The organism is Desulfosporosinus nitroreducens (assembly GCF_023897015.1).
Taxonomy (GTDB): Bacteria; Bacillota; Desulfitobacteriia; order Desulfitobacteriales; family Desulfitobacteriaceae; genus Desulfosporosinus; species Desulfosporosinus nitroreducens.
The window spans coordinates 173,014-230,684 of sequence record NZ_JAMHFY010000005.1; the positions used below are offsets into that span (position 1 = coordinate 173,014).

The window sequence follows — 57,671 nt, forward strand, 5'->3', positions numbered from 1 at the left end:
TACATTGGCGCTGCTAAGCGCTTAAATTCCGGTATCATAGGATCAAAGAAAATCAGACCCCATTTATGGACCAGCCACTGTAAGGTCAGGGCAAACCAGTGTGTTAAATTCTCTGCTTGTTCAGTTAACTGACGACATTCCTTCAAGACGGAGGATCGAAATTCACTATCTGGCATCTCTACAAGTTGGGCTTCGATTGTTTCCCAGTCAGGAACCTTTTGATGCCCTACAGATTCCCCACCCCCATCGCCCGGCAGCAAGCAAGGAATCGGTTTTCCCTCAGAATTTAAGATATAGGTCTCGCGAATTTCTTGCCAGTCATGATCTTCACCCGCAATCCAAAAAACTGGGACAACCGGACGACCCAGTTTTTCACGTTGCTCTTTAGCTAATTGGATAGTGGTCATGGCTTTATACAAAGTATACAATGGCCCGGTCAGGATTCCCGCTTGCTGTCCGGTGATCACTGTAAGAGTCTCTTTCTGTCTCAGTTCTTCAATCATCTGCAGGGTTTCGGAATTCGCCCCTAAATTCCTATGATACTCCTTCAGAGTATCTGCTAAAATCTCTCTGGAATAATCTCTCGAGTCTAAATATACTGCCCTTTGTTCAAAACTCTTCTGAATTTTAGGATCACCGCTCGGAAAAAATAAAGCTACTTGTTCAAAACAAGTAGCTATGGTTTGCATTAGATCTCTCATCTTTATCCCCCCGCTACCTTACCAGTACACGGTATTTTATCATGCACGACTTGAAACCGCAATTCTTCCCGGCTCGCCTTTATTAACTCGGCCGATAACAGCTGCAGCAAGGGTCTTATGTTCCTTTAATTGTTGAAGCAATGAATTAACACGTTCTTCAGGAACAGATATTAGCAACCCTCCCGACGTAATTGCATCAAAGAGGACAATTCGCAACTCATCCGTAACTTCCGATTCGAAATCCACTTTATTCTCCAGATGACGGCGGTTGGCCTGAGTTCCTCCCGGAATCGCTTTTTGGGCGATACACTGCCAGACACTGTCCAAGACTGGTACAGCACCAGCATAGACCTCTGCACTGCAACCGCTGGCCTCAAGCATTTCATGCAAATGACCTAACAGCCCAAAGCCTGTCACATCTGTAACGGCATGAACTCCAACAGATATTGCTGCTTCAGCAGCCCCCTTATTCAACGCAGCCATAACTCTAATGACTTCCGCTTCGGCCTCCGGTGAAACAATTCCGCGTTTGATCCCAGTTGTGATAATTCCAACTCCCAGCGGTTTTGTAAAAACTAGGATATCCCCTGGCTCAGCCATGGCGTTAGAAAGGACATGGTCTGGGTGCACAATTCCAGTGACCGATAATCCGTATTTTGGCTCAGGATCATCAATAGAGTGCCCGCCTACAAGAACCGCACCCGCCTCTCGAATCTTATCGCTTCCACCTTGCAAAATCTTAGCCAAAACTTCCATGCTCAATTTTTTAACAGGGAAAGAAACTAAGTTCATCGCAGTCAACGGTTTAGCTCCCATTGCGTAAATATCACTTAAAGCATTCGCAGCAGCAATCTGCCCGAAAGCATAGGGATCATCTACCACCGGAGTAAAAAAATCAACGCTTTGAACAATAGCCTGTTCATCATTTAAACGGTAAACCCCGGCATCGTCTGAAGTCTCCATGCCTACTATAAGGTTAGCATCCTCTAGATTCGGCGGTAAGTAGCGCAAAACTTGCGCCAGGTCCGAAGGACCTATCTTGCATCCTCAGCCAGCCTTCGTAGACAACTGAGTCAGCCTGACCTTCTCCGTCACCTTATCTTGCGTCATATTAAGATCCATCTTTGCACCACCTATCGCTTCATTAACTAAATCATCTTTAGATATATCACTCTTTAATTATAACCATATATAACACCACGTCAACTATCGACTCCACCTTGACCCAACTTAAAAGACACTTTTTACAATCGTAACTCAGCCAATAAGTGTAATGATATTGCAAAGTGAACCATCCAGCCAACCATAAAGTAAGACTCCCTGAAGCTGTGGTGATCGTGCAATCCGTTTCACTTATCCCATTGCCCTAACCGCAGAACAATCTCCTCACTGTCACCACTCAACAATGTTCGTACATCAATCAGTACCCGATCCTTGTGAATCCTAGACAGTATTGCTACCGGACCCAGTCTCAAAAACTCCTCTAATTCAATAACGTTCCCTTCTACCGGCCGAATGGCACACACCCAAGTCGGAAGCCCTACCGTAGGCCAAGCTCCGCCACCCACCTGAGAAACATCCTCTTTTAACTCGACAGCGATCTTCTGATTCGGCTGAAGTGCCATAACCAGCTCAGACGCTGCTTTATGTAGTGTATCCAAAGGGGCAGAGAGCATTCTCCAGACAGGAATATCCTCTATTTCCCCATTCTCATATATGCGAAGAGTCCCTTCGAGCGCTGCCAAAGTTAATTTATCAACTCTCAAAGCTCGAGTTAATTGATTTGCTCTTAATCGTTCAACAAAAAATCTCTTTCCCACTATGATTCCAGCCTGCGGTCCGCCAAGCAATTTGTCTCCACTGAAAGTTACGAGTGACAGACCTGATTTAACGGCTTGTTTAATAGTTGGCTCCGTCGGAAAGCCCAGACTTGCCCCGTCAAAGAAACTGCCGCTTCCTAAATCCTCCATTACGGGCAAACCCCGCTCTTCACCAAGTTCCACTAACTCTGCTCCTGTAACAGCATGAGTAAACCCTTCGACCCGATAATTACTCGTATGTACTTTCAAGAGCAGAGCAGTATCCGGCCCGATGGCTGCTTCATAGTCCTTTCGCCAAGTCTTATTGGTAGCTCCCACTTCCACCAACCTTGCTCCCCCTGCTTTTAGCACCTCAGGTATGCGAAAGGATCCGCCAACCTCCACCAATTCCCCTCGTGATACAATAACTTCTTTCCCCTGGGCAAAAGTATTCATCATCAATAAAACTGCGGCCGCATTATTATTAACAACCATGGCTGCTTCTGCACCCGTGAGACGGCAAAGAAGCTCTTCAACATGGACATAGCGTGAGCCCCGCTCACCAGTCCGAATATTCAGCTCAAGGTTGCTGTACCTTTCTGCTTGTTCCGAAACAAAACGTGCGACTTCTGGTGCAAGCAGTGCTCTTCCGCAATTGGTATGCAAAACAACCCCAGTCGCATTGATAACCCGCTGTAAATTATATTCAATACTTGTCAGTTTCTTCAGAAGCTTGTCTCTCAAAGATGTCCAAAGGGAAGCTTCAAACTCCTCATACGAATCTGCTAAACTTCGGTTAATATTTTCCCGTGCGCTTTGTAAAACCTGTCGAACGCACTGAGTCATACGAGGCAACCACCTCTCATTCGTCATAAACGGACTGAATTCTATGTCGTCTTCAAGCCGAGAAAGCACTTCATGAACAGCCGGTAGGGCCCTTAATCGCCTATGTATCTCTTGTCGCACTAATTGCCAACTCCTTATGGACCTCCATTATTATCGACCAATTTCCCGTAATCTGGCCCGCACACTTTTTAGGATTTCGACAGTAGGATTAGCATATGATAAAGGAAACCTAAGCACTGAGTTTTACCTAACCATCAGAAACAATCTTACTTATTTGCTGAAGTCCTCGTCTGCTGGCCTCCGGCCTCTGACCTCAGACTTCTTATTTCAAGGAGGTATTCCATGTCTAATATCAACTCAGCTCGAACACTCATGCAGCCAGCGCGTCAAGCCATTATTCTTCCCTTTAAGACGCGCTCCCAAACAAACGAGCAATTCTCTCCCTGTATCTTTTGCGGTAAAACTATGAGAGTACATAAATTTAAAGGCAAAACAGTTTGCATAAACTGTCTGCGCCTAATACCTGCTATCTTCTCCTATGGATAAACATTATTCTTGATTGCCACTTATCCGACAGTGGTTATGACCTGATCGATCACAGCCAAGGCTCGAAGCGGCAACCAGCTATCCATAAAATAAACAATATTGTAAAAGGGAAGCAACTTGCTTCCCTTTAGAGTGTCTAGCTTTGTGTCGACTTATTGAAAGCAGCGTTAAGCGTTTGAACGGCCTTTTCAAGGATTATCCCTTTACCGTGTTCAGACAGGAAAACTCCGGTTGTGCCGACGATTTCACCGTATTCATCAAGGATTGCTTCTGCCAAAAACCTTTTCTTACCCGTTCCCATTCGGTTGAGTACAAGATAGTATTCTTTTTCGAACTCATAAAGTCCCGAACGAAGTTGGGCAAATTCCGGTAAACGTGCAACAGCCGAAATCACATCTTCTAAATCTGCAAATACATAGACCAATTCTGTAACCCGACCTTTAGGGGTTTTTCGACCCGCCTTCTCTTTAACAGAACCCTCAACCTGATCTTCTTGCTTCATGATCGTAATTACAAACTCATCATTCGTTGCCACAGTTGCTTGAATCCAAAAAGGTTGATCTAAATTAAATTCAACTTCTTCTCTGGCTTGCGCGATGAGTTCCCAAAACAATTGCTCCGTCTTAGCTGACCGTTGAAAAAGATCAGTCATCGTGATATCCCTGTCACTTAATTCTGTCAAAGAGATAAAGATGCGGATGGTATGCTCATTAACTTTTTGGACACGCACATCCCCCACTCTCCTTTCCGCATCGTTTCTTACTTTAGATTATACATACTCTATCTTATTCTCATTATAACATATTACGCCAATACTTTTCCTGTGAAATCTATGAGAATGAAGATTATCTCTTCCCCAATAGTTTAGTACCCCTTGCACTCACAATCACAATAAGCAGTTCCCGACTTATACCTCTATCTTATTAGCAAATTCATTCTATAGCAAGCTGCCTAAAAGCTCACAACGAATGACTTCTCGACGCGTCGGTAAATACATAAGCTCAACTTGATCGTCTACTTTCACTTTCTCATAGACAAAAAAATCAACATAGAATTGCATTTGTTGCGCTCCGCTGCGGATATCTACACTGTAGGAGCTTGAACCAGAGTCAAAAGCCTTTCCCTGAACCGACCCTTGGATAATACCAGGTTTATCAAACCAATCTGGTTGAGAAAACAGAAATAGTTCTGTATATACACCTAACACTCCAATCCAGATTGAGACTTTCATCGTCAAGAGCAAGAATCCCCAGACATCACGGGCATTTCGCCACGTATTAACTAACTTCCAAACCAATCTGGAGAGTACCATTGCAAATATCAAAAAGAGTACGATCAAACTAGGCCAAGTCGTACTCCATAGATAACTATAATAGTCTGCCATTTCTTACCCCTTTACAAACCCAGTTATTTACCCTAACTTATGCTTTCTGCTTTCAACTAGACAACAGTTCCCTCCATTTGCTTTAACAGTATAGAGCAAATGATCTACTCTATCAAAAAATTCTTCGATTGGTTCATCTCGATAAATGGCCATTCCCATACTTAATGTTACCCTTCCACGATTTGGAAGCGTTTCGAAGGAATGTCGAACTCTTTGTGCTATTTGACGTGCCTCTTCATAATTTGTTTCGGGCAATACGAAAGCGAATTCATCCCCTCCGAAACGATATACCCCATCCATAGTGCGAACAGCGTCCCTAAAGATCTGCCCCGTTGAATGCAATAATTCGTTCCCTGCACGATGCCCGAAAGTGTCATTATAGTTTTTGAACCTGTCCAAATCAATCAGAATCAGCGTCAGTGGCTTTTGTTTTCTAAGAGCACGTTGCGATTCACATCGTATCCGTTCCTTGTACGCCTTAAAGTTACCGAGGCCCGTAAGCTCATCTAGTGTTGCCAATTCTAAAAGCCTGCGACGGTCATAGGCAAGTCTATAGATTACCAACATCGTACCAGCAGCAATAAAGATAACTCCCGCTGTTCTGAGCCAGTAATTCGTTATCCCCTGCAGAAGAATTAAGCTTATAAAATAACCTATTGCAAAAAGAAATGAACGAAGCTTATACCTCGTATGTGTCAGCGTAGATCTAGATCTTTTGACCATTATTCTATCGCCTCCAAACGCTTTAAGACAGATGTGTCTATCCATTTAATTAAAAGTTAATTTTATTCTTTGGTTTTAACTATATTGTTCGCTAAAGAGCCCTTATCTCCTTCTCTTTTAGTAATAATTTCTTTTTATGGATCTAGAAACCAAAAAGGAGCAGTGTCATTTCACGCTCCCTAAATAACCGATTTAACCATAAGTGCTATTTATCTTTAACTTTTAAATGAAATTCTATATAATTTTAAAGAGATTGTCAACTAGGAGCCTATTTTCTACGCTCTCCAATCGTTTTGATTTAATCCTGCCATTATCTTTTGCACATAGGCCTGTGTCTCCTTATAGGGAGGCACTCCATTATATTTATCCACTGCACCTGGCCCGGCATTATAAGCAGCTAAGCTCAGAGGAATATTCCCCTCAAAGCGATTCAGTAAATCCTTTAAGAAATGCGTTCCACCATCTAAATTCTGAGTCGGATCATAGGGATTTTTAACTCCATAAGATGCAGCAGTTCCCGGCATCAGTTGCATTAAGCCCATCGCTCCGGCAGGAGAGGTTGCCTTCGAATTAAACCCTGATTCTGCTTTGACTACCTGCTGAATAAGATTTGGATCGACTCCATATTTTTGAGCCATAGAATAAATAAGATGCTCTAGAGAACCAGCATTTTCAGCTTTCCCCTCAGGAGCCCGGAGTGCTTTATAACTATTGACTGACGACATCCCGGACATCCCCTGCATTAGACCGGTAAGTCCTTGGGAAGCATCTCCCCCTCCCCCAAGAGCGGCTTTAAGCAAGGTGGCAAACAGCAGTGAATTTGAACTGCCACTTTCTCCGGCTCCAGACAAATCGTTCTTATCAGTTTGTGTGGTTTGCCAAGATCCATTCATCTGTTGAAGTTGAAATAGGAGAATTATTTGAGCCATGTTCACTTAAATCAACCTCCTATCTTCAAAAAATTTAAAACAAAAACACTGGTTAATGAGAAATTAATTGACCTAATTCCTTGACCTCATCGCTCTCGAGAATTTGTTCCGGAATGAGTTTAATAATTATTCTATCGGAAAGATTAACTACTCCACCTATAAAGGGATCAGTAACCAGCGACGGGGGGGGAACAATATTCTCTAAAATTCGAACCTCGCGCAGTTTATCCACAGCAAAACCCACATGATTTCCATGAACCTCTGTGATTAGGGCAAAAGTATTCTGATCTTCTTGCGAGTCCGAACCTTCTGTCGTCATTTTTATTGGATCAATTCCGAACCGCACATGCAAATCGATCAAAGGGATAGCCACACCTCGAATAGTAATCAGACCACACACATACGAAGGGGCATTTGGAATTGTACTTACCTCTCCAAGACGGGTAATTTCCCGAACCACATCGATGGGCATCGCATACTCTTCTTGACCTAATGAGAAAACGACAACTTGAACCGCCATCCTAACCATCCTCCATCGCTAAATCTTCCCGACCTCATTAACTGCCTTACCCAACATCTCGTCTTGGGTCTGGATTATCTTTTGATTGGCTTCATAAGCTTTCATGACCGTCATCATTTGAATCATTTGTCCAGAGAGGTCGACATTAGATGCTTCCACCGCTCCCTGTCGAACTGCACCAACGGCGGCTTGAACCGGTTGATTGGCAATATATAAAGATTGACCTTCACGTTGTAAAGCATCTGCCGGAATCTCGACGACACGTATTTGATCGACTCTTTGTCCTTGATCCATAATTGTGCCATCAGCGCTCACCCTAAATTCAGAACTCAAAGGACCGATGGGGCCTGCTTCACCCTGAAGGGAATAACCATCCGCGGTTCGAAGCATCCCGTCACCATCTAACTGAAAGTGTCCATTGCGAGTATACCGTTCTCCACCCGGCGTCTGGACGACAAAATATCCTGGTGAAGTTAAGGCCAAATCTGTATTAATCTCCGTCGCCTCTAAAGATCCTTGAACATTAGACATGGCAAGGCGGTCAACGCCTACCCCTCTGCCCATCTCACCAACCTCAACAACTTCAGAAGCTTCGTTTCCTCCCATTCGTTGAATCAGCATTGAAGGAAAAGAAATATTACTAGCTGTCTGTTCCTTATAGCCTGAAGTCTTTAGATTGACAACGTTATCTCCAATAACCTCACTTTGAGTTTGCGCGGCTAACAAACCTGTGGCCGAAGTATATAATCCTCTTATCATTTTAACCCGCCTTTGTTTCTTACTTAGCGTTTAAATCCGGAATTACTTAACAACCATTCGAAGCAAACCTAGCTGCGAAGAGATGGTACGGGTAAGGGAATTGTAGTATAAGCCATTTTCAGCTACATAAGTCATCTCTCGGTCAACGTCCACGTTATTTCCATCATTGCGAAAGGATGTTGTATTATCTGTCACAACCCCTGAACCGTCCCCTTCTTGGATACCCGGAATGTGCTTCGGAGTCGTCAACTTCATAGGCAGGTTTCCACTCTTTTCACCTAAGGCAGTCCCCAAGACCGTCTGGAAATCAACATCCGAACGTTTGAAGTTTGGAGTGTCAATATTCGCAACGTTATTAGACAAGACCTGATGCCTCCTGCTCGACGCATCAAGGCCTTTCTGCAATACACTTAGAACTGGCCCCTCCAACCAACCACCAGCCATACACCTTACCTCCTTAGGGAATTAGCAAGTCCCCACATCTTATCCCCGTCCTGAACCAGCCTGGCACTCATTTGATAAGCTCTTTGGACCTGTATGAGATCAGTCATTGAAGTGGCCAAGTCAACATTTGATTGCTCTAAAGACTTACTGCGAATCGTTCCAAGTACCAGATTGCCGGCAGTGATATTACCTGGTTCTCCAACCTGCGGTTCACCAGAATTAACAGTAGGTACAAAGAGGTTGTTCTCATTTCTAAAGAGTCCCTGAGGATTCTGAAATCCTGCCAAAACAAGCTGTCCAAATACCATACTTTCTCCATTGCTAACCCCGGTTATATCTCCATTTGCAGCAACTGCTATTTCTGTGGCACCGAAGGGAATCAACCCATTGGTTTGGACAATGTTTCCCTGCATATCCGAAAGTTGCCCTGACTCATCTATTTGAAAGGCCCCTGCCCGAGTATAGCCCATCTCTCCATTTGGAGTCTGCACTTGAAAAAAACCTGCGCCATCAATCCCTAAATCCAAAGAGCGCTCAGTTTGCCCTAGAACCCCTTGCTGAAAATTGGTCCCAATACCGCTAGTCAGCACTCCGGCCCCAACGTCCAGAGTCTCCACAGTATTTTCATCTTCAGCATTTATTCTTCCGGAACGCACTTCTGTCGCCAAAGCCTCAGCGAAAACCATCTGATTCGCCTTAAATCCGGGCGTATTGGCATTAGCCAGGTTGTTCCCAATGGTGTCTATCGCTATCTGCTGCGCACGGACCCCCGACGCAGCAGTTCCTACTAGGCGCATTTAGCAACCCTCCGTCTTCTCAAATTGCATTTAAAGCTTATATTAGCGTTTGAGATTAATGAGTTCTTCTAAGAGAGTATCAGAAACCGTGATCACCCTCGAATTGGCTTGGAAGCCACGCTGAGTCACGATCATATCCGTAAACTCCGTTGAAAGATCGACATTGGACATCTCTATAGAGTTTGAAACGATACTTGCTCGGCCATCCTCTCCGGCAGCCCCAATAGTAGCCATCCCAGAGTTATTCGTTGTGGTAAAGAAATTACCACCCACATTTTGAAGACCTGCATCATTGGCAAAGGAAGCTACAGCGATTTGGGCTATTTTATGAGTTACTGAATCTACCCCATTGCTGTACACCCCGGTAATCACTCCACTTTGATCGATGCTAAAGTCTGATAAAGTATGGGGTGCATTCGTGAAATCATAACTGATTGCTGCCGTTACTGCAGTTGCTGCTGGAGTAGCAGCCCCATCGGTCCCGAAAGTAATTACATATTCCCCATTCGTTTCTTTCACAGTATATTCCAAATCTCCTGGGGTATCAGAAGTTGACAATTTATATGCGACAGGTGTCGTACCTGTAGGATCGTTATATACAATTGCTCCCGGTTTGGGAGGATAATCTACGACAGCAGTAGTACCACCTGTAGCATTCTTAATTGTAGTAGGGTCCACATAGTGGATGGTTAATTCGGGACTTGGAGTTGCACTCATGTCCGAAGCAAAAGTTACTATCCCAGTCTTTTGGTTAAATGAGTATTGACCAGACGCTGGAGTAGTACCATCCGCTACTCTCGTCATGCCCTCAATCGTCAGATTTTCCGCTCCAGGCACAGAAGTATCAAACGTCCGTAGAGTTGATGGAGCAGTCGGAGCATCGGTAGCCGCTACCGAAATAGTCAGTACATCTATTGGCATAGCACTATCCGATGCCAATACGTCCCCTTTGTTAAACCTTATATTCGACGCTTCTCCCCACGCAACAGGGGTTGTATCATCCGCACCCCAGCTGTAGCCTTGAACCTTAGCTCCTGTTGCCGGATCAATCAGAGTACCATCGCTATCCCGGTCAAACCCACCCGCTCGAGTGTATACTTCCTGCCCGTTATTATTTAACACAAAAAATCCCGATCCTTGCAGCATCATGTCTGTTGCTTTTCCTGTGGACTGTGAACTTCCCTGGGTCATAATCTGATCGATCGAGCCTATTCTCATACCCAGACCGACTTGCATCGCATTGGTTCCCCCTTGAGCCGGGGAAGGGGCCGAGGCTCCTTTCAAGGTTTGGCTAAGCTCGGTGGCAAACGACACCCTGCTCCTCTTAAAACCTGCAGTGTTAACATTTGCAATATTGTTACCAATAACATCCATTTTGACTTGGTGATTTTTCAATCCCGAAATGGCGGAATATAACGAACGCATCATAAGACGTATTTCCTCCCTATTGCTTAATACTCTGCTAAACCAGCAGGATAGTTCTTATCTGTATATCTTGATTGCCAGTTAAACTGTTTCCAGTTCTGGTTCAGTTACGCTTTCATCTTCTGGTGTAGTCGTGTCTTCCTCAGTATCCGTGGGCTCATCAGTAACTGGCGGCGTTATTTCAGGCGTTTTCTCTTTAACCAGCGTAATCAGCCCCATCTCCAAATCTACGACTGTTCCGTCTTCCTTGCGAATTTGAAGTTTCGGGTCACCATCAAGCCACTTCACCGCTTCAACGGTTCCTTCAATGATGGTTTTACCATCAATATCCACTCCGCTTGCCCATTTGCCAATCATGGCTGACCCTTGAGTAAGGGCTGATTGTTGGGAGAAGAAGGTCATACTTTTGTTTAAAGCATCCATAGATGTTGCAATATTGTTCATCTGCTCCAAAGAGCTGAACTGAGCTAATTGGGCGATGGAATCTTTGTTATCCGTTGGATTTAAGGGATCTTGATTTTGCATCTGGGCAATAAGCAGTTTAAGAAAATCGTCTTTCCCCAGCGAATCATTAGTTACGATTGTTTGGCTATCACTTAAAGTATTAGCTGAATTTTTATTAGAAGTTGCATCAATTGTTGTACCCATAGCTACCTCCTATGCCGTAACATTAATCCTATTGACTCCATCTTGTCCAAGGGAGTTGGGATTGGTAATTATAATTTGATCCTCATCTTCGTTAGTAAGCAGATTACTTTGCTGGAGCGTTCTTTGGGCCTCATCCCCTTGAGGCTGTTGTTGCCCTTCTCCACCTTGTCCCATTTGCAACGAGCCACAGTTCACACCTTGATTCATTAAGTTTTGGCGTAAATCCGAGAGCTGATTCTGGAGGAGTTGTCCAGTCGCCGCTTCAGAAGCTTGCACCTGTAAATGGACCTGTCCACTCTCCCAACGCAAGAAAATCCTTATACTTCCCAATTCAGCTGGATGAAGCTGAATATCTAATTCCTTCAAAGCCTGTTGCTTATTCATGACTTGCTCACGCACTACGGTTGAGATCTGTTCCCAGAGCGGAATTGCACTCATTTTGCCATCTGCACCAGCAAGGGATACGACGTTAGCAACTGCCCCAATACCCATGCCTGAAGGTTGAATTTGACCATCTTTTGTTCCTGATAGATCGTAGGATTTTATAGAATTATTAGGCTTGTTAAGTTCTTCTCTAATAGCATCTTGGAAATTCCCAAATAGCTTATTCTCCTGTGGACTTGTGCCCTCGAATCTCTGCTGAGCTTTAACCTGAGAAGCAGCCTCTTTCTGAGCGTTCGCGATAGATTCCACATCGACCCCTATGATCTTCAGCTGATTAAGAAGTGTTTCATTAGCTCCTCGGAGTCCTTTCGCACCTCCAGCCCCTTCACTTAATATAGGGTAGAGGGCTGCCAATAGATTAGCTGCTTTCGCGTTCAGCCCAGGGTCACCACCATCAGCCTTACTGCTCCCAGCAAGAAAACCTTCAATCAAGTTTATAAGTCTATTCTGCCCACCGGTCTTAAGGTCACTTTCAATACCGTCATCTGCGGTACTCCACCCCTTGATAATTTGGGCCATTTCCTGACGATAAGCGTTTGCTCCTTTGCTATCAGCCCCTAAAAGGCTTCCTGCTGGAGTGGAATCAGTAATCTCTCCTGAAAGCGCCACCAAAAGGTTAGCTATTACCTGTCTATATTTATCCAATTCCGTGATTCCCAGGTTATTACCCTGAAAGCTTAGTGCCGTCATCCCTGTCGACTCTAAACTTTCATCTGAGGCCAAAGAAACCAGGTTCAACATAGCTGCCTTAAGATTCTTACTGGCTTCACCTGACACATTGCTTAATCCTAAGTTGGCTAATAATGAATTCTCAATTCCCTGACTCATAATCTCTCCGGAATTGGCCTCCTTGCCTGCCGGAAAATCACTCTGAAGCATCTCAGTAAGAAACGGAAGCACGTAATTACCATACCCAAGAATGCTTTCTAATCCATTCGAGTTCTGATCACCTTGCGCTGGATTAACATTACTCTGCTTTTTCTCCGAATCTTGGTCTGCTAAAGAGCCTTGCCCCTTCGAATTTGAGTCTAAATTCATTCTGCCATTAAGCATAGCAGCAAAAACTGTTGCCGCATTTTTACAGCCCTCTGACGTCTCTTTTCCCTTCGAGGGTACAATGTTTTCTAATTTATTGCCACCCTTTAAGGTATCCGAAAGGACATTAATACCTGTCATTTGCCGTCACCTCCTAAATAAGACTCTATGAGTTATATCGACAAACTTCCCCTAAAACATTAGGATGATTATTTTTCTTAGAATAAGTTCCTCTTTTGTCGACTAAGCCTTCCCCTCAACCGCAAGATCGCTTGGGAATGCAGTTGGGAAATTCTAGATTCCGAGAGTTTCATGACGGCAGCAATCTCTTTCAAAGTGAGTTCTTCTTGATAATAAAGCGCTACTACTAATTTCTCTTTGTCAGGTAACTTGTCCACTGCTATTGCCAGAATTTGTTTTTGCTCATCTTTCTCTACGTCTTGATATGCGTCCAAAGCGCTAGGGTCTACGAGCAAATTAAGAGGCGTTCCACTATTGTCTCCATCAATATCAACCGTGGTTTCATCGAACGAGGTCAGAGTCAGAATTTGAGCTTGTGCCATTACCCCTTCTATCTCCCGCACTTCCACTTTCAGCAGCTCTGCGACTTCTTCGGCGGTAACTGCCCGCCCAAGCTGATATTCTAACTCAGCAAACCCCTCTTGAACCCGCTTCACTTTCTGCCTAGCTGAATGTGGCACCCAATCCATAGTTCGAAGTCCGTCGATCATGGCGCCGCGAATGCGTATCGAGGCATAGGTTTCAAATTTCCACCCTCGAGCGGCTTCAAATCGTTCTAAGGCATCGAGTAACCCAAAGACACCATAACCGATGATATCATCCTCGTCGACATGGGAAGGCAGAGAAATTGCTAAACGACCAGCAATACGCTTAACCAATGGCAAGTATTTTTCTACATATTCTTGTTTCCAAGGTCCGCGCGGGGCGGCTTCATAGGCGTTCGGCATCAAGTTTACTCACCCCCATTTTCGTAGTTCGTAGTTAGTAAGTTCGACCTCGGGTAACTAGTATAAGGTTGGTAGTTCGTCCTTCGAACCACGATATCGAACTACGATTATTCCCAACCCATACGGCGAACAATTTCTGCTTGTCGCTCACTGCCCGGCAGCTCTTTGCTTAAATCACAATCAATCTGTCCAGCCGTTCTTAAATCTGGTCCAGGTGCATTAATCGGCTCATCGTCTCCAACAGAGAAATCAATATTTCCACCACAGTTGGGAGTTGAGTCAGCCTGGCTGTCCTCTTCAGGTTTTGGAATCGCTGTCCTTTCAAAGAGACTTAAGGTTCCTGCCATTAAAAGGTACATACCTCCAAAAGAAATTAATGCTCGAAGGATTAAATCAAAAATCTTAACTCCATTCAGCACGCTAAGCAATACAACCATAATTGAGGTAGCTATCGAAAGGCGCAAGGCCCAAACTTTTAATAGTTCCCGATTTTGGATGCCCATTAAACCACCTTTTCTCCATGATTAATTGTTCGTATGCGTAACTCGCCTGTCCCAACATCAAAATGGATTGTGCGCCCAAAATTCCCTCCAACATCCGCTACCAAAAGAGGAATCCCGTGCCTCTTGAGTTCCTGTTCGACCGCCTCGGCATTTCGATCCCCAATTTTTAAAACTGGGGGTTTTCCCGGAAAGGAGAACATCTGTGCACCACCGGCCATCTTAGCCTTTAAGCGGGATTTAAGGGCACCCATACCTGAAATTTCTTTTAGCAATAACACCAGCGCAGTATCCGCGTATTTCGCAGGATTTCCTCCCAGACTTCCATTAGCTGTCGGAAGCATAATATGGGCCATCCCGCCAACTTTAAGAAAGGGGTCATGAATGCAAATTCCAATGCAAGATCCTAGTCCGGCCGTTAACAAAAGGTCTGGCGCCGTAGCGGTTTTGAAATCAGCCATGCCAACAGTAATAACTCCATTCATACTCCCATGGCCCCTAACAATTTTTTCAATGAACCATCATCTGGCAAGAAGATAAACTGTCCTTCAATTTTAGGAATTCCAGTGAGTTGTGTGTCAATGAACAACACCGTATCTTCTAGTACTCCTTCTTCGAGGAAAATCGCATCTAAAGTGGCACCGATCATATCAACCGCTAAAGCAGGTACAGAAGGTTGAAGGGGAATTCCTGAAAATTGAGTCAGAGCCATAATAAAGGAGCTGACCAAAATATTCCCCACTTCTTTTAAAGCTGATTGTGCCATCTCATTATAAAGATCCATCGTCTCATTCGTCCCAAATAGAGCTTTCACCACAATTTCTGCGCTTTCAACCGGAAAGAAAAAAACAGCTTTGCCCGAAGCCTCCCCTTCAACTTTTACATAGATGACAGCTTGAGGCGTGTCGAGCTGTCCGACGATGGATGTAACCTGTTCAAAAGGAACTGCCCAGACTTCTGGAACCGACATATCAATTCGTCGTTGTAAGAGAGTAGATAAAGCTGTCGCGGCATGCCCAGATCCAACATTCCCTATTTCACGCAGGGCATCCAATTGTAATTGCGTAATCTCCATTTATACCAACCCTTTCTTACGCATTGCCCTTTGTTTTTCAAAGACACAGCGAATAATTTTATCTCTCTCCCGTTCTGAGATTTCGTAGAATTCAGTTGAAACACTATACAAATTATTTTCTTCATTTTTTTCCACTCGGATGACTCGAACAGGGGTCTGTATTTCTCCGGTCGGTAAGGATATTTGAACATAGAGTAATGATTTATCCTCTACTCGCACCTTAGTAGTGAATCGCATTCCTCCACCGCTTATGTCAATCATCGTTGCTTTAAGTAGATCACTAAGTCCTTCTCGAGTCACCATTCGAAACGTGATCGGAAATAAGGCCGGAACACGAACAAAATTACGACGTTGAACCTTATCAACAGTATCTGGCAATTCAAGCACGAACATAGGGACAGGGACAGCGATCCTTTGCATAATCTTCCCTTCAAATGAATACACCGCTGATTCATCCCAGAATATCAATTTAACCTTTGTCCCCTCGCGCAAAGGGACCAATTCGCCTTGTTCAAAGGGCGCACCAACTAAGAGGAGCCTCTCCCCCACTTCTTCAACTCGAGTTCGGTAGTGTCCTTCATACTTCCCTTCCAGCGCGATTAGTTCCACAGCCAGCCCAGAAGAAAGCTTCTTTTTATACGACAAATCATCACCCCTTTTACGAAAAGAATTACTGATCACTAATCCTTTTGGAAAATTTGTTATTTAAAAGAACGAAGCAACTTACCTAAAAACCCTCCCACGCCTCCTGCTTGGCGTGGCGGATGAAGACTTATTCCGGCAACTTTACCAGCAATCCACTGAATGCAGCGATACGCTGAACTTTCAGGAAACTTAATCCCCAAAGGTTCCTGCTGCATAACAGAGCGTCCAACGAGTGGGTCATCGTAAACCCAGCCCAATAAGTTAAGTGATCCGTCTAAGAACTTGCGCACAACAGTTTCCAACCGTTTAAACGTCGCCAAAGCATCTTTTTCAGTCTGTACTCGGTTAATCACCACATGAATTGATGCTTCGCTTGCTTCTTGCCTCAAAGACTTAAGTAAACCATAGGCATCCGTCAATGAAGTCGGTTCTGGTGTGATCACCATAATAATATCATCTGCAGCCTGCAAAAAATTCATCACGCTATGCCCCAGACCTGCTCCTGTATCGATAATCAGCAGATCAGCAATCTTTTCTAATCGTCCGAGATTAACTAGGACATTGGATAGCTTGTCTCTTTCTAAATTAGCAAGTTTCTGAACCCCAGAACCTCCTGGGATAATTCCAATTCCTCGAGGGGCAGATAGAAGGATTTGCTCAATGGTCTTTTCGCCCGATAACAAATGCTCAATTGTATATCTCGCCGAAAGCCCAAAGGCAATATCTACGTTAGCAAGGCCTAAATCTCCATCAAGAATAACAATACGCTGTCCAAATTCGGCCAAAGCAAGTGCTAAGTTGACTGTGAAGCTGGTTTTACCCACACCTCCCTTGCCACTGCTTACTGCAATTACTCTCATTTTACTTTGTCTATGTTTATTACGAGAGACCAAATCACGTAATGCGCTCACTTGGTCATTCATTGGGCATCTCATCCCCCATCACATAGTGTGCCAAACGATTTGGAGTCGCTGCCTCTATGTCATCAGGAACATTCTGTCCGTTTGAAAGATAGGCAATGGGGAGTGTTGTCTGACCCAGGAGGTTTAATATAGAGCCTGCACTCCCTGTCTCATCCAATTTTGTGAAGATAAGATGAGTTGTCAAGTCTACAAAGCGTTTATAGATCTGAAGTTGATCTGCTGATTGCGTCGTGGCACTCATGACAAGCATTGTGAAATCTGGTTGAGCCTCATCTAAAAACTCACGCAGCTCATGCATATGTTCCTCATGGTGAGGACTTCTTCCAGCAGTATCAATAAAAATCAGTTCTTTATCTGCATGAAGAAACAAAGCCTCATTTAGCCCCGACGGTGTCATAGCAACTTCAACGGGTACCCCAATAATTTCCCCAAACGCTTTAAGCTGCTCTACAGCGGCAACTCTATAAGTATCAGCTGTAATCAATGCAACCCTGCGTTTATCCACAATACTAAATCCCGCCGCAAGCTTTCCAATCGTCGTTGTTTTCCCTACCCCTGTAGGTCCAATTAAGGCAATAATCCTCGGCTTGTCAATCCCAGGTTGAATAAGCCCAATCTGTCCACACATTTGACGGATATTAGCTTCAATCCGAGTGAATACCTGTGAATCGTCAAGCCATTTTTCTGGCGACAAGGTTTGTTGTACATGACTTATTAAACGCTTAACCAAGTTCTCACATATTCCTCTGCTCTGTAGATGGACAGCCCATTTTTCGAGGGCAGGTGGCCAAACACTTGTTTCTTCTCCCACCCCTGCCATCTGCTTGTTCATTTGCTCAAGCAACAAACGCATGGACTTAATTTCCGTTTGCAGCCCTTCTGACTGATCTTTAAGACCGGAGACATGACTAGCTATCGGTAGTTTTACTCTTTCCACGTTATTCTCATAATTAGGTCTTGAAGTTTCCTGTGGGATCACAGGTTTTTCTTCAATAGCTGCCGTAATCTCAACTTTCTTGTTACCAAATAAACCGAAGAAACCTCCATCGCGAAATTCGCGTGTTTGAAGGATGATTGCTTCGGATCCCAGTTCCCTTTTCACTTTGCCCATCGTTTCTGAGACATTTTCTCCTACAAATCGCCTAACTCGCAAGATCCATCCCCACCATTCCTACAGCTTGAACTTGTACTCCTTGGACTAATTCATTATACGAAAGCACCATGAGTTGAGGCAATTGACGCTCGGTAACCCGCTTCAAATTAATTCTCACCAGCGGAGCACAAACTATTACGGGAGTTAACCCTTTAAGCACAACCTTTTCAACCTCACGTGTAAGATTTTGCATAAGAACATGCAACACCTTCGGATCTAACGCTAAATAAGTTCCATATTCGGACGGTTGAATGCTGTCAAGAATTTGCTGTTCAATCTGTGGATCTAAGGTTATAACAGGTAAATTCTTATCTTTTCCAAGCAACGGTTGCAAAATTTGCCGGGCTAAAGACTGCCGCACATGTTCTGTCAACCGGTCCAGATCTTTGGTGACACTTGCATAGTCTGCCAGATTTTCTAGAATCGACACCATATCTTTAATGGATACCCTCTCACGGAGCAGGTTTGCAAGAACTTTCTGAACTTGACCAAGACTCAGCATGTCTGGAATCAACTCATCCACCACAGCGGGGGCAAGTTCCTTGGCATGATCAATAAGAGCTTTCACATCTTGACGGTTTAGTATCTCCCAAGCCTGAGTCTTAATTACTTCCGTAATATGAGTTGCAAGCACTGTGGGGGCATCAACCACCATCCACCCACTAAGCTCTGCTTGTTCCCGATACATTGCATTAATCCATTTGGCATCGAGTCCGAACGAAGGCTCTTTAGTCGGGGTACCTGGAATCTCACTGTCATCCGCACCGCCACTCATTGCCATGTAGTGATCCGCTAAAATTTCGCTAGAGGCAATTTCTGATCCCCGAATTTTTATAACATATTGATTAGGCTGTAAGTTCATATTGTCACGGACTCTAATAACCGGAACAATAAATCCTAACTCACTGGCAATTTGGCGGCGAATCAGCACGATCCGATCGAGCAAATCCCCTCCTTGCTGAACATCGACTAAGGCGATAAGGGCGTACCCCAGTTCAAGTTCCATATGGTCAACATGTAAGAGATTTAGGACATTTTCCGGCTTCTTACTCTCTTCAATTTCTGTCTCTCGAGCTACAGCCGATTCCTTAACCACAGAAACTTTAGAGCTTCTTTGCAACAATACTCCCATGCCAATTAAGGCAGCGGAAACTAAAAACAGCGGGAATTTAGGCAAACCCAGGAAAGCTAACATGCTCAATACCCCGGCAGTAATGAATAAAGCCTTAGGTTTTTTAAACAACTGTTTGACTAGATCTTCCCCTAAGTTGCTTTCCGAAGCTGCCCTGGTGACGACTAGACCTGTCGCCGTAGAAATAAGGAGGGCCGGAATCTGAGAAACGAGTCCGTCACCAATCGTCAATAAAGTATACTTGTGAAGGGCTTCCAACAGAGGCATATCCTGCATCACAACCCCAGTGACAAACCCTCCGATAATATTAATAAATAGAATAATAATAGCGGCAATGGCATCCCCTTTAACAAACTTGGTTGACCCATCCATTGCACCATAAAAATCAGCTTCCTGTTGGATCGCCTTACGCCGATCCCGCGCCTGTTGCTCGTTAATCATTCCAGCATTAAGGTCTGCATCAATAGACATTTGTTTTCCTGGCATAGCGTCTAAGGTAAAGCGAGCAGCGACTTCCGAGACACGCTCAGCACCTTTCGTAATTACGATAAATTGGACGAGTACCAAAATGATAAAAATGATAAAACCTACAACAGCATCTCCTCGAATAACAAATTCCCCGAACTGTTGAATAATCTCCCCTGCATGCCCGTCAAGGAGAATTAGACGAGTTGCAGAAATGTTCAAAGACAATCGAAATAAAGTCAACGTTAACAAGAGCGAAGGCAATGCTGAAAATTCCAAAGGGTCCTGAGCAAAAACAGCGAGCATCAGGGTAAGAACCGAAGCCGTAATATTCAAAGTGATGAGAATATCCAGCAATCCCGCAGGCAAAGGAACAACCATCATGACCACGATGCTGACTAGCCCCAGTGCCGCTATTATATCTGTATTATTTAAGATCCGACTTTTAACCGTCGTAGACATGAGGGTTCCTCCTTTCTTTAGTCTGTTTCTTAGCCTCCTACGGCACTAACGAAATCACCGCGGTTAAGCACTTTCGGGGATAGTAATCCTACGGCGCTAACGCATTCGTCACTGGATCAGCGCCTTCGGCGATAGTGTCCAGTGGACACTATCGTACCGGGCCTATCGTGTCCTAAGCCCCCGTGCATGAATGAAATGAGATTGCTAAGCGAACCATTCAAGCCAACCCCTAAGAATCACTTCTCGAAGCTTTGGTGAGCGTGCAATTCATTTCATTCATGCCCCCAAACGCATTCTATAAACTCAGGATACATGCACCCATCATCCAATCGACCGTTTCTTTTTCTTTAATCGATAAACAAACGCCAACACCTCGGCAACAGCTTTATAAAGATCCGCCGGAATACCTTGCCCAATTTCCACCTGAGCATAGAGAGCACGGGCCAGCGGCTTGTTTTCCATAATCACAAGGTCATATTCTTTGGCTAACTCTCGTATGCGCAAAGCAACTTGATCTTGTCCTTTAGCGACAACAAAAGGTGCTTTCTGTACCTTTAAATCATAGCGAAGAGCAACAGCGAAGTGGGTTGGATTAGTGACAACGACATCTGCAGTTTTTAAATCTTGCATCATTCGACTCATAGCTAAAGCTCGTTGTCGTTTTTTAAGTTCACCTTTAAGTTCAGGGTTTCCTTCAGTTTGTTTGTATTCCTGTTTTAAGTCCTCGTGAGACATACGTAAGTTCTTTTCATATTCCCACCGCTGATACATGTAATCAAAAGCGGCTATCCCTAAGAAAGAGAGTGAAATGTTCCAAGCAAGTTCCATCAAAGCCTGGCCTAAAAAAACGGCCCCTTGCTCCACACTCAGTTGCTGTAAAGCCGGATAGATATGCAACCGATCGCGAACACTTGCATATAAAAAATATCCAATTAATAACACTTTTAGCAAGGATTTTGTCAGTTCAACATATGCCTTAACGCCAAACATCCGCTTCGCACCACTGATCGGACTTAAGCGAGAAATTTGAGGTTTCATAGACTCCCCAGTGAAAAGGACTCCTACCTGGATGTAATTAGAGAATAGGGCAATCACAAACCCGGTAAGCAAAATCGGCGCTAAGATTTGAACCCCTTGCCAAATAACATTAAGCATTAGACTTGCCACAGAACCTTCAGTCCATTCTGAAGGAAGCCCTAGGACATAGGGGAAAAGGGACTCCATTCGGATAATCATAGCTGGAATCCAAAACTTGAGAAGAGCTACGAGACCCAAGAGCATCAAGGCAGAAATCACCTCTTGGCTCTTAAAAACCTGACCCTTTTTTCGCGCATCTTGTTTGCGCTTAGGCGTCGCGGGATGTTTTTTTTCACTCACTGCTTCCACCCCTGGTAAAGTTCTAAGACCCAAGACATATTGGTGTCAAATAATTTGGCTACAGACTCCCCGAAAAAGGGTAGCGAGAGAAACAAAATAACGAATCCGAAAACAATCTTAACTGGGAAAATAACTGAAAAGATATTCAGTTGAGGTACTGTCCTCGTTAAGAGCCCTACCCCTACATCTGATACTAGAAGCGCTCCAAAGATTGGCATTGCCAATTGCACCGCTAAAGCAAATACATGGCCGATAAGTTCGGCGTAAAAGAGATAATTAGCGGGCAGATTCGATGGGTTAATAGGAATATAAGCATAGCTCTTAACCATAGCAGCAATAAGATAATGATGAGAATTAGTTGCGAGCATAAGCATCGTAGCTAATATAATCTGAAAATTACCCATCATAGGACTTTGAACTCCATAGACAGGATCAATCGCAGCCCCCATGGTAAAACCCATTTGGAAATCAATCAGTTGTCCTGCCCCTTGTAAAATAGCCGTCAGTGAGTAGATTAAAAAACCAATGACCAGCCCCACCATTATTTCCTTGACCACCACCGCAACATAAGGTAACAGCTCAAGTGGTATTGGGGGATTAGTTGCCTGTATCAAGGGATAGAGAATGACTGTAATACTTGCAGCTAATCCCAGTCTTACCATACTTGGAACTCCTCTGGCAGCGAAGACTGGAGCTAACATGATCATACCGGCCCAACGGCATAAAATCAGTATGAATAAAGAGAGATTCCATTGGAGCAGCTGAGCTAGACTCAATTTTCTCCCTCCCTAACTCGATGTTCGATGTTTGATGTTCGTGGTTCGAATTCTGCAGTTTCATATTTGGGTGTCCGAGGTTTAGGATTCATAGTTCATCGTCAGAAGTCCCAAGTAAAGTAATTCAATGCTCGAATTTTTAAACTCAAATATCGAGTTTACATCCCTCCGAAGGTTGCCAACTGAGTTAACAAATTCGAAGTATATACGGTTAGAACTGAGAGCATCCACGGGCCTAACAAGAGCATAACAACAACCACTGCAAGTACTTTAGGAATAAAAGTAAGCGTCTGCTCCTGGATTTGGGTCATAGACTGAAAGATACTCACCAGAAGACCAACTAACAAAGCGACGCCAAGAATGGGTCCTCCCACGAGAAGCACGGCGCCCACGGCTTCCCTGGCCATATATAGCACCTGATTTTCGGTCATCGTCCTGTCTCCCCCATTTCTATTGGAAACTCGTCACCAATGATTCAACCACCAAATGCCACCCATCGACTAACACAAACAACAGCAATTTAAACGGCAGAGAAATCATCATCGGGGGAAGCATCATCATCCCGATTGACATAAGAGTACTCGAAACAATCATATCGATAACAATAAAAGGAATAAATATTGCGAATCCCATTTGAAAAGCCGTTTTTAATTCACTAATCACAAAGGCTGGAATTAGTACATAGGTGGGTACGTCTCTATAGGTTTTAGGTTGCTCCATCTTAGACAACCCTACAAAAAGTTCTAGATCTTTTTCCCGAGTCTGACGAAACATAAAGATTCGGAGAGGTTCTTCCGCTCTATCAATGGCCTCTGTCTGAGTAATCTGATTCTGCATATAGGGCTGTATAGCATTGGTATTAATCTCGTTCCAGGTTGGGGCCATAATAAAGAACGTAAGAAAAAGGGATATACCTACGAGCACTTGATTCGGGGGCAGTTGCTGAGTCCCCAGTGCATTTCTCACAAAGGACAGCACGATAATGATCCGAGTAAAGGAGGTCATCATCATCAGAATGGCCGGTGCTAATGACAGCACCGTTAAAAGCATTAAAATTTGCAATGAAGTACCGGTTTGTTCCGTGGCTGAGGCTCCCAGATCTAAGGTGATTCCCGCTGCCCAAGCAATTTTAGGGCTTGACAACATTCCTGCCCCCAGAGCCAAGCCAAAAGACAATCCTGATGTGAAGAGTTTAATTAAACGCCCTGAAGAAGACATTATTTTTCAACCTCCTCAAGCAAACGTTGCAATTCATCAGAAAAGGGCTCTTTCTGCCTTAACGGCCTCCGCCATAGCTTTTGGACACTTTGCATCCATCCTTCTACTCGTTCCGTTGGACGCGTAGCGATCTCTTCCAGTATTTCTGAGGCAACCTGCGGATCATTAATTTCACTGATTTTCACCAAGTGGTGATCAGATCCGCCGAGGACCTGCAATTGACCAGCTATTTCTACAAGATAAAGGCTTTGCTGTCCACCTAAAATTTGTCGATCGATAACTCTTGCCCAGGGCGCATTCATACTCCTCATATTTACCTTATTAAGGCGTCGAAGTGTCCAAAGGGACACAAGCAAAATAATGAGGAAAACCAATAACGTTCCCAGAAGCCCCCACCATGAGAATACAGACTGTGAAACCTCTGGAGCAGTTACACTTGAAGTATACGGCTGGCCTTGGTCAAATGACGACATTTTATTTCAACGCCTTCATGACAGCCTCAACCACGCGTTCCGCTTGGAAGGGCTTGACAACGAAGTCTTTGGCACCGGACTGAATCGCTTCAATAACCATGGATTGTTGGCCCATGGCACTGCACATGATAATCCGAGCCTTTGCATCTATTTTGCGTATTTCTTTAACCGCCTGAAGCCCGTCCATTTCTGGCATAGTAATATCCATAATTGTCAGGTTTGGTTGCAAATCCTTATATTTCTCCACGGCCATGGCCCCATTTTCTGCTTCACCAACCACGTCAAACCCATTTTTAATCAATATGTCCTTTAACATCATGCGCATAAAGGCTGCATCATCAACAATCATTATTGTATCACTCACTACATTTCCTCCTTTATCTCAATGAATTCATTCGGTCCATTGGATGTATTATATCAGTAATTCGAATTCCAAACGTCTCATTAACGACAACAACTTCGCATTTTGCAATTAATTTTCCATTGACTATCATATCTACTGATTCTCCAGCCAAACGATCCAGTTCAACGACCGAGCCAGGTCCCATATCCAGGATTTCCTTAATTGTCTTTTTGGCACGACCAAGTTCCACGCTTATCTGTAAGGGAACATCGAGAATTAAGCTGAGGTTATCCGGAGGTATCATCTGCGGACCAGGTTGCAACGGTGCAAATTGTGCTGGTTGAACAGGTGTCTGCATTCTTCCTTGTGAACCGGACTGTGCCGTCCCATATTGAGTGTAGTCGGCGGGAGCCGAATAAGTCGACGCTTCATATGCCGGCGGCGGGGATGACTGTGGAGCCTGATAAGTTGGGGGGGCAGGCGGCGCTGGTTGAGCAGGGGCAGCCGGCTGTGAAGTCGGCTTTGCAGAAGCACCATTCATAGCGATCAATAATTTATCGACCATCCCTTTGGCTACACTTAGTGGGAGTATTTGAACAAGAGTACTATCGATAACATCTTCCACAACCATTCGAAAAGAGATCCTTACAAGGGGATCATCCTGAGGCAAGAAGTCATGAATAACATCTTTACCGTCTGCCATATCATTGAGAACTAAATTTGGAGGGGTTATATCAACCATTGCATTAAACATGGTCGACATTGAAGTGGCCGCTGACCCCATCATTTGGTTCATCGCCTCAGAAATCCCACTAATTTGAAGCTCTGAGAGCCCTGGTGCCGGGTTTTTTCCATCCCCCCCCATCATCAGATCTACAATCACTGAACCATCCCTTTGGGAAAGAATCAAGAGGTTAGAGCCTTCAATTCCGACCTTATACTTAACATCACAAATCACGGAAGGGATAGGATAATCCTCGCGAATCTGTTCCGAAGTCGTTAAGTCGACTTTCGGTGTGGTGATATCCACTTTTTTGCCTAAGAGCTGAGATAATGTCGTAGCTGCGGTACCCATCGAAATATTGGCAATTTCTCCAAGCGTATCTCGTTCCATCTCATTAAGAAGATCATTTGATGACGGCAACTCGGAACTGGATTCAGCCGGAGTCTCTAAGTCTGAGTCCGATGTTCCCCGGAGCAAAGCGTCAATCTCTTCTTGAGAAAGCATCCCACTACTCATTTTGTTCCCCTCCTTCCTTTACTATTTCCGTAATCTGGACAGCCAGATGTTCTCCATTCAGACCAGGAACGGATTTAAATTTCATAAACTCTCCAACATAAATTGGGAGTGATTCCTGGACAGATTGATTCAATGGGATTACATCCCCTTTGGTAAGGTCTAGAAGCTCTCTGACGAGAATTTCTGAAGTCCCTAAAAATACGACCATTTCTACCTTCGCCCACTCAATTTTTTTACGAATCGCTTGCACCTGTTCTGGAGAACTGACTTTTGCCTGTGAAGAAAAAAGGAAAAACGTGCTTAACTTATCTAAGATGGGTTCGAGTACGAGATAGGGGATACATATATTAATCATCCCCACCGCTTCACCAATCCTGACTTCCAGAGTTATGAGTACAATCATTTCGTTTGGAGCTACAATTTGCGTAAACTGAGGATTTGATTCCATTGACAAAAACTGAGGTTTAAGCTCGTATACCTCCGCCCAAGCCTCTTCCGAGATTAAAATCATTTGACGCAGACGATTTTCAATAATTGTCTTTTCAATTTCAGTCAAATCTCGGTTCTTTTCGGCTCCTTCACCTTGCCCTCCTAAAAGTCGATCCACTACAGCAAACGTGAGCGCAGGACTGACTTCCATTAAAACGGTCCCCTCTAAAGGACTCAACGAGTAAAGAGCTAAAACAGTAGGGTTTGGTAAAGAACGGATAAATTCGTCATAGGTTATTTGCTCAATTGAAAGGACAGCGCTTTCAACGACAGAATGCAAATTTCCAGAAAAGAAAGTAGTTAGCCCTCTGCAATAATTCTCATGAATGTTATGGAGGGAGTGAATCTGATCCTTGGAAAACTTATTCGGACGTTTAAAATCGTACACTCGAATCCGTTTTTGAGTCTTGGTTGTCTTCATTTCCTCTACATCGACTTGTCCATCGGACAGCGCGTTGAGTAAAGCATCAATTTCACTTTGGGACAAAACGTCTCCCATCAAATCCCCCCTCTCTATATTCGATGTGCGAGGCACGAAGCACGATTTCAGCTTCGCTGTCGGTAATCACTTACTTAGAACACCAACCTATATTCGAACTTCGAGCCTCGCGCCTCGAACCTCGCATTATTGGTAAACCATAGAAATAAACAGTACGTCCGTGATATTATTATCCGCAACCTCGTTGAGTTGGTTCACTAACTCTTCTCTTAATCTTTCACGAGCTGCTGAGGTTTGCACATCGTTAAGGGATTTATTGGATAAGACTGTATTAACTCTGTCCTTTAAGAACGCATCCTCTTCCTTTAAACTGACTTCAGCTTTTTCATCAATTACTTGAACTGTTATATTCGTCTTTAGAAAAGATCCCCCTTGCAAGTTAACAGTGAATTCGCCGATCGGCAGTAATGGTCCTGATTTTTTTGAAGATCTTGCATGAGATCTTTCACTGTCATCGGAAGTTTTGAAAATATACTTTTGTGCTCCAAGTGTTCCACCAACACCTAGTCCCAAGCTCAAAAGCACGGCAACAATCATAACTAAAGATTTTCGATTCATAAAATTGATCAATCCTCCACTTTGAAAATCTGGCAACGCCTGCGAAATTCGGCAATCCGTTCGATAAGGACCTCGATCGGTTCTGACACCACATATTTATTTCCACCCGTTAAAGTAATTACCGTATCCGGGGTTTTTTCCATCGTTTCAATCAGGTCAGAATTTAAAGTGAATGCTTTTCCATTTAATCGTGTCACATTAATCATAAATTCGCCCTTCCGTTAGTTACACATTTATCAACTGTCGAAATTCTGCCAAGCCAATGAAGGACTTGTCCAGTTTCATCCAATATCTTTTGTTCCTTTTGTAACTCCAGTACTCGAAAGGCTGTAGCCTGTTTTTCTTTCAGCCGTTCATATTTCTCAACTTCACGGTGAGCTTCCAATAAGCACCGACGTGCGTTATCCATGACAAGTTCCTGCTCCTTCCGAATCGCTTCACATTGATCTAGTCGTCGTCTCTGTTCTAAAGCAAACACTTGGCAAATCCTAAGTTCTTCTGGCCGATGACGTCCCGCGTCTCTTTGATTTTCTTGGGCTTCATAATAACGCCCTTTTTGAGCCTCGAAGGCCAGAAGACAGGCTTGCCACCGCTTCATTTCCAGAGCGTACTTGCGTTGAGCTGACTCTAAAAATTGTTGAGCTAATTGAAGACTTGCGTCCAAGCGGAAGCGAAATCTAGCCATCAGTTTCCACTCCTTTATTCAGAACCCCACTTTATCCACTATCCTCAAGTGAAGTAAATTAGTATGGGTCAGTGAACAACCTCACGTAAAAATCCCCTGTAATTGTTGAAGCATATCCTTGTATCTAATGTGTTCGTCTACGCTTTGTCGAGTAAAAGCCTGAATGCGGTCCATGTGGGCAATGGAAGCATCAATTTTAGGATTACTTCCAGGAGTATACGCCCCAATGTCAATCAAATCCTTTGCGTCACGATAGACTGCGATATGCTCACGGACCTTACCGGCTAATTCCCGATGTTCCGTACTAATAACATCATTCATAACCCTGCTGACAGATTGTAAAATATCAATTGCTGGGAACTGATTCTGCATGGCTAACTCCCTAGTCAAAACAATGTGTCCGTCGAGAATTCCGCGGACTGAATCCGCAATCGGCTCATTATGGTCGTCCCCGTCAACCAGTACGGTATAAATTCCCGTAATACTGCCGACTTCCGCCATACCTGAACGTTCCAGCAGTTTCGGCAAAAGAGCAAAAACAGAGGGAGGATATCCGCGGGTCGCTGGAGGTTCACCAACAGTAAGGCCTACCTCCCGTTGTGCCATAGCAAAACGGGTTACGGAATCCATCATAAGGAGCACATTTTCCCCTTTATCCCTGAAATACTCAGCGATGGCTGTAGCCGTAAAGGCCGCTTTTAAACGCACTAAAGCAGGTTGATCCGACGTTGCCACGATAATGACGGATCGAGCTAAGCCCTCAGGACCCAAATCCTTCTCAATAAAATCACGCAGTTCTCTACCTCGTTCTCCAATCAAAGCAATAACGTTGATATCAGCCACAGTATTCCTTGCCATCATCCCTAGCAACGTACTCTTCCCCACCCCGGACCCGGCGAAAATCCCCATTCGTTGTCCACGGCCAATGGTTAAGATCCCATCGATTGTTCGGACACCGACACTCAGCGTGTCCATGATTCGAGGACGCAATAAAGCACTGGGTGGTTTGTTTTGCAGCGGATAGGCCGTTTCGGTCTTTAGTGGGCGCCCATCCAGTGGATTTCCTAATCCGTCGAGAATTCGGCCGAGAAGTCCCAGTCCAACAGGTACGGTTAACTTTTGTCGCTGAGAAAGCACACAGTCTCCTGGTGCAATTCCTTCGAGCTCTCCAAGAGGCATAAGCAAAGTGGTTGAATCCCGAAAACCAACGACTTCAGCCGGAAGTTCTCGCCCATCACGTGTGATAATATGGCAATACTCACCCACACTGGCGCGAGGACCAGCTGCCTCCACCATCAGTCCGACAATCTTTGAGACCCTTCCTTGGGCCGAAATCGGTTCTATCTGTTTCACCGTCTGGGTTAAGAGATTCCACGCCCCCATGTTCGAGCTCCTCTCGCAAGGTATGTTCCAATTTATCTAATTGAGCTTCAAGCCGACCATCAAAAACACCTTCCTGGCACTCCAGGAAACAGTCTCCGGCAATCAATGATTCATTCGTCACCCAAGGACAAGGCAACTGATTTTCTTCGAGCCACTGGACGTCGTCAGGAGCCACATGGAGCCGCCACCCTTGGCGTTCAATCGGTAACAGGGTTAGAGCTTGGATGATGCCCACCACCAGTTGGGGTTCGACGGCTATTGTAGAACGGACAATGCGTTCGGCAATTTTAATAGCCAGATGAAGTAATTCCTTATCAACTTTTGAGTATTCCTCTTGAACAGCCCTTTGTGCTAACTGAAAGAGTCGATTGGCATTTTCTGCTAATCGCATTCCTTCAGCTTCTCCAGCTTGCTTTCCTTCAAGATAACCCTCTGCCTTGGCTGCCGGATAAATCTCAGATTGTGCATTATCCATAACTTCTTGGCGCAAACGATCGATTTCAGATTGAGCATGCGCCAGAATTTCCTGCGAACCAACTTCAGCCTTCCTCAAAATCTCTTGAGCACTTAACTCAGCCTGAGCAAGGATTTTCTGTGCATCCGCTTCAGCTTCAGCAATAATCCTGGCTGCCTGTCCGCTAACCTCTTCAAAAAACTCTTCTGTCTGCTCTTCAGGGTTCTCCTTCTCAGCAGCTTCCCTCTCATCCATGAGTTCAGAATTTTCGTAGTTCCGACGGTCTTCTTCAACTTTCAGAACTGCTAAACAAGCGCTCAACTGCTGAAACCCTACGAGGGACTCCACCATTCGCGGTGTCGACACCTCAACATTGTGACTTTTGACAATACGTGCGTTAATAGATGATTTCATCGCTACCTCCTCTGGAGATGACAATCGCACCACTTTCCTCAATCTTACGAATTACCTTAACAATGCGTTGCTGCGCCTCTTCTACATCACGCAACCGCACTGGGCCCATAAATTCCATGTCGTCTTTGAGCATCTGTCCTGCCCGTGAGGACATATTCGCCAGAATTTTCTGTGCCACTTCGGGATTCGATCCTTTCAAGGCCAGTCCTAAATCCTTAGTTTCCACTTCACGTAAGACCAACTGAATTCCGCGGTCGTCCAGCATAACAATATCTTCGAAGACAAACATCTGCCGCTTGATTTGTTCTGCCAAATCAGGATCGTCAATCTCCAGAGCATCCATGACGACTTTAACCGTTCCTGGATCCGTCCGGTTAAGGACATCTACGATACTCTGAATTCCACCCGATGCAGTATAATCAGTAGGAGCTAAACTAGAAATCTTTCGTTCTAAGACTTTCTCAATCTCTTTAAGCACTTCCGGACTCGTACGACCCATAGTTGCTATGCGTTTCGCCACATCCGCCTGTCGATCTTGGCTAAGGCTGGCAAGCAAAGTAGCCGATTTATCAACGGGAAGATGTGTCATGATAAGCGCGATGGTCTGGGGATGTTCACCTTGAATAAAGGAGAATAACTGCTTAGGATCTGTTCTGCGCACAAGGTCAAAGGGCCGCATTTTCAATGAAGTCGATAACCGACTGATGATATCGAATGCTCGAGTTTCTCCAAGAGCCCGTTCTAATACCTCACGAGCGTATTCCAATCCCCCCCTGGAAATGTAGTCATTTGCCATGCACATCTGATGAAATTCTTCTACGACACTATCCCTGTCTTCTGGTGACACTTTACCGACATTAGCCATTTCTAGGGTCAACTGCTCAATTTCTGCATCTCCAAGATGTTTTATCACGTTGGCGGAATTTTCCGTTCCCAAGGAAATCATAAGAATCGCCGCTTTTTGAATTCCAGTTAAAGCTTGCACCATCTACTTGTCCTCCGATAGCCATGTTTTCATAAGACGGGCGGCCTCATCCGAGTTATTACGTGTATAGAGTTCAACAGCCTCTTTAAGCTTTTGCTTCTGGATTTCGTCCACCGACTTAGCACTTTTCTGAGCTAATTTCTGCTTCGCCTCTTCCTCTGCCATCTGTTGCGCTAAAAGCATTTCGGCATCAGCCTGAGATACAAGCTCCGAACCCTCTAACTCCAACAATTTGGCCGCCTTTGCTTTGTTTGAACGCCTTCGCAGATACACAAGCAAAAGTATTAAGCCAAGTAACAGGATGGCTCCAATTACTCCAAATATGACAAGTTGTTGCTGTTTCCGAGCGTTTTCCATTGCCAATATGTCATTCTGCAGATCTGTTTTATTAAACGGAATTGCTTCAACTTGAATATCATCCCCCCGCATTGCGTCCACTCCTGCAGCTGAGGCCACGATAGTTTTGATTTGGTTTAGCTGATCCTGAGTAACAGTGTCCGCATCCGCCATAACCGAGACAGAAAGACGTTTAACACTGCCCGGGCTAATCACTTGTTCCTCTTGTGTGGTATCTACCTGATAGTTTGTAGTATTTGTGTTTTTGGTGGAGGTCGAGTTTACATTTGTATTAACTGGATACGTCGGAGCCCCATTGGCAGGCAATCCAGGTGCCCCTCCGGCCGCTCCAGTACCATTCGTAGTAGTTTCATTAGAACTTTGATCACTCACCACTGCACCAGGGCCATTAATCTGCTTAATTATTTTTTTCTGATCAAAGTCCAAGACTGCACTAATTCGAACGACCGCCTTACCCGAGCCAAGCACACGATCCAGCATGCTCTGGACTGATTTTCGAGTATCTTCTTCGACCGTTTGTTTAAGTTGATATTGGGTAACTGTCAATTTTTCGGGATCATCGCTCTTTCTTAACATATCTGATACAACATTTCCACTGGTATCCACAATCGTCACATTCTCCGGTAACAGTCCTTCCACTGAGCCTGACAATAAATTAGCAATGGCGCGAACCTGATCTTCAACAAGGTTCGTGTGGGGAGCAAGTTTCAGTGTTACCGCTGCCGTAGCCGATCTTTGACTTTCAATAAATAATGATTGCTCAGGCATCACGATGTGAACGCGCGCCTCTTCTACACCACTCAGGGTCTTTAAAGTATTTTCTAATTCGTTCTGTAATCCGAGAACATAACGTAATTTACGGTCAGAATCCGTCTCCCCCAGCCTCATTGTATCTAAACTGTCAAAGCTGAATTTGCTTTGCTGAGGAAGTCCTGCACTGGCAAGTTGTAAACGAATATCAGCAGATGTCTGTTGTGGGACCATAATTGTCGACCCATTATCGGCTAGCTTATAATCCGCTTTCATGTCTTGTAGTTTGGTCGTAATTGCCCCAGCATCAGCGTCGCTTAATTTAGTAAAAATCGGTATATACTGTGGACGCCCAGCCCACAAAATCAAGTAAATTAACGTTCCTGCGACCAAAAGGGGAGCCAACACCGTAATTATTTTCTGTGGGCTAGATAGGTTACCCCAAAATGTCTTTACTGCTTCTTTTATTCTGGCCCAAGAAAAATCCACCCTTGGCTCCTCCTTTCATAATTTGATGCGTGAAGCTCAATGCTCCTATACCCCCTAAAAAAGCAAAGCTCAATCGTATTTACTAATAATTGCTAATTGCTTATCTCTTATATTTGCATGCGCATTATCTGGTTGTATGCATCTAAAACTTTATCCCGTGTTGCTACTGTTAGAGACAATGACAGATTTGCTTTTTCTAATGCCACCATCACTTCCGACAAGTCTTGAACTTGACCTGTTGCCAGTTCCAAACTGGCTGAATCTGCCTTAGCTTGCAAGGCATCTACTTGGCTTAGAGCGTCACTGAAAAACTTCGCAAAATCTGCGCTGGCCTTTTGAGCTCCGTCCCCAGAGCTGACAGTTCTCTGAGCAATCTCAGGACCTGACGGAATGATTGGATTAATCACTCCAAGGGGCATAATAGGTGCGATCGGCAGAATACTCATCTAATTTTTACCCCTTTCCAATCTCCAGTGCTCTGGAGGCCATTGACTTACTGACATTGAGAGCTGTTACGTTCGCTTCATAAGCTCGCGATGCAGATATCATATCCACCATCTCTGTGACGATATTTACGTTTGTCTGCCGAATATATCCTACTGGCAATCCCTCCTCAGCAACTCTAGCCGCATCTGGTGAATCCGGATTGTATTCTAACCGAAAGGGTTCTGTAACATCGTTATAAATCCCAGCCACTTGAACCCCATTGCCAATATTTTGACTGCCAAGAGTTTCCCCTAACACTTTAGAAAACTGTGATTCCGAGGGACGAGGAACAAAAACAGCAACTTGTCGACTATAAGGAATCTGATTACCCGCAGGGGTTAGTTCTCCAGTACGAGTTGTATTAATATTGGCAATATTGTTAGCCGTCAAATCCATACGTAAACGCTGGGCAGTTAAGCCTGAGGCACTAATATCCATTGCTCCAAAAAGACCCATTAATCTTATCCCCTCCTCATAACACACTCTACAATCGTTTTTCCAATCTCTCCAAGAGGTACAATTCGGTCAGCAAGACCCGCCTCCACCACTGATCTGGGCATTCCATAGACTACACAGCTTTCCTCAGACTCCGCTATTGCAAATCCTTCTAAGGCTTTGAGTTCCTTCATGCCCTTCGTTCCGTCACTTCCCATTCCTGTCATGACCACTCCCAAGGTCCCTTTGCCAACAGCTTTCGCTAAGGAAAGAAACATGACATCCACGGAAGGACGATAAAGGGTGGGTATAGGAGATTCCTCTCCTATATGAAGAACGAGCTGTCCGGACTTGCTTTGAACCTGAAGCTGTTTACCAGCCTGAGCTACATATACGTTCCCTGCTTTCAGGATTTCGCCGTGTATTCCTTCCTTCACATTTAACGCGCAAAGTCCATTCAACCTCTGGGCAAGCGGCCCTGTAAACCCCGGCGGCATGTGTTGAGCGACTAGCACTGGTACGGGAAAATTCCCAGGAAGGGTCGGCAGAACTGCTTGTAAAGCAGATGGACCCCCAGTTGAAGTGCCGATGGCCACAATTTCAACCGGATGCTTTGGCAATATTCCCTTCCCATTACTAACAGCACGTGTGCCTTGTCCAGTGCTTGACATAGCTGGTGAAACAGGAGCGGCAGCCTTCGAGGTTGCCGTGTTAACTGAACTATTTGTTATTGATGCGGCCATTGTTCCAACGTATGTAGAGCTCTTACCCTTGAGACGTGCAGGATTTACTAAAGCCGCCGCTTTTACCTTCTCGATTAGATCATGGGACAGTGCCTGCAGATTATCTCCCGGTTTTCCTGAGGGTTTAGCTACAACATCAATCGCCCCCAGGTCAAGAGCTTTCAAGGTAGCTTTGGCGCCCTCGGTTGTCACAGAGCTTAAGATGATCACCGGAGTCGGTTGCCAACGCATAATCTCCTCTAAGGCCTGAAGTCCATCCATAATCGGCATCTCGACATCCATCGTCACGACTTGAGGACGAAGAGCTTGAAGCTTCAAAATCCCGTCCCTCCCATCTCGTGCGGTATCGATTACCCTAATACCGGAATCCTGACTAAGGATTTTTTGCAGGGTTAGCCGCATAAAGGGAGAATCATCGACGATAAGAACCCCAATAGGTCTTTTAGGCACAGACATCATGGTTTGTTTCTCCACCCATGATGTGATCAAGATCCAATAGAATGAGCAGGCGCTCCCCTATTTTCCCAACTCCGCGTATGAACTGAGCATCCATTCCTAAGGTAATTGGCGGCGGCGGTTCAATCGCTTCGCTTTCTAAACGTAAAACTTCGGTTACAGCATCGACTCGAATACCGAAAACCTTAGTTTGTACTTGCAAGACAATAATTCGACTGAGATCGGTCTCTTCCACACGAGTCATACCAAAACGAGTCCGCAAACTAATTACTGGAATCACGTTTCCCCGCAGGTTGATAACACCCTCGACATACTCCGAAGCTTTAGGCACTCGAGTAATCGGTGGAATCCGAATAATCTCTTGGACACGCATAATATCGACGCCAAATTCTTCAGACCCTAAGCTAAAAGTTACTAATTGTTCTTCTGCCATTGGCTATACCCTCCTTCAATCGTTGTTCGTGGCTTGAAGTTCGTAGTTCGACTGATAGAATTAAAGGATTATTTGATTTTTAATTTAAAACTTTTTTAATATTTCAGAGTAATTAAATGGGTTCGATTTAACCCTTTCTTGTGACCAAGACGTCTTGGAGCAAAGATCCGATATCAAGGATCAAGGTAACCTTGCCATCACCAAGAATTGTTGCCCCGGCAATTCCCGGGAGATTATTTAGAAAATCCCCAAGGGATTTAATAACAACTTCTTGTTGTCCGCGCAGTTCATCCACGATAAGCCCTAACGCTTTATCTCCAAAGCCTACAACAACAACAAAAACCTCACTGCTTTCAGCCTCGGGAGCAGGTAGATCAAATTTCTCTTGCAGGGAAATTAGCGGCAGGGTGTTGCCACGCAATTGAACCATTGGTAACCCGCCTACGGTTTTAATATCTTCTCGACTGACCAGCAGAGTTTCCAAAACGGAGGAAAGTGGAACCGCATAAATTTCTTGCCCAACTTCTACTAGAAGAGCCTGGATGATCGCTAAAGTCAATGGTAAGCGAATGGTAAACGTGCTTCCCTTCCCTTTACGAGTCGTGATATCCACCATTCCCCCCAGATTGTTCAGAGCCTTCTTCACGACGTCCATTCCAACACCGCGACCGGAAATATCCGTTACCACATCTGCAGTGCTAAAACCCGGCAGGAAGATAAGATTGGCAACATCTCGTTCAGAGAGTTCTTCACGTTCTCCAACCAGACCTTTCGAAACCGCTATTTGACGAATTTTATCGAGATCTAAGCCCGCCCCGTCATCAGAGATGAGAATAGCAATATGGTTTCCTTCATGAAAAGCATTCAGCGTAATCGTACCAAATTCTGGTTTACCTGCCTCCCGACGCTTCTCCGGAGACTCTATCCCATGATCCACCGAGTTTCGAATCAGATGCATTAAGGGATCTCCGATAACTTCTACAACTGTCTTATCTAGTTCTGTGTCCTCACCCTTTAAGACAAGGTCAATTTCTTTTCCGGTCTTCTTCGCTAAATCTCGAATCAACCTTGGAAAACGGTTAAAGACAGTTCCGATCGCCACCATTCTCAAGCGCATGACGCTTTCCTGGAGGTCATTCATTAAACGTCCTAAATAAACATTAGCCTCATTCAAATTGTTGACCATACCATCTGTACTGTACTGCGCTTTCAGATCCAAGCCGATTTGCACCAAGCGAGTTCTGGTGATGACCATTTCTCCAACAAGGTTAATCAGATTATCCATTCGTACCGTATCTACACGGATCGTATGTACTTGCGTATTGCCCTCCCCAGTTGTGGCTTCAGCAGACGGAGAAGCAACAGCTTTCACAGACCCTTTAGGTACTACAGCGGTTTCCTGTTTTAAGATCGGCTTTGTTTTCTCTTCGGCCATAGCCTTATCGATTTCCTTGGGCATTTTATCTAGGCCACCTTGTTCCTCACTGTTCGGATAGGGGCGAACAATAACATCCACTAACTCGGAAATCTCCAACAGATCCCTTTGAATCTCTTCCTTAGATTCATCAGAGAGAATGAGCATAGAAAAGCTCTCTGCTGTCCCCGCTTCCAACTCTTCTACGCTCGGAAGCAGCTTAATTACTGTTCCCATACCCTCAATCACTTGCGTAGCCATAACTGCGCGTACAGCCTTCATCAGCGTGTTAGATTCTAAAGCAACATCCACTTGATAAACAGAGCGCCCTATACTATAAGCATTGTTCAGTTTTTCACGTTCATCCAATGTTAATGAGAAGTCCAGTGGGATAAAACTCAGCGTTTCTACTTCTTCCTCGACAGGGTGAGCAGCTACGGAAACATCAGGACTTTCTCCGTTTAATAGCAATCGCATGGAGGAAACTAAATCTTCAAATCCTACCGTTATGTCCTGACGTTGTTCTACTTGCGCCAACATCGCTTTAACCCGATCTGTCACAGCCAATAATATATCAATCATTTCAAGAGAAACTTCTATTTTACCCTGACGTAACCGATCCAATAAGTCTTCAGCTGCATGTGTCAACGAAACAATCGGTGTGAAACCCATTGTTCCTGAGGCCCCTTTCAAGCTATGTGCAGAGCGAAAAAGATCATTGATCAGTCCAATGTTTTCCCCTTCTTTTTCTAATTGCAAAAGACCTGCTCCGAGCCGTTCAATCTGCTCTTGCGAATCTAATAGGTAAAAATCCAGGAATTCTCCTAACTCGATCCCTTGTTTATTATCCTCATCTCGGCCCATGTTTGCCCACCCCTATCTTTTGGATATTCCTTTAATTGCAACACTTTCGGCTCACTTACAACACTAACATTCTTAATCAGACATATTCAATATTTCATGTGCATTCCGAGGCAAACATTGTTACTCTAGGCCTTTAAATTCGCCATGGTTTTTTTAATTCCTTCAAAAAATTCGGTTTTCGAACTCTCTTCTTTAGATAGTAGCATTAAGTTGCAAAATCGTATATAGTTTCTCGACAAAATCCTAAGGTAAATTTTATATACATACAGAATGCACCAATTTACACATATTTACTTGTTTAACAATAGCATCAATAAATAGTCCTACAAATAGTAATTTAGTCATAACTTAATAGGACCTTCGGGTAATTTATTGCATTTTAAGGGTTTTTAAGGAAATATTTAGTGGAAAATATGTTATATTTCTTTCTTATACCGGGTATAAATTATAGGATTTTATCTTAATGAGATAAAATATTTGACATATAGAGCTAATTATTTATCCTTTAAAAGATACAAGGGATTCTCTCTTTTTTGGGTTTAATTTTTATTCATGAATAGAATTCTTCAACGACAAAAACAAGCAAGCAGGATGCATTATCACCTGCATCCTGCTTGCTTGTTTTAAATTAAGAACTCATGTTTCCATAAAACTTTAGGTCGTTTTTTTACACTAATTCATCGACCAATAATCCTGCTACTTGCGTAAAAGAACCTAAAATACCCAAAACCCGTTCAGGAGAAATTTCATCCAATATATCTCCGCTTGGTTGATCTATTATCCTAACCATAAATTGATCAGATTCATCATGAATACTAAACTCTAAGCGCTTATTAATAATTCCCATTAATCGATTAAGCTTGTCAGTTGCTTTTTCCACTTCTTCACGCGGAATTTCTTCACGGGCTGAGGGAATTTCCCCCTTGCGATCAATGACCTTACGAGAGGTCTCCAGTGAACGGTCCATCTTTTGTCCGGGAAAAGTATCCATGGGAATCATAGTGGACTGAGTATTTGGTTGAATGGGATTGATCATTATAAATCCCTCCTATACTGACCATTATCGTTTTAAATTCATCTGGCTGACAGCTGTCGTACTTGCTGCACCATAGGCCTTCGAAACTTGATGTTGTCGCTTGCTGCTGCCCATTCTAATCTGCATTGCAAGAATGATATCCTGACTGTCTTGCCGTATTTCGCGAAGCAAGTTACGTCCAGCAGGCGAGACTTTGAAGCCATCGTCAGGAGTCCGCTCAATGAGTGTCTGCAACTGCTCCCGCTGATTCATCAGGTGATAAAAGAGTTCCATATCCTGTTTGGTCAAGAATTTCAGCATCTCTTTTGTCAAAAAATGGTACTCCTGCCACAAAGCTTGGGCTGTCTTTTCAACCATCACTTGGCAACCGCTCGAGCCACATGAGTTTGTTTCATGGCCTCTATCCAAGTATCTCTTAGCTCCTGTAGAACTTCTTTAGCTTGTTGTAGCAATGTAATATCTTTCTTTATGTTGCCTTGAATGAGGCAGTGTTCTGTGTATTCATAAAGTTGTGCCCAAGTTATCGATAGTTCATATTTCATATCCAAGGTACGCATAAATTCCCGTACTATGTTCTGCACACGCATATTAGCGTTATGGGATTTTTGTACATCCCCTTGCTCCATAGCTAAAATGCTTTCTGTAAGAAATCTCAATGCTCCATTATAGAGCAATAAGGTTAATTGTTCAGGTGAGGATGTCATAACCTGCTGATTTTTATAGGTATTTGCCATTTGTGGATTCACCATAATAACCCCCCCTATATGATCTTCAGTGTTCTCCACTGCTACGAATTAGTCCCAAACGTTTGTAACCAAGTACTCTGCGAATTTAATTGCTGTAAGGCGACTTCCATGGCATTATATTTTGTATAATAGGCGGCTTCCATGATATCAAACCTATCCTCTGCTCTAAGAAGTTGCTTTTCTGTTTCCGTAATTCTCTTAGCGTAATAGCTTTCGGTATCATATTCAGCGTTAGCCGTTGTTCCTGCGATTTCATCTAATTTATCCTTGGTTTTCTCCAAGGTATCATATAAGCGCCCTACGATCCCCTGGCTACTGGTATCAATAGTTCCGTCTGACTTCGTTGTCCCAACGGCGCCAAACAGCTCATTCAGCACATCCGGATTGTTAGCCAGCGCCGCCTTTAGCTTATCGGTATTCAGGTGCAGCTTGCCACCCTCGGCATAGTCTCCAGTGGTAATTCCAATCGAAGAACCACTATTATAAGTAACATTTTTGCCAGTAACCTTATCATAGCTCGCGGAAATTCCAGAAACCTGGTTAGAGAAGGCACTCCGCATACTTCTGATCAGGCTTGTCAAGCTATCATCATTATGGAGCATCCCACTCTTGGCTTTAACCTCCCAAGCAGTAATATCGGAATCCGTCATCACTTTCTTCTGAGCATCTGTAAGAGGTGTATAATCCTTATAACGGGTTTCATCCACCATCCCATTGAGCTCTTCCAAAATCTTGTTATAGGAATCGACCAAGGATTGAATACTGGCCACCGCTGTGTCGACATCGAACGACACACTTACATTGGTTGTAGTTGCTGATCCCCAAACAGGGTTGCCACCAGCGTCCATACTAGCGCCTGTTGAGACGCCTGTCAGATTATACTTCACACCAGCTATAGTGAACGTATTGCTGGCTTGAGAAAATTGCACCCCGTCCAGTTGAAACACAGCATCTTTACCGGATGCACTAGAAAATGTCGTCGTATTAACGCCATCAACAGTAGTAGTATTAGTAGTACCAAGCTTCAGACCCTCAATAAATTTTTGACCAGAATCAGTAGTGCCGACCGATGAGAGCTGAATATTTGCCGAAGACCCTGTAGTACTTGTCGAAAGGAAAAAGCGATCCAGTGTGCTGTCATAACTGGCCTTAACGTTGAGACCCGACTTATTGATGGTACTGACCACATCGTTAATACTATCAGTTGGGTCAACGGTTATGATCTTATTTGTTTTACCGTCACTAATGTTAAGGTTAAAGGAATCCGTTATGCCCATATGAGTTGCAAGAGTGGTTTTACTAACCGTAGTGTCACTATTAATTCTATCACTACTTGTTAGATTTACGCCGGTTGCTAGCTGCGCAACTACCAAGGAATGATTGACATCCGCAGCATCAGCATTGGCTGTGGCAGTAGCAACCGACGTGTTATTGGAATAGACAGTATGTGGGCTTAAAGTTGATGAGAGCTTATAATTAAAGATTGAATCTCGAAAGCTGTTAATATTATCATAAACCTTATTGTAGGCAGACTTTTGCCAGTCAAGTACCGTTTTCTTCTGCATTAAAGCATCTGTTTTCGCTTGCTGTCCAGCCATTAAATTCTTAACGAGTTCGTCAATGTCCATTCCCGAACCAGACAGGCCATAAGTGCCTCCGACCGAACTAACTGACATATCTAAAACCTCCTATCTAATTTAACTATATTTTTTTATCGAGCAGTATCCCGACATAATCCCGAATCGCTGCAATTGTATCCAGAAATTCACTGGGTGGAAACTCTTTTAGTACTTTATCACTGTCTTGGTCAACCACTTGCACCATCAGTTGGTTAGTTCCCTCATGGAGTTTAAATTGGATATTAGTGTCCATTGCTTTTATGAATTTATTCATTGCTTCCGTCTTTTGGGTTAATTCTTGAAGGTCTGTCGGCTTTTTGCCTTTCTCGTCGGTTGTAGCAGTTACCGACTTATCAGCAACGTCCCCCGACTTATTGATTAGGCCGCTGTCAACAGCCTGCGTAAGGGGAGTTGTCTGAGTTACTTGGGGAGAAATACCAAAGTCTATCGGATTCTTTACTGCAACTATATCCAAATCGAACACCTCTGCTTGATTTATCTAATATAGATATCGGCAGAAGTGCGGATAACCTTTAGGGTAAAACACAAAACTTAGACTATTTTGCCAGTTATTCTCTTCATTTAGCTCTTTTAAGCATCTTTTATTATTAATATTGAAAAACAGCGTGAGCTTAATAGGATCCGAATGTATTGGGGATTTTTTGCAAATTAATTATTGAACATGCCAAAATTCCTTTAAATTAACTCAATCATACTTCTATCGCTATTAGGAAATTAATTGGAGACGCTATGAGGCTGTTGGTTAGCTTGAGCAAGCATCGCTTGAGCGGTTTGAGCAAGGATGTTAGTCTTTTGAAAGTTCATCATTTCCTTAGCCATGTCGAGATCTCGGACGCGGGATTCACTTGACGTAAGGTTCTCCTCAGTATTGGTCAAGTTCGCTTTAGTATGTTCCAACCTATTTTGAATGGCCCCGAAATAACTTCGGGCCCTAGATAGGGCTTGCTAACCAAACCCCTTTTTTTCTTAGGCAACCAGAATCTTACTATTTTTCTGCCTCAATATCCAAATCAGAATTTGGGCCATCCCGACAAGGGTGGGAGCCTTCTCCTCGGCTTGTCTCCAAAATCGTACGCGCGTACGATTTTGGAGACAAGCCCGGCCGGGTCTAACGTTAACTATTTGGTTTACGATACATCGTTTTTAACTCCATGTGCATGGTTTTTGACGCCAAAGGTTGTTTTTTCATGCACATATATTAGGCAAAACTACCCGTAAATCCGTCAAAATCTAGACTTTTCGATAAATTAGCAAACCCTAGATACAAGGTCTATGGCGGCACTAAAAGCACTGATTGCGGTATCCGCACCGCTTTGTGTACCAATATTTGCAGTAGTCAGTCCGAGAGCCGATGTCCTCAGGTCTTGGCTTCGGAAATCATTCTTTGTCGGTATTAGCTCCAACTTGAAAAATGATATCTGAACCTGATGCCCCCGCAGAGTTAGTGAAATTTAGAGTAAAATGAGTATTTACCGTGGCCACACCAGTACCATTTGTGATGGTCTGATCCAAAGTCAAATTACTGCTGCTACCCTTAACTGCGCCCGCAGTAATGACTCCTGATCCAGTAGTAAAGTCAGTGCTAGCTGTTCGATAATTATTTAGTACAGCGCCTGCAGTGTTAAACCAGTTAATAAAATCGGTTGTGTTGGCAAAATTGGAAAATCCGAGCGCTCCAGCCAGTTCAGTCCCCACTATGTCTTGTGTTGTATTTGCAAAAGCCGCATCGAGATCTTCACCCGCTTCAAGACGATTAATGAAGCTATCAATCCCTCCATCTGTTATCTCATGCAACTCCTTGACCGCTTCGAAGGCCGACCGAAAGTCTCCGTCAAAGGGGCTAGTCAAGCTAACATTATGATCTGTAACTCCAAATAAGTTACCCCCTTGTATAGCCATTGTTAAGCCTTCCATAAACCATTGCTCATTAACTGTATCAAGTCCATCTGTACTAAAAGCCATCTCGGTGAATTCAAATGCGTGAACTAGTTCATGCGCCAGCAGAGTATCATGAATACCCTCTGATAGTAGATTGCCCGATCCATCAAAGACCTGTGCTGTATTAACTCTCAGGGTTAGAGTAGCACCACCATCAGCTGTCCCCATGGAAGCTGCAGTTGTAGCAACTCCATCATAGTAATACTCCACATTCATCTGACGGTTTCCGGCAGGATATGCAATCCCCAACTGAGTATTGATGGCCTGCATACCATCATTCAGCCAACCCGGCAACTTAGACGTCAGTTGATCCAGCGCCGCCTGAGAGATGCCAGGGAACTGTGACATTCCGTTGCTACTTTGGTTAAGCAACTTTATGGTATTAAACTCAGTACTATTGGCAGTCGTATCAATATTGGTTAATATTTGCCCCATTTCATCCTGTAATTGCTCTCTGTCCTGATCTGTGAGCGTTCCGTTAGCAGCCTGCACTGCCAGCTCCCGGCCTCTTTGTAGCATCGCATGGATGGAGACAGCACCTCCCTCAGCGGTTTGAATCAGAGATATCGCATCCTGAGCGTTTCGAGCTACTTGTCCTAATCCGCGAATCTGACCTCGCATCTTTTCCGAGATGGCAAGACCAGCGGCATCGTCAGCAGCTTGATTTATGCGAAGGCCAGATGAAAGCCGTCTTAAAGATTTCACCGTCGCTGCTTCATTTATAGCTAGAACATGAAATGTGTTAAGCGCTGATAAATTATTGTTTATTCGCATGCTTGCAGCTCCTTGATTGGAGTTGTGCATATCTGTTACGCCCGAAAATAGAGATCAATTTACATTACATTTAAATAATATCGAATATCCGAATTATTTTTTAATAATTTTATTTTAAATAAGATTTATACTAATAAATAGACTCAATACAACTACTTTAACATAATATTTCTAACATTATCTCTAATATCAGCATATTTTTGGTTATTATCATAAAAGTATTGAGCAATAACCTTCATTAACATAAAGTCTTCTTCGCTATCTATATCTAAAACAGCTGTATCTTTCATAATATGTATTACAGCCTTGCCGTCAAATACTCCCTTGGTACTTTCTGCACTTAAAAATCTGTTACGGTACGCATATATTGATGCATTCATATCATATATTGCTGGCGCTTCTTGCCTTGCATTATAATTGGACTTAATTACACGTTCATAATAACCCCCTTGTTCTTTTACCATATTGAAATATGGATTACGTCGTGAATTGGTAACGGAAAAGGATAAATCTGCCTGCAGATTCTGTTTTAGTGCTATTATTGCTAACTCCACATCTTCAAGAGTTCTAAGTGGGGACGTTATATCAAGGTCTGCTACTATATCAAATGTTTTTCCGCTTTCTTTTTGACATAGTAACAGAGTATCCTTTATGACAGCTACCTTAGAGGCATTATCTATTGCATGCTCTGGCTTTCTGCCTATTGTTTTAAAGATAACTGTTGTCTGCTTAAGTAAATCAATAAGCTCAGCGCTATCGGTATTAACCGCGACGACTATATTATCATATTCGTCACCATGGTTATTAATAAACAAGTCGATTGCTGAAAGAGTATAGTATGGTAAGGGAAAGCCCAAGAACATCTTGATGTTTTTATTTTTAAGACCCTTAGAACCGGCTCTACCACATACAGTAAATAACAAATTCATTTTCAAACCTCTCCTAATGCAATTTTGAGGGTACTAAAAGCGTTATGTGGTGTATTAGTATTTTCGGCCCCACAAAGTACCATATTCAAAAAACCTTTCATTTCATTGATATAAATATCTTCTTTATCAAAGTTAACCATATCACCTGAGGAACAAAAGGTAATTCTGTTGTTTAGTACATCTGCCTTAATAAGCTCATCTGCTGTATATAGATGCATTTCTCTTTGAGATACTCTTCCAAAATAATCTAAGTGAAGCTCAACTAGTTTATCAGTATACTCTGCAATATAAATAGCAAGATCGTCGCTGCTTATTTCAAGGTTTGAATATGTTCCTTTGATAGTTTTAACACAACTAGGATCGCCAAAAAGATAAGTAATATAATCCCATTCGTGAATTAAGTCCAAGGTAACACCGCCACCTAATTCCTTGAGAGCGCTATATATTTTTCTATAGTCAGTATCTTTTCTCCAATCCGGAAGATATGATGAACATATTGCCCTTACTGAGAAAACATGGTGGCCCTTCACATAATCTTTTATATATCTGATGACAGGTGAATACCTCAATGGACAAGCAACATAATATATTCCATTTGGTTTAAATTCTAGGTCGTCGATACATACATCTGTCTTATTAAAGATAGGTTTTTCAATGAACATATGCTTGGTTTTAATTATTAACTTTTGCATTATCTCATAGTGGGAGGCCGTAGGATTTGTGACGAAAACTATATCATAATCACATTCTAAATCCCGCCAGTTGGTATATGTTTGATTGACTATTTCTACTATTTCATCATCAAGTAATACCGATGTTGATCTCAAAGCGTCAATGGTGTATTGAATATTTTTCCCCTTAAGAATTTTTGACAGATTTTTAATATGTCTCGTGCCTATTGAGCCTAAGCCACAAAAACAGATCTTCATTTTTCCACCCGTCAGCCTTCAATAATATCTATTATTCGAAGTATCTCCTTATCCTTTTGGAAAGAATATTTGGGAATACTTTCATCCGCTATGTATAAAAAAAACTCCTTAATTTCCTCAACATATGCGTTTTCAATAATATTACTACAGTAGCGCACATCGTAATCGATTTGTTCATAGGTATTAATAGGTTTTACCTGCTTTAGTGCAATATCATAATCACGCAAAGATTCTGGGGTCCCCTCCCAAAATAGATGTAAATCCTCGCCTATTACCTCTAACTTTCTAACAGCCATTCTGGAAACAACATCAACTATCATAACTCCCCTATGTCCGGTTGCATGAATAAAGGTTACAATATAGCTATCATAATAATCAATATTCAGAGTAGAATTTTTGCTTTTAACAGTACTTACGCTGGTTATATTTCCAAAAGCATTCATTATCCAGCCCAGCTCTATTGCAAAAATTTCTCTGCATCCGTTGGTCCTCTTATCATTAACAAAAAAATCCTCGTAGTTTTCCCACGGATGCCAATCTGGAAGGTATTGTCCTACATGATAAACATAGCTTAGCAACTTTGCTTGCGACTGAATTTTTTCTGTGATGTATCTTATTTCATTTCGGTACATTGGGGTAGATGATAAAAACAACTTACATTTCTTCTTGTCTGCAAGCAGTATTAATTTATCGTAGTTATCATCCGTAAGATTAATCTCAGAAAATACATTTATTTTGTGTTGTAAACAATTTTCGATAATATCCGAATGAGTTAATGGGGCACTGCAAACAAAAACAGCAGTATATTCTGATTTTTGAAGAGCAGATTGTAAACTTTCTATTGCTATTATTTCAAACTGTTCCGTTGCATCTTCTCTTCGAACCTTATCTAAATCGACTCCTGTTATTTTGACATTATTAAATAGCTGTTTGATCAGGCGTATTCTTCTTTTACCCATTGATCCAAGCCCCACCACTAAGATCTCCAAGATTAATACACTCTCCTCACATCATAAAAACTCTTTTTAAGGTTAATCTCATTATTGTATAAAAAATCCTTTATGACAGCAATAATTTTTCCAGAAGTTTTCCCATCACCATAAGGACTTATTTGATTAGCAATATCTTGTTTAAATTTTTGTGTTCTTGCGGTATTTATGCTCTCGATTATTACGTTCTTTTCTGGTTCACAACATATAACCGAATTTGCACAAATTCTACCCTTTTGCCTATCTCCAATATTAATCGTCGGTTTATTAAAGCTTGGGGTTTCCACGATTCCGCTGGACGAATTACCTATGACCATTTCACAATATTTCATCGCAGAAAGGTAACGCAATACACCCATAGAAGTAAAAGCAATGGCATTTTCTTTTTTCTGGCAGTATTCATCTATTTTTTTATTTATTGCCCGACCATTTGCATCAGCATTCGCTTTTGTAAATATGTAATTCAACCCTTCGGTCTCATCAAGTGCTGAAAGTAGCTCTTCAAGGTGCTTTGTTGCAGTATTTTGTTCTAATGTTACGGGATGAAAAGTTACAAGAGCATAAGGGCAATCTAAATCAAAGTCTATGCTTAACGCCAGCTGATCTTTTGCCATAAGAGGCAACCTTAAAATGTTCTCCACACCTATTGCACCAACATTGAAAACCCGGTCCGGTGCTTCCCCCATATTTATTACACGTTGCCTATATTGATCAGTAGCAGTGAAGTGTAAATAACTCATTTTACTTATTGAATGGCGGAAAAATTCATCGACCGCCCCTTCCGTTGTTTCCCCACCATAAAGATGAGCAATCGGTATACATGCAACTGCAGCAGCAGTAGCAGCAGCAAATATTTCAAATCGGTCTCCTAACACTACGACCATATCAGGTCGGTTCTTTTCGAAATACTCTGAAAAACCGATTACACCAATTCCAATAGACTTGGACATAGCTTTATATGAGTCATCATCTTGTAGAACATCAATTTTAGCATCTATTGATATACCATCCGCTTCGATCTCTTTATATGTATAACCAAAATCTTTAGACAGATGCATACCCGTTACCACAATCTTAATCTCAAAACTATTTGTACTTATTACCTGATTTATAACAGGCCTTAAGAGACCATATTCTGCTCTTGTACCAGTCACTATACAGATTGTTTTTTTCATAACTCTATTAACTCATCTTCGCAAAAATTACGTTTTGCGCTCTTTCCCAGTACTTCAAACCATTTCATAGGAGAAATCCCATTACCGGGACGCTTAACCGTTATATTATCTTCCGTTAAAAATTCCCCTTTAACAATATTTCGCTTGGCAACAATGCTTTTCCGAGCTACCTCTTTATTAGGTGTTTCAGATTTTGATGGTCGTTTTATTCCATCCCCTAAAGCAACTTCAATATTCCTGATAGATGTCACCATGACTTTGAGTTCCTGTGGATCAAGGCTTGCCCTATGATCTGGTCCCTCCATACTTTTATCAAGAGTAAAGTGCTTTTCAATTACTGTAGCGCCTAGAGCTACAGCGGCTATAGGCGCTTCAATCCCTAGCGTATGATCCGAATAGCCAACTGCAAGGCCAAAACGTTCCTTTAACGTAAGCATTGCCCTAATGTTAGCATCATCAAAAGGAGTAGGGTATTGTGTATTACAATGTAACAATGTTATTGTCCCAGCTCCATTTTCTCGAAGTACCTCTAATGCCAAACTCACCTCATCCAAATCACTCATCCCCGTTGACATTATTACAGGCTTGCAAGTGCTTGCGATTTTCATCAGGTACGGCAAGTTAGTTATCTCTCCTGACGGCACTTTATATATTGGCATTTCAAGCCTTTCTAACAAATCTATGCTTTCTAAATCAAATGGCGTGGAAAGAAATAATATTTCCTTTTCTTCACAATACTTTTCAAGTTCCTCAAAATTAGAAAAATACAGTTCCAATTTCCTAACCATTTCCAGCTGGCTTTCATCAGCCTCGGTATTCTGCTTTTGATATTCTGCCTTTTGGGCCGCTTTCGACACTAGACTCTCTGCTTTAAAGGTTTGAAATTTGACAGCATCTGCTCCTGCACTTTTTGCGGTGTCTATCAATTTTTTTGCTAGCTTTATTTTGCCGTTATGGTTTACTCCGGCCTCGGCTATAATAAAAGTTTTACTCATTATTTCTCACCACTTTAAAAGGATTACCGAAAGCAACAACCTTACTTGGCACATCGCGGATAACAATACTTCCTGCTCCTATTATGCTGTCATTTCCGATATTTACACCTTGAATAACCGTAGAGTTAGCACCAACATGCGTACGAGCACTTATTTTAACATCTCCACAAATAACAGCACCAGGTCCTATATGTGTGAATTTATCTATACAACAACTATGCTCTATAATAGCCCCCGTATTTATTATCGCCATATCTCCAATAATGCTCTTTGCATTAACTACTGTGTTCCTACCTATGAAAACACCCTCACCAACTGATACATCACTTCCGATATTTGAAGAAGGGTCGATTATCGCAGGTAAGGTAAAGCCTATATCCTTAAGCATATATAACAGTTTTTCTCTCAAAGAAGTATTTCCAATACTTCCAACTGTAACAAACGCATACATAACACCACTATTAAATACTGACTTTAATATTGGATCCTTACCTATAACCTCATACCCTAATATCTTTTTACCGACAACAGCGCCCGCATCAGTAATTCCAACTATTTCATATTCCTCCTTTGATTGTATGCTCTCTATGACACTGAGGGCATGTCCACCTGCACCTACTAGAACAATTTTCTCCACGGACTCACACTCCCAATTCTTTTCTCATCTCCTCCAACTCTTCAAGCTGTCCCATATCGAGCCAGCATCGTTCGCTAACAGGAAAAACTCCAATCTTCTCTCCTAAACTTTTTTGTTGCTCAATAATGTCAGGAAACCCTATTGCTTTATAATCCTTAATCCTATCTACGACTTCGGGTTCCACAACATAAAATCCAGTATTTGTCAAAAACGAGTATTCTGGTTTCTCTATCATTGTAGCAATTTCGCCTTTACTATCCATATTAATTATTCCGTAAGGAATAGTGAGATGCTTATAAGCTGCCACTATTGTGATCTTATTTCCATTCTGCTTATGAAAATCAAAGATCTCCTTATAATTGGCCCTGATAAGCACATCACAATTTGTTAAGAAAAAGGTAGTCTCCACCTTTCCTTTAAGAAGACTAAGCCCTCCTCCTGTCCCTAAGGGTATATCCTCGTCATGGAATTCTAGTTGATAATCCTTTTCAGCATCGCTAAAGTAAGCCTTAATCATATTTCTTTTATGATTGACAATTAAATGAAATTTGTTACATTCATACTCCATAAATTGATTAATTATATGCTCTGTAATAGGAATTTCGCCGATTGGGATGAGTGGTTTCGGCAATATTTTTGTATATGGATGAAGTCTCGTCCCCAATCCACCCGCCATTATAACTACTGGAGCATTTACAGAATGGTCACGTCCAATCTCGTAGTCTTTAAGAAAAACAACGGATTGTATTTCAAACCTTTTATTCAACACAGGTAACGATAATATCGACCATTTCTTCATTAATTCTTGAGCATTATTCTTATCTTTATCATAGATAAACCGCGGCTTATAATTGGCAATGTCTTTTACCTTATCTTCTAAATTCCCTCCACGAAGTAAATGCCTTCTTATATCTCCGTCAGTAATAATTGCTTTCAGTTTATTATTTTCAACAACTAGCAATATTTGCTTGGCTGTTACATCAATATGTTTCATCGCCTCCAGTACACTTTGGTTTTCATTGATAAACAATGTCTCTATATTCAAAATTCCACCCCTTTGTTATGAATGACCTTAATTTTATCGATTACTCTGTACACATCGTCCGAAGACAGATTGCTACTACAGGGAATATTTATTATTCTATTATAAAATTCAAATGCCTTTTCAATCTTATAAGTCTGGTCATGCAAATAAGGTCTTTGTTCATGAATGAGCCCCCATAGAGGGCGGGTTTGAATATTAGCCTTAGCTAAACTTTCAATTATCTTGTCGCGGGGGTATTTGTCTGGATTAACAATATACAAGGAATAAAACCAGTAGTTTGAACGAATATCGTCTCTGAAATCGAATATCCTAAAGCCACCCATTTCATCATCATTTATACTACTTTTGTATATGCTATAGTTTTCTTTCTTTGTAGAAATAAAACGTTCAAGTTGTTCAAGTTGCGCAACCCCTAATGCTGCCTGTAGGTTGGTCATTCTATAATTATACCCAACCTCATTATGAATAAAATTAACAGCGTCATCCTTTGCCTGTGAAGAGAGATATTTAGCTCTTTTCATGATGTCTGAATCCGTGGAAACCATCATCCCTCCTCCACCAGTAGTAATAATTTTGTTACCATTAAAAGAATACACTCCAATATTGGCAATTGTTCCAGCATATCTATCCTTATATCTACCTTTAGTGTAGAAGGTCCCTAATGCCTCCGTAGCATCTTCAATTACTTTGAGGTTATATTTTTCGGCAATATCCATAACAGCTGACATATCTGCCATGTTCCCAAAAACATGCACAACAACCACTGCTTTTATATGTCTTCCGGAAGAATTGTTTATTAGTTTGTTATCTATAAAATCACATTCCGTCTGGCAAAACTCCTTCAATTTCTCCATATCCATGCACAACGAATCATCGCAATCCATAAAAACTGGATATGCATGCAAATATTTAACTGGATTAACAGCGGCTATAAATGTCAGAGTAGGCACTATTACCTCATGATCCGCTTCCACGCCTGATAAGATCAATGCCAAATGCAAACCAGCAGTTCCACTTTGACAAGCAACGGCCGATTCCACGTTCAAATAATCAGCAAATTCCAACTCATATCTGTCTATGTAGGCACCCCCAGTAGACACCCATTCCGCTTCTACTGCATCAGTTAGGTATTTCAGCTCGTTGCCCTTCAGGTTGGGAACGGATAATGGTATGAATTCATCCATAAGATCACTTCCATATCTATTACAGATTATATATGTCCGCTTTATATCGATCCAAATTCTCCTTAAGAAACGTTATCGTCTCGGCTAGTCCCTCTTCTAGAGTGTACTTAGGCGCCCATGCTGTAAGTCCCCTAATCTTTTCATTTGAACCCAGTAACCTATTGACCTCACTTTTTCCCGGCCGAAGTCTTTCCTCGTCACATATTATCCTTGCATTAGGGTTTATCTGATCAATTAATTTCTGGGCAAGCTGACCGACTGATATTTCCAGTTGAGTCGCTATATTAATCTCTTGTCCTATTGTCTTATCAGACCTTGAAATATCAATAAAGCCCTGGGCAGTATCTTTAACATAATTAAAATCTCGTGTTGGAGTAAGCGCCCCCAGCTTTATTTCAGTAATTCCCGCTAATAGCTGGATAATAACTGTTGGAATTACTGCCCTGGCTGATTGACGAGGCCCATAGGTATTAAAGGGACGCACTATAGTGATAGGCAATTCAAAACTTCGATAAAAGCTCTCGGCTAATCTGTCAGCCCCAATTTTAGTGGCTGAATAAGGAGATTGTCCTTGAAATGGGTGTTCCTCATCAATTGGCACATACCGTGCAGTGCCATAAACCTCCGAAGTTGAGGTTACCAGAATTCTTTTAGTATCTAATTCTCTAGCTGCTTGCAGTACATTTAGAGTTCCTTTTATATTAGTATCGACGTAGGAATCAGGCGAATGATAGCTGAAAGGAATTGCAATTAAAGCAGCAAGATGGAAGACCTCATCTACTTCTTTCATAGCTACTCTTACACCATTAGGATCACGGATATCCCCAGCAAATATTTCTATTTCGTCTAACAGCTCTTTAGGGAACGTGTCAAGCCATCCCCAATTATTGAATGAATTATAATACACAAAAGCTTTTACTTTTTCGCCATTTTTTATAAGCTGCTCTACAAGATGACTACCTATGAAACCGTCAGCACCCGTAACCAATATTTTTTTGGACATGTTTCAAACCTCGTCTCCTATGTTTTATTGGCTCCAAGAAAGTTATCCCTAAAAGTGCATCAATAGATGTATTATGCGCATATGAGCTTAACAACCGGCATCTGTCCATCTGTCGTCCACAGGATGATCTTTTAGATAAACAAAACCTCCTGTATCCACACTAATCTGGAGACTGATCTAAACTCTACCCGTAATCCTATCCACGGGCTAAAATTCTGGAACGTTTATTATACTTAAGCACAACCACATTTCAGATCTAAACGAGGATTCATAAAAATTTTAAATTTTATTAAAAAATAGGTAAAAAAGATCCTGGAGACGTTTCCCCAGGTTCATGATTATAACATTAAGCCATGTTCTCTAATTATTATACCATGAAAATGGTCTTAATCTTGTTTTATGTTGTCTTGGCGGTTATTCGGAAATCAATATAATTATATTAAATTTCCGATAATTCATATTCATGACTCAGTTTTAATCTAAATGCTCATTCTGGACTTTCCAAGGAAAATTCTCTTGAATAACCTGTATAATTAACCATATTGCATTTTCAATCATCTCACAAAGCTCAATCTGTACTATCAAGTTTTGTTTTAGGCTTTCGATTGAATCACTTTCTTCTATAGCCTGAAATTTCTGTACAAGTATAGCCAATGCCCCTTGAATATTATGGTATAACAATTGATCTGTATTTATTGCTTTAAAATACACATCGGTCTTTTTCATAGAAACGTATAACTTTTGAACTTTCTTCTCCGACATAGAATCTTCCCATTCCCGATTGTACCGTTTCAATACATTCAAGTGACTCTCAACGTCAACCCGGTATTCTTCTAGGTTCCTAATATAGTCATTTATTTTATTTTCCACTTCATTCCATTCAATAGCGTAAGGTGGAATTTTCTGCATCTCTTCGTAAACGTTAAATTCTTCGATGCAGTATTCTTTTACAACATCGGCTAAGGCTTGTTGGGTAGTTCCTTGGATTTTTGCGCCACCTTCTGTAGCATTGATTATTAATCTATCAGTCGTCGTGATAAACATGTTTTCAAAGATTGTTTTGAATTCTATCCAAATCTTTCGAGTCTTCACCTGGCCTCCATGATATCCTTGAACAAGTAATTCTTCACCCTCTTCATTTAGGGGCTTTTTATCATAAACGGTACCACTGGCATGAGTCCCTTTCTCCCCTTCAGCCAGATCCTGCCCAACCATTACAATAGGCGAGGCCCCAACATGGAGAGCGAATCCAACTGCTAAATGGGCGCAAGAAGCACCCATCCACATATAGTGATCCGGGGACAATCCTAACTTTTCGCCAAGCCATAAATATTCGCGAACGCTAGAACGCATTGGAAGAACTGCCCTGTTCTTGAACTTCTCAACAATTTTGGGGTCAGCAACCAAGGATGACACGAGATATAGACTAGACGGATACTCCTGCTTCTCATAGAAATATTCCCATACGATTTCTCCGCGCTCAACGGTACAAATGAAGTCAGGGGTAATACCATGGTCTAAAAGTTTTTTGGCAATAGTGTCTACTGCAATAATAATTCCTTTTCCTTGGGCTTCTTTTAGCTGACTAATATTCTTATCTAAAGATGGACCCGCCGCCACAATAAAAGCAGGAACTCGGGTAAAAGCACCTTTAAGTTTAGCCACATCCACATTATCAAACATCCATTTAATATTGTTTAGATTATTAATGAGTCCAATGAGAGAATCATGTATTGAATTACCAACATTAAAATATTTATTTTCAATAGCCATTCTTATTTCAATAATATAATCTTTTACAGAACCGCCATCATGTTTCCGATAATAAGAGTTAAAATAAAATGCTACATTTCGTAACAAATAAAAAAACTTACTTGAAAAAAGAAGTTTAAAAAGGTTTGTTAGCTTGTCAGGTTTTTCCGTCACAATAATATAATTTGTATTATCTAGTATCTTAAATCTTTCGTAAGACAACGCGTACTGTAAAAAGTACGGATTAGGTTCGATAATCACAAAAAGTGATTCCTTGTGGGCTTGGCTTGCTACTTTTTGAATTTCTTCTAAAGAGCCAATTCCAAATAAAAATATAAGTTGTTTCAAATTAGGTTTAGGTAGTTTTGTTTCATCGATTATCGGTTCAAGGATAAAAGGTTTGTCGTCTTTACCACAAAAAATCTTTACTCCGTCTACGTCCGTGCCTACATAGTAGAAAGGGGCTTCTCCCGCCTCCATATCCGCAATGAAATCCGGAACTCCTCGTTGGCTAATGACCGCAAGATTTTCTCCAAAAAGGTCCACTACGTCCCTTCACCTCCTCGATATTAATGATTGGGAATTTGCAAAATGCCCTCTCTATAGAGAGCATTTTGCAAATATTTAGTAAGAATATTATTGTAAGAGTTGAAGAACTCCTTGAGGTTGTTGATTAGCTTGTGCCAACATAGCAGTAGCCGCTTGTGAAAGGATGTTGTTCTTTTGGAAATTCATCATTTCTTTGGCCATGTCAACGTCACGAACACGGGACTCAGCAGCTGTTAAGTTTTCACTGGAGGTGCCAAGGTTGTTAATGGTATGTTCTAAACGGTTTTGGATAGCTCCCATTTTAGATCTCTCTCCAGATACGAGCTCAATAGCATTGTTGATGCTAGTAACAGCAGCAGTGGCATTCAAGGAAGTCGACATATCTAAAGCATCACCAGAAGCATCGTCACGTACGCCAATAGCTGTAGCTTTCATATCATTAAGGCCGACAAGAATGTTTTGACCACTATTTGCACCTATTTGCATAGACAGCGAATCGGCGGAATCAGTAACTTCAGCTTCGTATTTACGGAAGCTTATAGTAATACTTTCTCCAACTTTCAAGTTTTCTAGCCCAGATACATCAAAGGAGCCTCCTCCGAACGCCAAAGCCGAAAGAGCAGCACCAGTGATATCACCACTTGATATGCCAAGTGCATTTGGATCACCAACAGTATAGTTACTTCCACTAATTCCAGTACCTATTTTAGTACGGGTAATAACAATCGTACCAGTAGCAGTAATTGTACTAGTAATCGATGCAGAACTCAAAGTAACAGTGACATCAGCTTGAGTATTAAGTTGAACTGTAACTGTACCTTTAATCTCATCACGGAGTCCAGTTTTGCTACCATCAAGAAGCTTCTGGGTATTGAACTCGGTTGTATTAGCAATACGGTCGATTTCATCCGTTAGAGCATTTACTTCTTTTTGGATTTCATCACGGTCAGAAGTAGTATTAGTGTCATTGGAAGCCTGAACTGCTAACTCACGCATACGTTGGAGAATGCTGTGAGTTTCATTGAGAGCACCTTCAGCAGTTTGAATGAGTGAAATTGAGTCTTGGGCATTACGTGTAGCTTGGTCTAAGCCACGAATTTGGCCACGCATTTTTTCGGAGATTGCTAAACCTGCTGCATCGTCACCAGCACGGTTGATGCGAAGACCTGAAGACAATTTCTCTAAAGACTTTGAGGTTGCATTATTGTTGGAGCTCAATTGACGATAGGTATTGAGGGAAGCCATGTTGTGATTAATAATCATTATATATTCCTCCTTGATTTTGATGCCAGGCATCCGTGCCCGTGCATTTTTCTTTGCTGGTAGTAGGACACCCTGCCCTCCGGCCGGTTGAGCTGAAGAAATTCCTACTACACAGGCTTACTTATTTATCGTAGGTTTCCGATTGATGTCTTAGGACAAATAACCACCGATTATGACATCTATAATTCATCCTAGTCGTTTATTCTTTGAATTGCTCTGGTTTACATCTTCTTTTCTGAAAGAAGATAAAAATATGTGAAAAAGACTGGGTGCTGACTCTAACTTAAGCATTGTAATAAAAAAGAAGTAAGTTGCACAGCGCACCTTACTTCTTTATTTTCAATACCTTCAACATATCCAGCTCCGATAGATCATTAGTTACGGCAGCCTGTTTGTTTTCTGCCGCAATAGCATCGAATATCTCACCCCGGTAAATCTTAATTTCTTTTGGTGCCTCAATGGTTATACGGATGTTATCCCCTTTGACACCGACCACCGTCACCACAATGTTGTCACCGATTACAATTCGCTCGCCAATTTTTCGGGTAAGTGCCAACATATTATTTTCCCCCTTTGCCGGCGTCTTTCGGCAAGCCGTCAGGAAATAATTTATACCGGATCGAATACTCCGGTTTGTCTAAGATGACCTGCTTACCAGTACGATTGAGGACATTCATCACTAAAGGCGCTAATAAGTTCACCGTCATATCCGCCAGTTTTTCCTTCACTGTAGCAATCAGAAACACCTTAGGTGGATTTTCATTAGAGAGACCCAGCTCTTCAGCAACGTCATCCTCCAGAACAAATTCATAGTCTTTTATAAAGGCAAAAGGATCAGCCAATAAGAAGGTCAAATTAGCTTCCGTTGTAGACTGGAGATAAGAAAAAGGACTTTCTTCGCCGAGTGGTATATAGGCGAATTCCTTTTCGTTCGGAAAACCGGGAATTCCATGGAGGAATTTGAACAGTTGCTCTTCTGCCACCTCCAGCTCTCCGAATCTTGTTGACTGTATTTCCATAGTATTTCCTCCTTAGGAGAGTTTATCCAATTTCAAAGGCCCCTGCTCTTAAAAGTGGGGCACGTCAGATTCTGGAGTAGAAAGGCACACCCTCTCAGAAATCTAAATGGTCAGCTTTAGCTAAACGAGTTCATCGGGTAACTTATCCAACATCTATTTAAACCTTTACATCCACAGTTGATATCTCAATACTTGGATATTGAGTGACCTGAATATCGACGCTCCCACGTCGATAATCCTGTTTGACTGTGCCATGGTTTAGGTTTAGATCTACTTTTCCTTCGGTGGTATTGAATTTAACCGGATTTGCTTGATAATGAATGTCAGGCGAAGCGATATATGCGTAAGTAATATCGGGAACTTCGGAAACTGTGGAGTTGGCCGCTATGTCAGCGATCGCATTTGACTTGCTCTGAATCCGAGC

Annotated in this window: 63 protein-coding genes and 1 pseudogene (2 of these 64 only partly in view); 1 reads left to right on the forward strand and 63 read right to left on the reverse strand. The window is 42.5% G+C overall.

Annotated elements, in window-relative coordinates:
• The 3 genes from bshC to selA all read right to left on the reverse strand — a co-directional run.
• On the reverse strand, positions 1-701 hold the 5' portion of the coding sequence (gene bshC, locus M8E35_RS07880; protein WP_252468300.1) for a bacillithiol biosynthesis cysteine-adding enzyme BshC. Its footprint begins 874 nt before the window's first position; 701 of the gene's 1,575 nt are visible here — the first part of the coding sequence; it begins with the start codon at positions 699-701; its stop codon lies beyond the left edge, outside the window.
• Between the two features lie 39 nt (positions 702-740).
• Positions 741-1,811: a selenide, water dikinase SelD gene (gene selD / locus M8E35_RS07885; RefSeq protein WP_373887432.1), complete on the reverse strand. Its 1,071-nt coding sequence runs from the start codon at positions 1,809-1,811 to the stop codon at positions 741-743.
• A gap of 239 nt (positions 1,812-2,050) precedes the next feature.
• A complete protein-coding gene (selA, locus tag M8E35_RS07890; protein WP_252468302.1) occupies positions 2,051-3,466 on the reverse strand; it encodes an L-seryl-tRNA(Sec) selenium transferase in 1,416 nt (471 codons plus the stop codon).
• A 222-nt stretch (positions 3,467-3,688) separates the two neighbouring features.
• Here selA and M8E35_RS07895 point away from each other — a divergent pair, with 222 nt between their 5' ends.
• Positions 3,689-3,892 (forward strand): hypothetical protein, encoded by a 204-nt coding sequence (locus M8E35_RS07895; RefSeq protein WP_252468304.1) that lies wholly within the window; start codon positions 3,689-3,691, stop codon positions 3,890-3,892.
• Positions 3,893-4,028: 136 nt separating this feature from the next.
• Here the strand turns inward: M8E35_RS07895 and M8E35_RS07900 are convergent, their stop codons facing one another.
• The 60 genes and pseudogenes from M8E35_RS07900 to M8E35_RS08195 form a co-directional block, all read right to left on the reverse strand.
• On the reverse strand, positions 4,029-4,622 hold the full coding sequence (locus M8E35_RS07900; RefSeq protein WP_073028372.1) for an adaptor protein MecA: 594 nt from the start codon (positions 4,620-4,622) through the stop codon (positions 4,029-4,031).
• 207 nt (positions 4,623-4,829) lie between these two features.
• Positions 4,830-5,276: a hypothetical protein gene (locus M8E35_RS07905; RefSeq protein WP_252468305.1), complete on the reverse strand. Its 447-nt coding sequence runs from the start codon at positions 5,274-5,276 to the stop codon at positions 4,830-4,832.
• 27 nt (positions 5,277-5,303) lie between these two features.
• Positions 5,304-5,999: a GGDEF domain-containing protein gene (locus M8E35_RS07910; RefSeq protein ID WP_252468306.1), complete on the reverse strand. Its 696-nt coding sequence runs from the start codon at positions 5,997-5,999 to the stop codon at positions 5,304-5,306.
• 275 nt (positions 6,000-6,274) lie between these two features.
• The gene (locus M8E35_RS07915) at positions 6,275-6,934 is read right to left on the reverse strand and encodes a lytic transglycosylase domain-containing protein (RefSeq protein ID WP_252468307.1); all 660 of its coding nucleotides are present in this window, start codon (positions 6,932-6,934) and stop codon (positions 6,275-6,277) included.
• Between the two features lie 46 nt (positions 6,935-6,980).
• Complete coding sequence (locus tag M8E35_RS07920; protein WP_252468308.1) at positions 6,981-7,448, reverse strand: chemotaxis protein CheW; 468 nt, start codon at positions 7,446-7,448, stop codon at positions 6,981-6,983.
• A gap of 18 nt (positions 7,449-7,466) precedes the next feature.
• Entirely contained in the window at positions 7,467-8,207 is a 741-nt protein-coding gene (locus tag M8E35_RS07925) for a flagellar hook-basal body protein (RefSeq protein WP_252468309.1), read from the reverse strand.
• 42 nt (positions 8,208-8,249) lie between these two features.
• Positions 8,250-8,651 (reverse strand): flagellar basal body rod protein FlgB, encoded by a 402-nt coding sequence (gene flgB / locus M8E35_RS07930; protein ID WP_252468310.1) that lies wholly within the window; start codon positions 8,649-8,651, stop codon positions 8,250-8,252.
• Positions 8,652-8,656: 5 nt separating this feature from the next.
• Entirely contained in the window at positions 8,657-9,448 is a 792-nt protein-coding gene (locus tag M8E35_RS07935) for a flagellar hook-basal body protein (protein ID WP_252468311.1), read from the reverse strand.
• 42 nt (positions 9,449-9,490) lie between these two features.
• Positions 9,491-10,876, reverse strand: a complete 1,386-nt coding sequence (locus M8E35_RS07940; RefSeq protein WP_252468312.1) for a flagellar hook protein FlgE — start codon at positions 10,874-10,876, stop codon at positions 9,491-9,493.
• 78 nt (positions 10,877-10,954) lie between these two features.
• Complete coding sequence (locus M8E35_RS07945) at positions 10,955-11,521, reverse strand: flagellar hook capping FlgD N-terminal domain-containing protein (RefSeq protein WP_252468313.1); 567 nt, start codon at positions 11,519-11,521, stop codon at positions 10,955-10,957.
• A gap of 9 nt (positions 11,522-11,530) precedes the next feature.
• Positions 11,531-13,141 (reverse strand): flagellar hook-length control protein FliK, encoded by a 1,611-nt coding sequence (locus tag M8E35_RS07950; protein ID WP_252468314.1) that lies wholly within the window; start codon positions 13,139-13,141, stop codon positions 11,531-11,533.
• A 77-nt stretch (positions 13,142-13,218) separates the two neighbouring features.
• Positions 13,219-13,968, reverse strand: a complete 750-nt coding sequence (locus M8E35_RS07955) for a FliA/WhiG family RNA polymerase sigma factor (protein WP_252468421.1) — start codon at positions 13,966-13,968, stop codon at positions 13,219-13,221.
• Positions 13,969-14,075: 107 nt separating this feature from the next.
• Complete coding sequence (locus M8E35_RS07960; protein ID WP_252468315.1) at positions 14,076-14,471, reverse strand: hypothetical protein; 396 nt, start codon at positions 14,469-14,471, stop codon at positions 14,076-14,078.
• Entirely contained in the window at positions 14,471-14,953 is a 483-nt protein-coding gene (locus M8E35_RS07965; protein WP_252468316.1) for a chemotaxis protein CheD, read from the reverse strand. The genes M8E35_RS07960 and M8E35_RS07965 overlap by 1 nt, the downstream gene beginning before the upstream one ends.
• Positions 14,950-15,543, reverse strand: coding sequence for a chemotaxis protein CheC (locus tag M8E35_RS07970; RefSeq protein WP_252468317.1), 594 nt, complete (start codon positions 15,541-15,543; stop codon positions 14,950-14,952). The genes M8E35_RS07965 and M8E35_RS07970 overlap by 4 nt, the downstream gene beginning before the upstream one ends.
• Positions 15,544-16,188, reverse strand: coding sequence for a flagellar brake protein (locus M8E35_RS07975; RefSeq protein ID WP_252468318.1), 645 nt, complete (start codon positions 16,186-16,188; stop codon positions 15,544-15,546).
• A gap of 56 nt (positions 16,189-16,244) precedes the next feature.
• Positions 16,245-17,111 carry a MinD/ParA family protein gene (locus tag M8E35_RS07980; protein ID WP_252468319.1) on the reverse strand — a complete coding sequence of 289 codons (867 nt, stop codon included), beginning with the start codon at positions 17,109-17,111 and terminating at the stop codon, positions 16,245-16,247.
• Complete coding sequence (flhF, locus tag M8E35_RS07985; protein WP_252468320.1) at positions 17,104-18,264, reverse strand: flagellar biosynthesis GTPase FlhF; 1,161 nt, start codon at positions 18,262-18,264, stop codon at positions 17,104-17,106. Before flhF ends, M8E35_RS07980 begins: the two co-directional genes overlap by 8 nt.
• Positions 18,254-20,323: a flagellar biosynthesis protein FlhA gene (gene flhA / locus M8E35_RS07990; protein ID WP_252468321.1), complete on the reverse strand. Its 2,070-nt coding sequence runs from the start codon at positions 20,321-20,323 to the stop codon at positions 18,254-18,256. The genes flhF and flhA overlap by 11 nt, the downstream gene beginning before the upstream one ends.
• 321 nt (positions 20,324-20,644) lie before the next feature.
• Entirely contained in the window at positions 20,645-21,700 is a 1,056-nt protein-coding gene (gene flhB, locus M8E35_RS07995) for a flagellar biosynthesis protein FlhB (RefSeq protein WP_252468322.1), read from the reverse strand.
• On the reverse strand, positions 21,697-22,476 hold the full coding sequence (fliR, locus tag M8E35_RS08000; protein WP_252468323.1) for a flagellar biosynthetic protein FliR: 780 nt from the start codon (positions 22,474-22,476) through the stop codon (positions 21,697-21,699). Before fliR ends, flhB begins: the two co-directional genes overlap by 4 nt.
• Before the next feature lie 158 nt (positions 22,477-22,634).
• Positions 22,635-22,907, reverse strand: a complete 273-nt coding sequence (gene fliQ / locus M8E35_RS08005) for a flagellar biosynthesis protein FliQ (protein ID WP_252468325.1) — start codon at positions 22,905-22,907, stop codon at positions 22,635-22,637.
• A gap of 19 nt (positions 22,908-22,926) precedes the next feature.
• Entirely contained in the window at positions 22,927-23,694 is a 768-nt protein-coding gene (gene fliP, locus M8E35_RS08010; protein WP_252468327.1) for a flagellar type III secretion system pore protein FliP, read from the reverse strand.
• Positions 23,694-24,167 carry a flagellar biosynthetic protein FliO gene (locus tag M8E35_RS08015; RefSeq protein ID WP_252468329.1) on the reverse strand — a complete coding sequence of 158 codons (474 nt, stop codon included), beginning with the start codon at positions 24,165-24,167 and terminating at the stop codon, positions 23,694-23,696. The genes fliP and M8E35_RS08015 overlap by 1 nt, the downstream gene beginning before the upstream one ends.
• A gap of 1 nt (position 24,168) precedes the next feature.
• Positions 24,169-24,516, reverse strand: coding sequence for a response regulator (locus M8E35_RS08020; RefSeq protein WP_289710737.1), 348 nt, complete (start codon positions 24,514-24,516; stop codon positions 24,169-24,171).
• A gap of 28 nt (positions 24,517-24,544) precedes the next feature.
• Positions 24,545-25,750 carry a flagellar motor switch phosphatase FliY gene (gene fliY, locus M8E35_RS08025; RefSeq protein ID WP_252468331.1) on the reverse strand — a complete coding sequence of 402 codons (1,206 nt, stop codon included), beginning with the start codon at positions 25,748-25,750 and terminating at the stop codon, positions 24,545-24,547.
• Positions 25,743-26,738, reverse strand: coding sequence for a flagellar motor switch protein FliM (fliM, locus tag M8E35_RS08030; RefSeq protein WP_252468332.1), 996 nt, complete (start codon positions 26,736-26,738; stop codon positions 25,743-25,745). The genes fliY and fliM overlap by 8 nt, the downstream gene beginning before the upstream one ends.
• Positions 26,739-26,864: 126 nt before the next feature.
• Positions 26,865-27,296, reverse strand: coding sequence for a flagellar basal body-associated FliL family protein (locus M8E35_RS08035; RefSeq protein WP_252468333.1), 432 nt, complete (start codon positions 27,294-27,296; stop codon positions 26,865-26,867).
• An 8-nt stretch (positions 27,297-27,304) separates the two neighbouring features.
• On the reverse strand, positions 27,305-27,502 hold the full coding sequence (locus M8E35_RS08040) for a flagellar FlbD family protein (RefSeq protein WP_073028400.1): 198 nt from the start codon (positions 27,500-27,502) through the stop codon (positions 27,305-27,307).
• Positions 27,499-27,981 (reverse strand): flagellar export protein FliJ, encoded by a 483-nt coding sequence (locus tag M8E35_RS08045; protein WP_252468334.1) that lies wholly within the window; start codon positions 27,979-27,981, stop codon positions 27,499-27,501. The genes M8E35_RS08040 and M8E35_RS08045 overlap by 4 nt, the downstream gene beginning before the upstream one ends.
• Before the next feature lie 81 nt (positions 27,982-28,062).
• Positions 28,063-29,334, reverse strand: coding sequence for a flagellar protein export ATPase FliI (gene fliI / locus M8E35_RS08050; RefSeq protein ID WP_252468422.1), 1,272 nt, complete (start codon positions 29,332-29,334; stop codon positions 28,063-28,065).
• A complete protein-coding gene (locus M8E35_RS26685; RefSeq protein ID WP_252468335.1) occupies positions 29,240-30,232 on the reverse strand; it encodes a FliH/SctL family protein in 993 nt (330 codons plus the stop codon). The genes fliI and M8E35_RS26685 overlap by 95 nt, the downstream gene beginning before the upstream one ends.
• Complete coding sequence (fliG, locus tag M8E35_RS08060; protein WP_252468336.1) at positions 30,216-31,220, reverse strand: flagellar motor switch protein FliG; 1,005 nt, start codon at positions 31,218-31,220, stop codon at positions 30,216-30,218. The genes M8E35_RS26685 and fliG overlap by 17 nt, the downstream gene beginning before the upstream one ends.
• Positions 31,221-32,813: a flagellar basal-body MS-ring/collar protein FliF gene (gene fliF / locus M8E35_RS08065; RefSeq protein ID WP_252468337.1), complete on the reverse strand. Its 1,593-nt coding sequence runs from the start codon at positions 32,811-32,813 to the stop codon at positions 31,221-31,223.
• 107 nt (positions 32,814-32,920) lie between these two features.
• On the reverse strand, positions 32,921-33,259 hold the full coding sequence (gene fliE, locus M8E35_RS08070) for a flagellar hook-basal body complex protein FliE (RefSeq protein ID WP_252468339.1): 339 nt from the start codon (positions 33,257-33,259) through the stop codon (positions 32,921-32,923).
• A gap of 7 nt (positions 33,260-33,266) precedes the next feature.
• On the reverse strand, positions 33,267-33,755 hold the full coding sequence (gene flgC, locus M8E35_RS08075; RefSeq protein WP_252468341.1) for a flagellar basal body rod protein FlgC: 489 nt from the start codon (positions 33,753-33,755) through the stop codon (positions 33,267-33,269).
• Positions 33,756-33,760: 5 nt separating this feature from the next.
• A complete protein-coding gene (locus M8E35_RS08080) occupies positions 33,761-34,933 on the reverse strand; it encodes a protein-glutamate methylesterase/protein-glutamine glutaminase (RefSeq protein ID WP_252468423.1) in 1,173 nt (390 codons plus the stop codon).
• Positions 34,920-35,366 carry a chemotaxis protein CheW gene (locus M8E35_RS08085; RefSeq protein WP_252468342.1) on the reverse strand — a complete coding sequence of 149 codons (447 nt, stop codon included), beginning with the start codon at positions 35,364-35,366 and terminating at the stop codon, positions 34,920-34,922. The genes M8E35_RS08080 and M8E35_RS08085 overlap by 14 nt, the downstream gene beginning before the upstream one ends.
• A gap of 127 nt (positions 35,367-35,493) precedes the next feature.
• Entirely contained in the window at positions 35,494-37,644 is a 2,151-nt protein-coding gene (locus M8E35_RS08090) for a chemotaxis protein CheA (protein ID WP_252468343.1), read from the reverse strand.
• Positions 37,645-38,311: 667 nt separating this feature from the next.
• On the reverse strand, positions 38,312-38,680 hold the full coding sequence (locus M8E35_RS08095) for a flagellar protein FlaG (protein WP_252468344.1): 369 nt from the start codon (positions 38,678-38,680) through the stop codon (positions 38,312-38,314).
• Positions 38,681-38,704: 24 nt separating this feature from the next.
• The gene (locus tag M8E35_RS08100; RefSeq protein WP_252468424.1) at positions 38,705-39,037 is read right to left on the reverse strand and encodes a hypothetical protein; all 333 of its coding nucleotides are present in this window, start codon (positions 39,035-39,037) and stop codon (positions 38,705-38,707) included.
• On the reverse strand, positions 39,037-39,429 hold the full coding sequence (fliS, locus tag M8E35_RS08105; RefSeq protein WP_252468345.1) for a flagellar export chaperone FliS: 393 nt from the start codon (positions 39,427-39,429) through the stop codon (positions 39,037-39,039). Before fliS ends, M8E35_RS08100 begins: the two co-directional genes overlap by 1 nt.
• Before the next feature lie 38 nt (positions 39,430-39,467).
• A complete protein-coding gene (gene fliD, locus M8E35_RS08110) occupies positions 39,468-41,102 on the reverse strand; it encodes a flagellar filament capping protein FliD (RefSeq protein WP_252468346.1) in 1,635 nt (544 codons plus the stop codon).
• 25 nt (positions 41,103-41,127) lie between these two features.
• A complete protein-coding gene (locus M8E35_RS08115; RefSeq protein ID WP_252468347.1) occupies positions 41,128-41,520 on the reverse strand; it encodes a flagellar protein FlaG in 393 nt (130 codons plus the stop codon).
• 260 nt (positions 41,521-41,780) lie between these two features.
• A pseudogene (locus tag M8E35_RS08120) lies at positions 41,781-42,002 on the reverse strand (flagellin); the annotation flags it as partial.
• A 441-nt stretch (positions 42,003-42,443) separates the two neighbouring features.
• Positions 42,444-43,778, reverse strand: coding sequence for a flagellin N-terminal helical domain-containing protein (locus M8E35_RS08125; RefSeq protein WP_252468348.1), 1,335 nt, complete (start codon positions 43,776-43,778; stop codon positions 42,444-42,446).
• Positions 43,779-43,930: 152 nt separating this feature from the next.
• Positions 43,931-44,707: an acylneuraminate cytidylyltransferase family protein gene (locus tag M8E35_RS08130; RefSeq protein ID WP_252468349.1), complete on the reverse strand. Its 777-nt coding sequence runs from the start codon at positions 44,705-44,707 to the stop codon at positions 43,931-43,933.
• Positions 44,708-44,709: 2 nt separating this feature from the next.
• The gene (locus tag M8E35_RS08135; RefSeq protein WP_252468350.1) at positions 44,710-45,636 is read right to left on the reverse strand and encodes a Gfo/Idh/MocA family protein; all 927 of its coding nucleotides are present in this window, start codon (positions 45,634-45,636) and stop codon (positions 44,710-44,712) included.
• Positions 45,637-45,647: 11 nt separating this feature from the next.
• Positions 45,648-46,625 (reverse strand): Gfo/Idh/MocA family protein, encoded by a 978-nt coding sequence (locus tag M8E35_RS08140; protein WP_252468352.1) that lies wholly within the window; start codon positions 46,623-46,625, stop codon positions 45,648-45,650.
• A gap of 2 nt (positions 46,626-46,627) precedes the next feature.
• Positions 46,628-47,800, reverse strand: a complete 1,173-nt coding sequence (gene neuC, locus M8E35_RS08145; protein ID WP_252468354.1) for a UDP-N-acetylglucosamine 2-epimerase — start codon at positions 47,798-47,800, stop codon at positions 46,628-46,630.
• The gene (neuB, locus tag M8E35_RS08150) at positions 47,797-48,795 is read right to left on the reverse strand and encodes an N-acetylneuraminate synthase (protein WP_252468355.1); all 999 of its coding nucleotides are present in this window, start codon (positions 48,793-48,795) and stop codon (positions 47,797-47,799) included. The genes neuC and neuB overlap by 4 nt, the downstream gene beginning before the upstream one ends.
• Complete coding sequence (locus M8E35_RS08155) at positions 48,788-49,432, reverse strand: acetyltransferase (RefSeq protein WP_252468356.1); 645 nt, start codon at positions 49,430-49,432, stop codon at positions 48,788-48,790. The genes neuB and M8E35_RS08155 overlap by 8 nt, the downstream gene beginning before the upstream one ends.
• A gap of 4 nt (positions 49,433-49,436) precedes the next feature.
• The gene (locus M8E35_RS08160) at positions 49,437-50,477 is read right to left on the reverse strand and encodes a sugar phosphate nucleotidyltransferase (RefSeq protein WP_252468357.1); all 1,041 of its coding nucleotides are present in this window, start codon (positions 50,475-50,477) and stop codon (positions 49,437-49,439) included.
• Positions 50,474-51,661 (reverse strand): LegC family aminotransferase, encoded by a 1,188-nt coding sequence (locus tag M8E35_RS08165; protein ID WP_252468358.1) that lies wholly within the window; start codon positions 51,659-51,661, stop codon positions 50,474-50,476. Before M8E35_RS08165 ends, M8E35_RS08160 begins: the two co-directional genes overlap by 4 nt.
• A 19-nt stretch (positions 51,662-51,680) precedes the next feature.
• Complete coding sequence (locus tag M8E35_RS08170; RefSeq protein ID WP_252468359.1) at positions 51,681-52,664, reverse strand: NAD-dependent 4,6-dehydratase LegB; 984 nt, start codon at positions 52,662-52,664, stop codon at positions 51,681-51,683.
• A 474-nt stretch (positions 52,665-53,138) separates the two neighbouring features.
• On the reverse strand, positions 53,139-54,962 hold the full coding sequence (locus tag M8E35_RS08175; protein WP_252468360.1) for a motility associated factor glycosyltransferase family protein: 1,824 nt from the start codon (positions 54,960-54,962) through the stop codon (positions 53,139-53,141).
• A 90-nt stretch (positions 54,963-55,052) separates the two neighbouring features.
• A complete protein-coding gene (locus M8E35_RS08180) occupies positions 55,053-56,228 on the reverse strand; it encodes a flagellin N-terminal helical domain-containing protein (RefSeq protein WP_252468361.1) in 1,176 nt (391 codons plus the stop codon).
• Positions 56,229-56,553: 325 nt separating this feature from the next.
• Positions 56,554-56,787, reverse strand: coding sequence for a carbon storage regulator CsrA (csrA, locus tag M8E35_RS08185; protein ID WP_252468362.1), 234 nt, complete (start codon positions 56,785-56,787; stop codon positions 56,554-56,556).
• Position 56,788: 1 nt separating this feature from the next.
• Positions 56,789-57,247: a flagellar assembly protein FliW gene (gene fliW / locus M8E35_RS08190; protein ID WP_252468363.1), complete on the reverse strand. Its 459-nt coding sequence runs from the start codon at positions 57,245-57,247 to the stop codon at positions 56,789-56,791.
• A 157-nt stretch (positions 57,248-57,404) separates the two neighbouring features.
• Positions 57,405-57,671 carry the end of a DUF6470 family protein gene (locus tag M8E35_RS08195; protein WP_252468365.1) on the reverse strand. Its footprint extends 282 nt past the window's final position, so only the last 267 of its 549 coding nucleotides appear in the window; the start codon falls outside the window, past its right edge; its stop codon occupies positions 57,405-57,407.

Excerpts from the sequence above, each read along its gene's own strand:
- M8E35_RS07895 (WP_252468304.1), top strand. The coding sequence starts at position 3,689 with ATGTCTAATATCAACTCAGCTCGAACACTCATGCAGCCAGCGCGTCAA.
- M8E35_RS07905 (WP_252468305.1), bottom strand. The coding sequence starts at position 5,276 with ATGGCAGACTATTATAGTTATCTATGGAGTACGACTTGGCCTAGTTTG.
- M8E35_RS07910 (WP_252468306.1), bottom strand. The coding sequence starts at position 5,999 with ATGGTCAAAAGATCTAGATCTACGCTGACACATACGAGGTATAAGCTT.
- M8E35_RS07920 (WP_252468308.1), bottom strand. The coding sequence starts at position 7,448 with ATGGCGGTTCAAGTTGTCGTTTTCTCATTAGGTCAAGAAGAGTATGCG.
- M8E35_RS07925 (WP_252468309.1), bottom strand. The coding sequence starts at position 8,207 with ATGATAAGAGGATTATATACTTCGGCCACAGGTTTGTTAGCCGCGCAA.
- flgB (WP_252468310.1), bottom strand. The coding sequence starts at position 8,651 with ATGGCTGGTGGTTGGTTGGAGGGGCCAGTTCTAAGTGTATTGCAGAAA.
- M8E35_RS07935 (WP_252468311.1), bottom strand. The coding sequence starts at position 9,448 with ATGCGCCTAGTAGGAACTGCTGCGTCGGGGGTCCGTGCGCAGCAGATA.
- M8E35_RS07940 (WP_252468312.1), bottom strand. The coding sequence starts at position 10,876 with ATGATGCGTTCGTTATATTCCGCCATTTCGGGATTGAAAAATCACCAA.
- M8E35_RS07945 (WP_252468313.1), bottom strand. The coding sequence starts at position 11,521 with ATGGGTACAACAATTGATGCAACTTCTAATAAAAATTCAGCTAATACT.
- M8E35_RS07950 (WP_252468314.1), bottom strand. The coding sequence starts at position 13,141 with ATGACAGGTATTAATGTCCTTTCGGATACCTTAAAGGGTGGCAATAAA.
- M8E35_RS07955 (WP_252468421.1), bottom strand. The coding sequence starts at position 13,968 with ATGCCGAACGCCTATGAAGCCGCCCCGCGCGGACCTTGGAAACAAGAA.
- M8E35_RS07960 (WP_252468315.1), bottom strand. The coding sequence starts at position 14,471 with ATGGGCATCCAAAATCGGGAACTATTAAAAGTTTGGGCCTTGCGCCTT.
- M8E35_RS07965 (WP_252468316.1), bottom strand. The coding sequence starts at position 14,953 with ATGAATGGAGTTATTACTGTTGGCATGGCTGATTTCAAAACCGCTACG.
- M8E35_RS07970 (WP_252468317.1), bottom strand. The coding sequence starts at position 15,543 with ATGGAGATTACGCAATTACAATTGGATGCCCTGCGTGAAATAGGGAAT.
- M8E35_RS07980 (WP_252468319.1), bottom strand. The coding sequence starts at position 17,111 with ATGAATGACCAAGTGAGCGCATTACGTGATTTGGTCTCTCGTAATAAA.
- flhA (WP_252468321.1), bottom strand. The coding sequence starts at position 20,323 with ATGTCTACGACGGTTAAAAGTCGGATCTTAAATAATACAGATATAATA.
- fliQ (WP_252468325.1), bottom strand. The coding sequence starts at position 22,907 with ATGACCGAAAATCAGGTGCTATATATGGCCAGGGAAGCCGTGGGCGCC.
- fliP (WP_252468327.1), bottom strand. The coding sequence starts at position 23,694 with ATGTCTTCTTCAGGGCGTTTAATTAAACTCTTCACATCAGGATTGTCT.
- M8E35_RS08015 (WP_252468329.1), bottom strand. The coding sequence starts at position 24,167 with ATGTCGTCATTTGACCAAGGCCAGCCGTATACTTCAAGTGTAACTGCT.
- M8E35_RS08020 (WP_289710737.1), bottom strand. The coding sequence starts at position 24,516 with ATGATTGTTGATGATGCAGCCTTTATGCGCATGATGTTAAAGGACATA.
- fliY (WP_252468331.1), bottom strand. The coding sequence starts at position 25,750 with ATGAGTAGTGGGATGCTTTCTCAAGAAGAGATTGACGCTTTGCTCCGG.
- fliM (WP_252468332.1), bottom strand. The coding sequence starts at position 26,738 with ATGGGAGACGTTTTGTCCCAAAGTGAAATTGATGCTTTACTCAACGCG.
- M8E35_RS08035 (WP_252468333.1), bottom strand. The coding sequence starts at position 27,296 with ATGAATCGAAAATCTTTAGTTATGATTGTTGCCGTGCTTTTGAGCTTG.
- M8E35_RS08040 (WP_073028400.1), bottom strand. The coding sequence starts at position 27,502 with ATGATTAATGTGACACGATTAAATGGAAAAGCATTCACTTTAAATTCT.
- M8E35_RS08045 (WP_252468334.1), bottom strand. The coding sequence starts at position 27,981 with ATGGCTAGATTTCGCTTCCGCTTGGACGCAAGTCTTCAATTAGCTCAA.
- M8E35_RS26685 (WP_252468335.1), bottom strand. The coding sequence starts at position 30,232 with ATGAAATCATCTATTAACGCACGTATTGTCAAAAGTCACAATGTTGAG.
- fliG (WP_252468336.1), bottom strand. The coding sequence starts at position 31,220 with ATGGTGCAAGCTTTAACTGGAATTCAAAAAGCGGCGATTCTTATGATT.
- fliE (WP_252468339.1), bottom strand. The coding sequence starts at position 33,259 with ATGAGTATTCTGCCGATCGCACCTATTATGCCCCTTGGAGTGATTAAT.
- flgC (WP_252468341.1), bottom strand. The coding sequence starts at position 33,755 with ATGGGTCTTTTTGGAGCAATGGATATTAGTGCCTCAGGCTTAACTGCC.
- M8E35_RS08080 (WP_252468423.1), bottom strand. The coding sequence starts at position 34,933 with ATGTCTGTGCCTAAAAGACCTATTGGGGTTCTTATCGTCGATGATTCT.
- M8E35_RS08085 (WP_252468342.1), bottom strand. The coding sequence starts at position 35,366 with ATGGCAGAAGAACAATTAGTAACTTTTAGCTTAGGGTCTGAAGAATTT.
- M8E35_RS08090 (WP_252468343.1), bottom strand. The coding sequence starts at position 37,644 with ATGGGCCGAGATGAGGATAATAAACAAGGGATCGAGTTAGGAGAATTC.
- M8E35_RS08095 (WP_252468344.1), bottom strand. The coding sequence starts at position 38,680 with ATGATCAATCCCATTCAACCAAATACTCAGTCCACTATGATTCCCATG.
- M8E35_RS08100 (WP_252468424.1), bottom strand. The coding sequence starts at position 39,037 with ATGGTTGAAAAGACAGCCCAAGCTTTGTGGCAGGAGTACCATTTTTTG.
- fliS (WP_252468345.1), bottom strand. The coding sequence starts at position 39,429 with ATGGTGAATCCACAAATGGCAAATACCTATAAAAATCAGCAGGTTATG.
- fliD (WP_252468346.1), bottom strand. The coding sequence starts at position 41,102 with ATGTCAGTTAGTTCGGTCGGAGGCACTTATGGCCTGTCTGGTTCGGGA.
- M8E35_RS08125 (WP_252468348.1), bottom strand. The coding sequence starts at position 43,778 with ATGCGAATAAACAATAATTTATCAGCGCTTAACACATTTCATGTTCTA.
- M8E35_RS08130 (WP_252468349.1), bottom strand. The coding sequence starts at position 44,707 with ATGAATTTGTTATTTACTGTATGTGGTAGAGCCGGTTCTAAGGGTCTT.
- M8E35_RS08135 (WP_252468350.1), bottom strand. The coding sequence starts at position 45,636 with ATGAAGATCTGTTTTTGTGGCTTAGGCTCAATAGGCACGAGACATATT.
- neuC (WP_252468354.1), bottom strand. The coding sequence starts at position 47,800 with ATGAAAAAAACAATCTGTATAGTGACTGGTACAAGAGCAGAATATGGT.
- neuB (WP_252468355.1), bottom strand. The coding sequence starts at position 48,795 with ATGAGTAAAACTTTTATTATAGCCGAGGCCGGAGTAAACCATAACGGC.
- M8E35_RS08165 (WP_252468358.1), bottom strand. The coding sequence starts at position 51,661 with ATGGATGAATTCATACCATTATCCGTTCCCAACCTGAAGGGCAACGAG.
- M8E35_RS08170 (WP_252468359.1), bottom strand. The coding sequence starts at position 52,664 with ATGTCCAAAAAAATATTGGTTACGGGTGCTGACGGTTTCATAGGTAGT.
- M8E35_RS08180 (WP_252468361.1), bottom strand. The coding sequence starts at position 56,228 with ATGATTATTAATCACAACATGGCTTCCCTCAATACCTATCGTCAATTG.
- csrA (WP_252468362.1), bottom strand. The coding sequence starts at position 56,787 with ATGTTGGCACTTACCCGAAAAATTGGCGAGCGAATTGTAATCGGTGAC.
- fliW (WP_252468363.1), bottom strand. The coding sequence starts at position 57,247 with ATGGAAATACAGTCAACAAGATTCGGAGAGCTGGAGGTGGCAGAAGAG.